The sequence below is a fragment of the Anaeromyxobacter terrae genome (assembly GCF_022690685.1).
Classification (GTDB): Bacteria; Myxococcota; Myxococcia; order Myxococcales; family Anaeromyxobacteraceae; genus Anaeromyxobacter; species Anaeromyxobacter terrae.
In genome coordinates this window covers 1-55,141 of the sequence record NZ_JALCYY010000032.1, presented here as the reverse complement: position 1 = coordinate 55,141, position 55,141 = coordinate 1, and the positions used below count along the sequence as shown (strand labels likewise).

Genomic DNA, 55,141 nt, shown 5'->3' with positions numbered 1-55,141 from the left:
TTGGGTGGGGACGCGGCCCGACCGGAGCGCGATCGGGCCGCGTGCACCACGAGTGTCAGCGAGCGCGCCGCGCCGCGGGCTTCACCGCGCGCTTCGTCGTCTTGGCGAGCCCCTTGCTCGCGTGCGCCGCGCCGACCGCGGCCGCGCTCGCGGCCGCGAGCTTCCCGTCGTGCAGCCCCTTCGCGCGCCAGCCCTTCCCGCGCGCGACCTGGGCGGCCCGCGCCGCCTTCGACGGGCTCGCCGCGCGCTTCCCGGCGCGCTTCGCCTTCGCGGGCGCCGCGGCCCGCTCCCTCAGGGCCGCCTGGGCCGCGGCGAGCCTCGCGATGGGGAGCCGGTACGGCGAGCAGGAGACGTAGTCGAGCCCGAGCTCGTGGCAGAACCCCACCGACGCCGGGTCGCCGCCGTGCTCGCCGCAGATGCCGAGCTTCAGCTCCGGCTTGGTGGCGCGCCCGCCCTGGACACCGATCCTCATGAGCGCGCCCACGCCCTCGCGATCGATGGTGACGAACGGGTCGGCCGGCCAGATCTCCTTCTCGCGGTAGGCGGTGATGACCGGGCCCGTGTCGTCGCGGGAGAGGGCGAAGGTGGTCTGGGTGAGGTCGTTCGTGCCGAAGGAGAAGAACTCGGCGGTCTTCGCGATCTCGCCCGCGGTGAGCGCGCCGCGCGGGACCTCGATCATGGTGCCGACGTGGTACCGCACCCTGCGCCCGCGCGCGGCGAACACCTCGTCCGCCACGCGGCGCACGATCGCCGCCTGGTCGTCGAGCTCCCCCTTCGCGCCGACGAGCGGGATCATCACCTCCGGCTCCACCTTCACGCCCTGCTCTGCGACGTCGCAGGCGGCCTCGAAGATCGCGCGGGACTGCATCTCGGTGATCTCCGGGAAGGAGACGCCGAGGCGGCAGCCGCGGTGGCCGAGCATCGGGTTCGCCTCGTGCAGCTCCTCGATGCGCGCGCGGACCCTCTCGACCGGCTTGCCGGTGACGCGCGCGAGCTCCTCGATCCCCGCCGCGTCCTGCGGCAGGAACTCGTGGAGCGGCGGGTCGATGGTGCGGATCGTCACCGGGCGCGGCCCCATCGCCTCGAAGATGCCGCGGAAGTCCTCGCGCTGGACCGGCAGGAGCTTCGCCAGCGCCGCGCGCCGCTCCTCGAGCGTCTCCGCGACGATCATCTCGCGCATGGGGCCGATCTTGCCCTCGCCGAAGAACATGTGCTCCGTGCGGCAGAGGCCGATGCCCTGCGCGCCGAGGGCGACCGAGGTCCGCGCCTGGTCCGGCTGGTCCGCGTTGGCGCGCACGTCGAGCCGCCGCGCCGCGTCCGCCCACGCCATGATCTCGGCGAACTCCTGGAAGACCGGGGCGTCCTCCGGCGCGAGCGTCCTCTCCACCAGCACCTGGAGCACCTGCGAGGGCCGCGTCTCGAGCCGGCCCTCGATCACCTCGCCGGTGGAGCCGTCGATGGACATCCAGTCGCCCTCGGAGAGCGTCCGCTCGCCGCCGGCGGTCGCGACCTTCATCTTGCGGGCGTGGTAGTCGAACGAGAGCGCCTCGCAGCCGACGATCGCGACCTTGCCCATCTGCCGGGCGACGAGCGCCGCGTGCGAGGTCATGCCGCCGAAGGCGGTGAGGAAGCCCTCCGCGGCGGCCATGCCGCGGATGTCCTCGGGCGAGGTCTCGTGGCGGGCGAGGATGACGCTCTCGCCCCGCGCGCGCCACGCCTCCGCGTCCTCGGCGAAGAACACCACCCGCCCGCTCGCCGCGCCTGGCCCCGCCGGCAGCCCCTTCGCGAGGACCTTCCCCTCCTTCAGCGCCGCCTTCTTCCGCTCCGCGTCGAAGATCGGCCGGAGCAGGTGATTGAGCCCCTCGGGCTCGATGCGGAGGAGCGCCTCGTCCCTGGTGATGAGCCGCTCGCTTGCCATGTCGACGGCGATGCGGACCGCGGCGAGCCCGGTGCGCTTGCCGGTGCGCGTCTGCAGGACGTAGAGCTTGCCCTGCTCGATGGTGAACTCGATGTCCTGCATCTCCCGGTAGTGCCGCTCGAGCTTCGTCCGGACGTCGGCGAGCTGCTGCGCCATCTCCGGCCAGCGCGCCTCGAGCTCGGAGATCTTCTGCGGCGTGCGGATCCCGGCGACGACGTCCTCGCCCTGCGCGTTCACGAGGAACTCGCCGTAGAACTGGTCGTCGCCCGTCCCGGGGTCGCGCGTGAAGGCGACGCCCGTGCCGGAGTCGTCGCCCATGTTGCCGAACACCATCGCCTGGACGCTGACGGCGGTGCCCCAGTCCGACGGGTAGCCGTAGAGCTTCCGGTAGGCGATGGCGCGGTCGTTGTCCCAGGAGCGGAACACCGCCGCCACCGCCTCCATGAGCTGATCGTACGGATCGTCCGGGAAGGCGATCCCCTTGTGCTCCTCGATCGCCGCCTTGAACTCGCCGACGAGCTCGCGGAGCGCGTCCTCGGGGAGCTCCGAGTCGAAGCGCACGCCGCGGGCGTGCTTCTTCCGCTCGAGGAGCTCCTCGAAGGGATCGCGGTCCTCCTTGTGCTCGGGCTTCATGCCGAGCACCACGTCGCCGAACATGGCGACGAAGCGCCGGTAGCTGTCCCAGGCGAAGCGCGGGTTCCCTGAGCGCCGCGCGAGCCCGACCACGGTGGCGTCGTTGAGCCCGAGGTTGAGGACGGTGTCCATCATGCCGGGCATGGAGACGCGCGCGCCGGAGCGGACCGAGACGAGGAGCGGGTTCTTCGCGTCGCCGAGCTTGCGCCCCACGAGCGCCTCGGTCCGCTTCATCGCCGCGCGGACCTCGGCCTCGAGCCCTCTCGGGATGCGCTTCCCGGAGCGGTAGTACTCGCTGCAGGCCTCGGTCGTGATGGTGAAGCCGGGGGGAACGGGGATGCCGATGTTCGACATCTCCGCGAGCCCGGCCCCCTTCCCTCCGAGGAGGTCCTTCATGTCCTTGTTCCCCTCGGCCTTCCCGCCGCCGAAGGCGAAGATGCGCTTCTGGGCCATCCCTCACCTCGAGTGAACCTGGGAGATCGAACGAGCTCGCGGCCGGGAAGCGCACGGCCAGCCAGGGCAAACGTACCAAAGCGATCCTGGCCCGGGAACGGAGCGCGCGCTCGGCTACCCCAACAAGGCGCCGCGCGGATCAAGTCGTCCAGGTGGAGCAGGGAGGAGAGCGGACGGGCAGGCCAGCGACCGCGGTGTCCGGCCGCAGGCGAGCTAGATCCGCAGCGCCTCGACGCGCGCCTCGTCGCGCTCGGGCTCGACCTCGTAGGTCTCGACGAGCTCGCCCTCGCGCCACTCGACCGCGACCTTCGGCGCGTCCTTGCCCTTGCCGTAGCGGGCGACGATCCGCGCGGCGAGCATCCGCTCCTCCCAGGTCGGCTCGCCCTCCACGAGCGCGATCGGGCCGAGCACGTCCTTCGCCTCGAGCCGCGCCCGGCCCGGGACGTGGTGCTCGAGGAGCGCGTTCTCCACCTCGCTCCGGCCCACGATGAGCTTCGCGCGCGGGGAGATCCGGAAGTGGCGCCCGGTCGAGAGGAGCACCACATCCTCCGGCACGATCCGCCGCTCCTCGCCCGCCGCCTCGCGGGTGTCGAGCACGTCGAAAAACTTCTTCGCGAAGCTCTCGTCGGTGAGGTAGCAGCACCCCCCGGCCGGCTGCGGCCAGTCGACGACGCCGAGCTCCTTCGCGAGCTCCATCTGCCGCTGTCGGGAGCGGCCGCTGATCGCCTCGAGGAGCTCGCGATCCACGATCCCCGTCTGCTCGGGGATCGTGGGCGGGAGGAGCTTCGCGGAGAGCGGGCGCAGGAGCCGCCCGTCGAGGCCGCTGTCGCGCTCGATGATCCGGAGCGTGTCGCGCCGCTGGCTCTTCGGGCGCTGGCCGAGGACCTCGCCCGTGAAGATGAAGTCCGCCCCCTCCGCCTCCATGATCGCCTTCGCCTTGCGCATCATGAAGACGCGGCAGTCGACGCAGGGGTTCGCGTTCGCGCCGTACCCGTACTTGGGGTGCACGAGCATGTCGAGGTACTCGGACCCGGAGATGTCGACGTACTCGATGTCCACCTCGAGGTCGGCGGCGGCGCGGAGCGCCTCGTTGCGGGGGACGCTCCCGTCGGCGCGGCCGCCCTTGCGGCGCTGCGTCTCGGTGATGCAGAAGCCGGTGTAGAAGTTGACCGCCTTCACCTCGATCCCCTGCCGGCGCACGAGCGCGAGCGCGAGCGTCGAGTCGAGCCCGCCGGAGATCATCGCGATGGCCTTGCCCTGCTTCTGCATTCCGCTCCTCACCGCGCGCGCTTGCGCACGAAGCTCTTCCAGGCGGACCCCTCCCGGAAGGTGCCGAGGTGCTCGTTCCTCGTCGCCTTGCACCACATCGGCATGTCCGTGGCGATCCCCGCGTCGGTCGAGATGACGAGCAGCACCGCGCCCTCGTCGAGCGACCGCACCGCCTTCGCGGTCTCGACGATCGGGAACGGGCAGAGCCGGCCGGAGGTGTCGAGCGTCCGCGCAGGTGCGGGCATGTCGGGGAGCGCCACGGGCACTCCCTTTAGCCGTACGGCGGACGACGGGCAACCACGCCCCGCGCGCCGATGTGGGCGTTCGCGGCGCGCCGGCGCGTCCTTGCCCGGGGTGCAGGCGAGCGGTAGGCTCCGCGGCGATGCCCCGCCTCGCTCTCGTCGCCGTCCTCGCCGCGCTCGCCGCGGCCGCGCCCTCCTCCTCCTCCGCCCAGGAGCCCTACACGCCCACCGGCCTCGCCGCGACGTTCTCCTACGGCGCCGGCGGCGAGCTCGGGCTCGCCAAGGGCGAGGACAAGGGCGGCGCCGGGGTGACCGAGATCGAGGCGACGCTCGGGTACGACCTCGAGTCGCTGAACCTCCGGCCCGAGATCGGGCTCGCGCTCGGGCTCGACCCCGACACGAACCTCGCCTTCCGGCCCGGCGTGCGCTGGATCTCGCCCCAGGTCCCGCTCCAGGTCCGGCTCGCCCTCGACATGTCCAACGCGCGCGATCGCTCGATGCAGTGGCGCTGGCTCCTCCTCGGCGTCGCGACGGAGCTCCGCTTCACGAGCGTCCTCGGCCTCTTCGCCGAGGTCGACACCGGCGCGCCGCTCTCGTCGGAGGCGGGCGTGCCGCTCCTCGTCCGCGGCGGCGCGACGTTCCGCTTCTAGCCACCCGTGGGAGACGTCCGCATGAGAAGCCTCGCCGTCGCGATCGCCGTCGCGCTCGGGCTGCCGGCCCTCGCCCTCGCACAGGACGAGGGGCTCCCGCCGCCGCCGCCCCCGCCCGCCTACGACGGCGACGTGCCGCTCCCGCCGCCGCCCTCCGGCACGCGGCCGCTCTCCCAGCTCGACCCGCAGCTCCCGCGCCCGGCCCCCGCGCCGGCGCGGCGGCCCGCCGGCGCGCTCCCGCCCTCCGGCGCGGTCCAGGGCGGCGCCATCGGCGAGTCGCCCATCGCCGCGGCGGGCGCGCAGGCCGCGCCGCTCCACCCCGACGAGACGATCGGCCACTGGCGCTACGCGATGGCGAGCGGCGTCGCCGGCCGGTTCGGCGGGATGCAGCTCGACAAGGACCGCGAGAACCCGGGCGTGCTCCTCTACTTCGGCGCGCAGGCGGACGGGCTCTGGTCGGAGGGGTTCGGCAAGTCGGCGCGGCTCCGGCTGCGGATGTTCACGGGCGGCGAGTCCGAGGTCTACCTGCCGTCCGACGGCGAGGTCGAGGGCGCCTTCATGATCGGGCGCCGCGAGTTCCGGTTCGTGCTCGGCCGCCTCGAGGTCGCGCGCTACCCCGCGCTCGGCATGCAGGTGCTCGCGCAGCTCGCGACGCTGCCCTGCTTCGAGGGCTCGCTGCCGCTCCTCGGCGACACGATGCGCCTCTACTACTACGTGTCGCCGGTGGAGGCCTCGTTCGTCCGCTACTACGGCGACGCCCACATCTCCCACTCGGCCGCGTGGGCGACCGAGTCCGACGTCCCGGTCGCGGCGAGCGCGGGACGGCTGCGCTGGACGCTGCTCCTGCCGCCGTCCGTGCTGCTCTCGCTGCAGGGCGATCTCATGAAGATGTGGAACAAGGCCGACCTCCTCCTCGCGGGCGAGGCGAGCCTCGGCTATCAGGTGCTCGAAGGATCGGCGGTGTTCAACGTCGCGGTCCGCTGGGACCAGTTCCGCCGCCGCGGCCTCGCGCCCGAGACGAGCGCGACCGACTCCGAGATGAAGCTGCTCGGCATCGCGACGCTCGTCTTCTAGGGGATGGGCGGCGGCGCGACCGCGGGAATGGTCCGCGGCGCGGACGGTTCGGGGGGAGACGCGCGGACCGGGGCGCGCTCATCCATTTGTCGGTACTCGGGATTTCGTGATTGAATGCGCGGCTCGCACCCGCACGCGTAGGAGACGGTTCGACATGAGGCACGTCAGCTGGATCATCGCCCTCGTCATCGGATTCTCGGTGGGCTTCTTCTCTCGCGGCGCCATCGACGGCCGCGGCGCGCGGCCGCCCGTCGGCACGCCGGCGCAGCGCCCAGCGCGCCCGGTCGAGGATCCGCGCGCGGTCTACCGGGTGCCGGTCGACGACACCCCGCTGCGCGGGCCGTCGGACGCGCTCGTCACCATCGTCGAGTCGTCCGACTTCGAGTGCCCGTTCTGCAAGCGGGTGGGCCCGACGCTGAAGCAGCTCGAGGAGGCCTACCCGGGCAAGCTGCGCTTCTCGTTCCGCAACAACCCGCTGCCCTTCCACGCGCGCGCGCTCCCCGCCGCGATCGCCGCGGAGGAGGCCCGCGCGCAGGGCGGTGACGCGAAGTTCTGGGCGATGCACGACAAGCTCTTCGAGCTCGCCCCCGCGCTCGACGACGCGAGCATCGAGCGCGCCGCGCAGGAGATCGGCCTCGACGCGGCGAAGGTGAAGGAGGCGATCGCCTCCGGCAAGTACAAGGAGCGGATCCAGCGCGACCAGCAGCTCGTGCAGTCGGTCGGCGCGCCCGCGACGCCCTCGTTCTTCATCAACGGCCGCAAGGTCGCCGGCGCCCAGCCGCTCGAGACGTTCCGCGGCATCGTCGACGAGGAGCTCAAGAAGGCCCAGGCGCTGGTGCAGGGCGGGACGCCCGCGGCGCAGGTCTACGCGAAGATCATGGAGGCCGCCTCGCCGCGGCCGGTGTTCCTCCCGACCGCGCCCGGCCAGCCCGCCCCCCAGGGCGCCGCGCCCGCGCCGCAGGCTCCGGCCGCGCCCGCGCCCGCCGCGCTCTACCGCAAGGTGCCGCTGCGGCCGGACGATCCGGCCCGCGGCCCCGCCGACGCGAAGCTCACGGTGGTCCTCTTCTCCGACTTCCAGTGCCCCTTCTGCGGCCGCGTGGAGCCCACGCTGAAGCAGCTCGAGGAGGCGTACCCGGGCCAGCTGCGGATCGTGTGGAAGCACCAGCCGCTCCCCATGCACCAGGACGCGATGCCCGCGGCGCTCGCCGCGGAGGCGGCCCGCGAGCAGGGGAAGTTCTGGCAGATGCACGACAAGCTCTTCGAGAACCAGCGCGCGCTCGACGCCGCCAGCGTCGCGGGCCACGCGAAGGCGATCGGGCTCGACGCGCGGAAGTTCGAGCAGGCGGTCCAGTCGAAGAAGTACGAGGCGCGGATCCAGGAGGACATGCGCCTCGGCAGCTCGGTCGGCGCGAACGGCACGCCGACCCTGTTCTTCAACTGCCGCCAGGTCGTCGGCGCGCAGCCGCTCGATCGCATGCGCGCGGTCGCCGACGAGGAGCTCAAGAAGGCGGACGCGCTCCTCAAGGGCGCGAAGCCCGACGCGCGCTTCTACGATCGGGCCTGCGACGCGAACATCGCCGCCGCGCCCGCCGCGCCGGTGCCGGCCGCGGCCCAGGCGCCGGCGCCCGGCCCCGTGCAGAAGGTCGACGTCCGTCCGGACGATCCGGTGCGCGGGAACCCGAAGGCGCCCGTCACGATCGTGCTGTTCTCCGACTTCCAGTGCCCCTTCTGCGCCCGGGTCGGCCCGACGCTCGAGGAGGTCCAGCGCACCTACGGAGACAAGGTGCGGGTCGTGTGGAAGCACCAGCCGCTGCCCTTCCACCAGCAGGCCCTGCCGGCGGCCGAGGCCGCCGAGGCCGCCCGCGAGCAGGGCAAGTTCTGGCAGATGCACGACAAGCTCTTCGCCTCGCAGCGCGAGCTCTCGCCCGACGCCTTCACCCGGATCGCGCGCGAGATCGGGCTCGACGCGAAGAAGTTCGAGGCCTCGGTCCAGAGCGGCAAGGCGCGCGCGCGCATCCAGCAGGACCAGCAGCTCGCGGCGTCGGTCGGCGCGCAGGGCACCCCGACGATGTTCGTGAACGGCGAGCGCGTCGTCGGCGCCGTGCCGTTCGAGCAGCTCAAGGCCGTCATCGACCGGCAGCTCGCGAAGCGCTGACCGCTCCACCCGGCCCGTGCCGCGCGTCACCATCGTCGCGCCGACGTACAACGCGTCGCGCTTCGTCCAGCAGTGCGTCGAGAGCGTGCTCGCCCAGACGTTCGGCGACTTCGAGCTCGTCGTCGCAGACGACGGCTCGACGGACGGGACGCCGGACGTCGTCGAGTCCTACCGGGATCCGCGCGTGCGGTGCCTGCGGCTGCCGCACCGCGGGCTCCGCGCGCTCGCGCAGACGTACAACGCGGCGCTCTCCGCCGGCACGGGCGACCTCGTCGCGGTGCTCGAGGGCGACGACTACTGGCCCCCGGACAAGCTCGAGGTCCAGGTGCGCGGGTTCGACGACCCCTCCGTCCAGCTCTCCTGGGGCGCCGGGCTCGAGGTCGACCTGCAAGGACGGACGCTGAAGGTCTCCCGGCACGCGCCCGTGGACGGCGTCGACCGGCGCTTCGCGAACGGCGAGCTCTTCCGCTCGCTGCTCCGATCGTACACGCTCAGCCCCTCGATCACGGTCATGGCGCGGCGCGCTGCGCTCGATCGGATCGGCGGGTTCCGGCAGGACGGGTCGGTCCACTACGTCGACCTGCCGACGTGGCTGCTCCTCCTCGCGCGGAATCCTGGCGTGGCGCTCTATCACGGCCACCTGGTCGGCTTCTGGCGCCGGCATCCTGCACAGACGACGTCACGGCACGGGTACAGCCTGGTGCGCGAGCGCTGGCGCGTCATCCGTGACGTGGTCGCGACGCTCGACGACGACGCGCGCGCGGCGGTGGGTTGGACGGAGGCGCTCGCGCGAGAGAACCGCACGCGCTGGTGCATCGGCGCGGGCCGCGCGGCGCTCCGGGCCGGCCGGTTCGACCGGGCGAGGCGCCTCCACCTCGAGGCGCTGCGCCGGGCGCCGAGCGTGTCGCTGCAGCTCAGGGCGCTCTCCGGCGTCGCTGCCTCCACCGCTCGGCTGGATCTCCCCGGCGCGTGGCGACGGCTCCGCCGCCGCGCGTGAGGGGGCCTCGTGTCTAGAGTCCCGCCCGCTGCTAGTATGACGGGCCTCGCATGAGCCGCTTCCGCATCGTCCTTCAGGCCTACGGTCTCGACGAGGTCCGCGTCGGAGCGCTGTACGCCGCATGGTCCGCGCTGGCGTACGCGGAGGGGGCCCCGCTCGCGATCCACGTCTACACGGACGAGCCGGGCTTCTTCGCGCCGCTCGGCGACGCCCTGGTGCTGCGCGAGCTCTCCCGCGACGACATCAGCGCCTGGCGCGGGCCGCTCGACTTCACGCACCGGCTCAAGGCCGTGATGATCCGCGAGATGACCCGCCGGCATCCCGCGGACCCGCTCCTCTACCTCGACGCCGACACGTTCTTCGCGGCGCCGGTCGGGCCGGTGTTCGAGCGGATCACGCCCTCGACCTCGGTGATGCACGAGCGCGAGTACAGCGTCGCGACGCGCGACTCGGGGCAGATCCAGCGGTTCCGCAAGCACATGGGGCGCCTCTCGTTCCGCGGGGCGCCTGTCGATCTCGGCGGCGACATGTGGAACGCGGGCGCGGTGGGGATCCACCCCTCGAACTTCCCGGTGGTCGACTCCTGGCTCGAGTTCATCGACACGCTCTACCCGAGCTACCGCCGTGGGCTCGTGGAGCAGTACGGCATCAGCCTCCTGCTCCAGCGATCGACGGCGGTGTCTCCCTGCGCCGACGAGGTCTTCCACTACTGGGCCCAGAAGGACGAATACTGCGAGGCGATCCGGCGCGAGCTGGACCTCCTCCGCGGCCTGGGGCTCGCGGAGTCGCTGCGGCACCTGCGCGAGCGCCGGATCGCGCTGCCGCCCCCGGCACGGCGCCGGCACAAGCAGTCGATGCTGGATCGCGTCCGGCGCGCCCTCGGCATGATCGCGTCCTGAACGACAGTTCGCGACTCGGTCGTCTAGCCAGCCGCGGTACGGAGCGCGCTCCTGCCCCGGCCGGTACTGGAGAGAGGCGAGCGAGCGCTCCTCGACGGGGGAGGTGCGGCTCGATGGCGCGGCGTCGCGGCGGCCCGGCGCCCGCCTTCCGCGCCGGGACCCTTGCGCGGGGCGGCCGCGTTCGGATAAGGATCCCCACTCGCCATGCGCCGGACCTTCTTCAAGTCCAAGATTCACCGCGCCACGGTCACGCACGCCGACCTGGACTACGAGGGCTCGGTCTCCATCGACGAGGACCTCCTCGAGGCGGCCGGGATCCTCGAGTACGAGGCCGTCCACGTGTGGAACATCACGCGCGGCACCCGGCTGCAGACCTACGCGATCAAGGGCGAGCGCGGCTCCGGCATCATCTGCATCAACGGCGCCGCCGCGCACCTCAACAAGCCGGGCGACCTCGTGATCCTCGCGACGTTCGCCGAGCTGGACGAGGCGGAGGCGCGCGGCTTCAAGCCGACGGTCGTGCTCGTCGACCGGAAGAACAAGATCGTGCAGAGCGACGCGGTCGAGGTGGCAGGACCGGCGCGTCGGGTGTCGGCATGACGGTGTTTCTTTGGCGCCGGTGATCTCCGGCCCACCCCCGATCTCGAGACCTTCCTCACCCTGTGCAGGCCGGGCCGTGCGGTGCCGGTGCGCGTCGAGGTCGACGCCGACACCGAGACGCCGGTCTCCGCGTTCCTGAAGCTCTCGCGCGGCCAGCGTCAGGCGTTCCTCCTCGAGTCGGTCGAGGGCGGCGAGCGGAGCGCCCGCTTCAGCTTCCTCGGCGCGGGCCCGAAGAGCGCGCTGCGCTACAAGCTCGGCGATCGCGGCGATCCCATCGCCGCGGTGCGCGCCGCCCTCGCCACCCACTCCGCCGTGCGGGTCCCCGGCACGCCGCCCTTCTCGGGCGGCCTCGTCGGCCACGTCTCGTACGACGCGGTGAAGCTGTTCGAGCCGCGGGTGCCGATCGCGAACCCGGACGAGCTCGGGTTCCCGGACCTCCTGCTCATGGACTTCGACGAGGTGGTGGCGTTCGACAACCGCCGCCACTCGCTGCACGTCATCTGCGAGGTCCGCTGCGACGCGGGCGACGACCCGCGGGCCCTCTACGCGGGCGCGCTCCGGCGGATCCGGACGCGGCTCGCGCTCCTCGCCGGGCCGCTCGTGGATCGCCGCGCGCGGCGGTCGGCGCGCCCGTCCGCGCTCGTGCCCCGCCTCGCGAAGCCGGATTACCTCGCCGCGGTCGAGCGCGCGAAGGAGTACGTGAAGGCCGGCGACTGCCAGCAGATCGTCCTCTCGCAGCGCTTCGACGCGGAGGTCTCGGTGCCGCCGTTCGAGATCTACCGCGCGCTCCGGCGCGTGAACCCCTCGCCGTACCTGTTCTTCCTGAAGGACGGCGACCGTGCGCTCGTCGGCTCCTCGCCGGAGACCCTCATCAAGCTCGAGGACGGCGAGGTGACGCTCCGCCCGATCGCGGGGACGCGCCGGCGCGGCGCCGAGCCGGCGGAGGACGCGCGGCTCGAGGCGGAGCTGCGCGCCGATCCCAAGGAGAACGCCGAGCACGTGATGCTCGTCGACCTGGGCCGGAACGACGTGGGGCGGGTCTCCGCGGTCGGCACCGTCCGCGTCACGGCGCTCAAGACGGTGGAGCGCTACTCCCACGTCATGCACCTCGTCTCGGAGGTGAAGGGGCGGCTCGCGGACGGCCTCTCGGCGGTCGACGTGCTGCAGGCCGGGTTCCCGGCCGGCACGGTGTCCGGCTCCCCGAAGGTGCGGGCGATGGAGATCATCGACGAGCTCGAGCCGGCGCGGCGCGGGCCGTACGCGGGCGCGGTCGGCTACTTCGATCGCGGCGGCGACATGGAGATGTGCATCGCCATCCGCACGCTCATGGCGCGCGGCAGGCGCGTCTCGGTCCAGGCCGGCGGCGGGCTGGTCTACGACTCGGTGCCCGAGGCGGAGTACCAGGAGACGCTCAACAAGGCGCGCGCGGTCTTCACGGCCGTCGCGCAGGCCGAGTCGCGGCTGCTCGACGCGGTGGCGGAGCCGCCGAGCGCGCGGAAGGTGGCGGCGCGCACGCCGAAGGCGAGCCGGCGCCGGCCGCGCAGGGGCAAGCGATGAGCGGCCCGAGCGGACGGGTGAGCGGCGGGGCTCGAGTGCTGCTCCTCGACAACTACGATTCCTTCACGTTCAACCTGGTCCAGTACCTCGGCGAGCTCGGCGCCGAGGTCGAGGTCTTCCGCAACGACGCCATCGACGTCGCGGGCATCCGCGCGCGCCGGCCGGACGGGCTCGTGCTCTCCCCCGGGCCGTGCACGCCCGACGACGCCGGCGTGACGCTCGAGGCGATCCGCGCCCTCGCCGGCGAGCTGCCGATCCTGGGCGTCTGCCTCGGGCACCAGGCCATCGGGCAGGCGTTCGGGGGCACGGTCGTCCGCAACGCGCGGATCGTCCACGGGAAGGCGAGCCCGGTGCGGCACGGGAACGCGGGGGTGTTCGCCGGTCTGCCCTCGCCGTTCGAGGCGGGGCGCTACCACTCGCTCGTCGTCGAGCGCGAGACCCTGCCGGCCGCCCTCGAGGTGACCGCCTGGACCGACGAGGGCGAGATCATGGGGCTCCGCCACCGCGCGCTCGACGTGGAGGGCGTCCAGTTCCACCCCGAGTCGATCCTGACGCTCGAGGGGAAGCGGCTCCTCGGCAACTGGCTCCGCCGGCTCGGCGGCGGGAGGATCCGATGATCCAGCAGGCGGTGGCGCGGCTCCTCGAGCACCACGACCTCTCGCGGGCGGAGATGTCCGCGGTGATGGCGGAGATCGCCGACGGCGGCGCGACGCCCGCGCAGGTGGGGGCGTTCCTCGCGGCGCTGCGGCTCAAGGGCGAGACGGTGGACGAGATCGCCGGCGCGGCGGAGGTGATGCGCGCGCGGGTCGATCGCGTGCGCGTCGAGCGCGACGTCTTCGTGGACACCTGCGGCACGGGCGGCGACGGGCGCCACACCTTCAACATCTCCACCACCGCCGCGTTCGTCGTGGCGGGCGCGGGCGTCACCGTCGCGAAGCACGGCAACCGCGCCGTCTCCTCGCGCTCCGGCTCCGCGGACGTGCTCGCCGCGCTGGGCGTCGACGTGGACGCGCCGAAGGAGGTGGTCGAGCGCGCCATCGAGGAGGTCGGGATCGGCTTCCTGTTCGCGCCGCGGCTCCACCCCGCGTTCAAGGCCGTCGCCGGCATCCGGCGCGAGCTCGGCGTCCGGACGATCTTCAACCTGCTCGGGCCGCTCGCGAACCCGGCCGGCGCGCGGCACCAGGTCCTGGGCGTCTACGAGCCGCGCTGGGTGCCGGTCATCGGCGGGGTGCTCGCCGCGCTCGGCGCCGCGCACGCGTTCGTCGTCCACGGCGAGGGCCTCGACGAGATCGCCGTCACCGGGATGACCCACGTGTGCGAGGTCCACGCCGGCGAGGTGGAGCGCTACTCCGTGCTGCCCGAGGACCTCGGCCTCTCCCGCCACGACGAGGCGGCGCTCGCCGGCGGCGACGCGGAGCGGAACGCGCGGATCCTCTCCGACGTCCTCGGCGGGCAGAAGGGCGCGCCGCGCGACGCGGCGCTCGCGAACGCGGCGGCGGCGCTGGTCGCGGCCGGGGCGGCCCCGGACCTCCCCACGGCCGTCCGGCTCGGCGCGGAGGCGGTCGACCGCGGCGCCGCCTCGGAGAAGCTCGCGCGGCTGGTCAAGGCGACGCGGGGCGCGGCGTGACGTTCCTCGACGGGATCCTCGCGCGGAAGCGTGACGAGGTGGCGGCGCGCCGCGCGGCGGAGCCGGAGCGCGAGCTCGCGGCGCGGGCCGGGGCCGCGGCTCCGCCGCGCGCGTTCGAGGCCGCCCTCTCGCTGCCGGGCGGCCCGGCGCGGGTCATCGCCGAGGTGAAGCGGGCGAGCCCGTCGGCGGGGCCGATCGCCGCGGGGCTCGACGCGCCGGCGCAGGCGAGGCGCTACGCGGCCGCGGGGGCGGCGGCGATCTCCGTCCTCACCGACGGCCCCGGCTTCGGCGGCTCGCTCGCGGACCTCGCCGCGGTCCGCGCCGCGGTGGACGTGCCGCTCCTCCGGAAGGACTTCGTCGTCGACCGCTACCAGCTCCTCGAGGCGCGCGCCGCCGGCGCGGACGCGGCGCTCCTCATCGTGGCCGCCCTCGCGGACGACACGCTGCGGGAGCTCCTCGACGCCTGCGGCGGCCTCGGCCTCGCCGCGCTCGTCGAGGTGCACGACGCCGGCGAGGCGGAGCGCGCGCTCGCCGCGGGCGCGCGCATCGTCGGCGTGAACAACCGCGACCTACACACCTTCGCGGTCGACCTCGCCACCTCCGAGCGGATCCTGCCCGCGCTCCCCGCGGGCGTGCGCGGCGTGGCGGAGAGCGGCGTCCGCACGGCGGCGGACGCGCGCCGGCTCCGCCAGGCGGGCGCGGCGAACCTGCTCGTGGGAGAGGCGCTCGTGCGCGCGGCGGATCCGGGCGCGCTCATCCGGGAGATGACGGAGTAGGCTCGACCTCGACCTCGACGCGACCCCGACCCCTCCGACCGATCGGCGACGACCCCTGACCTCCGCACCGACCCCCAACGCGCCCGTCCCGGCCTCCTCCGTGAAGGTCAAGATCTGCGGCATCACGCGCCTCGAGGACGCGCTCCTCGCGGTGCGCCTCGGCGCCGATGCGCTCGGGTTCAACTTCTGGCCGCGCTCGAAGCGCTTCATCCCCCCCGCCGCGGCGGGCGAGATCGTCCGGCGCCTCCCGCCGGGGGTCGAGACGTTCGGTGTGTTCGTGGACGCCTCGCGGGAGGAGCTCCTCGCGGCCATCGCGGCGTCGGGCGTGATGGTCGCGCAGCTGCACGGGGACGAGCCGCCCGCGCTCTGCGCGTCGCTCCCGGTCCCGGTGGTGAAGGCGATCCGCGTCGAGGGGCCGTCCGCGCTCGCCGCCCTCGCCGCCTACGAGGTCCCCGCGTTCCTCCTCGACGCGCCCGGGCCCGGGTTCGGCGGCAGCGGCAAGACCTTCGACTGGTCGCTCGCCTTCGAGGCGGCGCGCGCCGCGCGGGTGTTCCTCGCGGGAGGCCTCACGCCCGAGAACGTCGGCGAGGCGGTGCGGCGGGTGCGCCCCTACGGCGTCGACGTCGCGAGCGGGGTGGAGCTCGCGCCCGGAGTGAAGGACGAGGAGAAGATGCGGCGGTTCATCCAGGCGGCGAAGGAGGCAGCACGATGACGGTTCCCCTCCCCGGTCCGCGCGGCCGGTTCGGCGCGTACGGCGGGCGCTACGTCCCCGAGACGCTCGTGCCGGCGCTCGAGGAGCTCGAGGCGGCCTGGCTCGCGGCGCGCGAGGATCCGGCCTTCCGCGCCGAGCTCTCGGACCTGCTCACCCGCTTCGCCGGGCGCGAGACGCCGCTCGGCGACGCGCGGCGCATGAGCGCCGACGTGGGCGGCTGCAGGGTGCTCCTGAAGCGCGAGGACCTCTGCCACACCGGTGCGCACAAGGTGAACAACACGCTCGGTCAGGTGCTGCTCGCGCGCCGGATGGGAAAGACCCGCATCATCGCCGAGACCGGCGCCGGCCAGCACGGCGTCGCGACCGCGACGGCGGCGGCGCTCTTCGGGCTCCCCTGCGACGTGTTCATGGGCGCGCTCGACGTCGAGCGGCAGGCGCTGAACGTCTTCCGCATGCAGCTCCTCGGCGCGCGCGTCATCCCGGTGGAGTCCGGGTCGCGCACGCTCAAGGACGCGATGAACGAGGCGCTCCGCGACTGGGTGACGAACGTGCGCGACACCCACTACATCATCGGCTCGGTCGCGGGGCCGCATCCGTACCCCGCGCTCGTGCGCGACTTCCAGTCCGTCATCGGCGCGGAGGCGAGGGCCCAGTGCCTGGCGCTCGCCGGCCGGCTGCCCGACGCGGTCGTCGCCTGTGTGGGGGGCGGCTCGAACGCCATGGGGATCTTCTCGGCGTTCCTCGAGGAGCCCGCGGTGAAGCTCGTCGCCGTCGAGGCCGCCGGCCACGGGCTCGCGAGCGGCCGCCACGGGGCCTCGCTCGCGAAGGGCACGCCGGGCGTCCTGCACGGCTCGCGCAGCTACGTGCTCCAGGACGAGCACGGGCAGATCCGCGAGGCGCACTCGATCAGCGCCGGCCTCGACTACCCGGGCGTCGGCCCCGAGCTCGCCCACCTCAAGGACACGGGCCGGCTCACCCTCATGCAGGCGACGGACGCCGAGGCGCTCGAGGCGCTCCAGTACCTCGCGCGGATGGAGGGCATCATCCCCGCGCTCGAGACCGCGCACGCCGTCGCCGCGGCGCGCGAGGTCGCCCGTGCGCTCGGACCGGACGGGCTCCTCGTGGTGAACGTGTCGGGCCGCGGCGACAAGGACGTCGAGCAGGTGCGCCGCGCGCTCGCCGCGCAGGCCCCCCCGCCCCGGAAGCCGGCGCGGAGGAGCCGCGCTGGCGCCGCGCAGCGCCGGAAGGGAGGCTCGCGATGAGGGCCGTGAAGCGCCGGACGATGGCCACCCCGGACGCCGCGCCGGGCCCGCTCGCCGGGGACCGGATCGCCGCCGCGTTCGCGCGCTGCCGCGCGCGGGGCGAGGCGGCGCTCGTGACGTACGTGATGGGCGGCGATCCCGACCTCGCGACCTCGAAGGCGATGGCCCTCGCCTGCGTCGAGGGCGGCGCCGACCTGCTCGAGCTCGGGGTCCCGTTCTCGGACCCGATGGCGGACGGTCCGACCATCCAGCACGCGGCGGAGCGCGCCCTCGCGGCGGGGACGACGCCCGACGGCGTGCTCGAGGTGGCGGCGGCGGTGCGCGCGCGCTCGGACGTGCCGATCGCGCTCATGGGCTACCTGAACCCGATCCTCGCCCGCGGCGTCGAGCGGTTCGCCGACGGCTGCGCACGCGCCGGGGTCGACGCGGTGATCATCCCCGACCTCCTCCCCGAGGAGGCGGGCGACGTCGCCCCGGTCCTCGCCTCGCGCGGCGTCCGGACCGTGTTCCTGCTCGCGCCCACCTCCGACGCGGCGCGCGTCGAGGCGGCCGCGCGGGCGGCGACGGGGTTCCTCTACTTCGTGTCCGTCACCGGCGTCACGGGCGCGCGCACGGCGGTGGCCGCCGAGATCGGCCCGACCGTCGCCGCGATCCGGGAGAAGAGCCCGGTGCCGGTGGTGATCGGGTTCGGCGTGTCCTCGCCCGCGCAGGCGCGAGCGCTCGGGGCGCTCGCCGACGGCGTCGTCGTCGGGAGCGCCATCGTGCAGCGCATCGCCGAGGGCGGGACGCGCAAGGCGCGCGCCGAGCGCGTGGCGCGCTTCGTGCGGTCGCTCAAGCGGGCGCTCCGGCGCTGAGCGCTCCGCGCGCCGCCCACCCGGCGGCGCCCACGCCGCGCGCCCCGGTGGGCCGTCGCGTCCGGGGGGAGGAACCTCCAACGTTCGGGTGGCCGCCGGCGCGGCCATCCGAGCGATGCGAACGACCCCTCTCCTCCTCGTCGCGGCGATCGCGATCGCCGCGTGCGGCTCCAAGAAGGAGCCCGCGCCCACCGGCTCGGGGACGACGCCCCCGAGCGACGGTGCAGCGCCGCCGTCCGGTGGCGGCGCGCCGTCCACGCCCCCGATCGCGCCCGGCGAGCAGCCTCCCTCGCCGACCCAGCCCCCGTCACCTCCCGGCCTGACGCCGAGCGACATCGGCCCCGGCGGAGGCCCCATCGACGGCGGCCCTAGCCCGACACCGGCGCCCCCGGGCACGGGGACGCCCGCCGCGCCTCCGCCCACGCCTCCGCCGCCGATCGCGAGCCCCTGCGAGCTCTCCGTCTCGCTCGGCGGCGCGCCCGCGCTCGAGGCGACGGCGCCGCGGCACCCGCTGCCCGCGTGGGAGCACCGGCCGGCTGCCGGCACGCGGCTGCGGTGGGACGGCGTCCTCGACGCGGACGGGAACCTCTACTGGACCGAGCTCGCGGAGGACGGGACGGGCGAGGTCGTGTCCGCGACGCGCGCGGGCCAGATCCGCTGGCGCGCCCCCACCGCCCACCTCGCCGCGCACGTCGTGCTCGTCGCGGACGGCGTCGTCGTCGCCCTCTCGCAGCCCACGATCGACGCGTTCAGCGTGCCCGGCACGTGGCTCGAGGCGTTCCGCGCCGCCGATGGTGCCCCGCTCTGGACGCGCGACGTGGTCGCCGACGCGGCGCCGCTCGTGCCGGAGGCTGCCGGCCCGGCGCGCGCGTACGTCGGGGAGACGCACCCCGCGGCGGCCGACGGGACCCTGGTCCTCTCGCTGACAGCGCTCGGCGCGGAGGGCTACCAGTACCCCGGCGTCCTCCGCGTGGACCTCCGCAGCGGCGCGCTCCTCTCGCGCCGGTCCTTCGAGGGCGCGCGCACGATCTGGATGAGCTCGCCCGCGGCGATCGCGCGCGACGGCACCCTCGTCTTCTCCGCGAGCACGGACGTCGCCGGCGCGACGCTGTATGCCACCGCGCCCGGCGGCGCGGACCTCTTCGCGATCCCCCAGCCGAGCGATCACGCGAGCTGGCTCGCGAACGTGTCCGACCGCTTCGCGTTCGTGCAGTCGTTCCCGGACAGCCGCTTCCTCCCGGACGGCGGGCCGGCGTACGTCGACTGGCTTCGCCTCGAGGACGGCGCCCGCGCCGGCCGCGCCACCGGCGTCTCGGGCGAGGTGCTCTCCGAGGGGGGCTTCGCGTACTCGTTCGGCATCGGCACCGTCGCGCGGCTCGACCTCGATGGCTGCGCGGTGGGGTGGCAGCGGACGATCGCCGCGGAGCCACCGGGCGATCGCTCGACGCATCCGCACCTCACCACGGCGGTGACCTCCCTGACGGCCGACGGAGGAGTGCTGGTCCTCTCCGAGCTGGACGTGTACGGCGCGACCTCGCTCGACGTGACGCTCGGGACCGCGGCGCTCATCGCCATCGGCCCCGACGGCGTCGAGCGCTGGCGCGCGGAGCTGCCGGTGGACGCGCTCTACGGCGGACCCGGCGCGCTCCACGGCGGCCGCTGGTTCGTCGCCCCGCTCCTGCCCGACCGCTCCACCGCGGTGCTGCGCGCGTTCGACGTGGGGATCGACGCCGCGGAGCCCGGGTGGATCGCGCAAGACGGCGGCTTCTCCCGCACGCGGCGCGCGCGCTGAACGACAGTTCGTGATCCGCGATCACCTTCGGTGTCGCGGACCACGCTGTCGTTCAGCGATGTTCTGACGGGGGCTGCGCCCCCGCCCCGCCGACGGCTGGCCGCCGTCGTCGGGGCCCCACCCCTGCTCGCCGGGTCCCATGCGCCAACGCGATCGGCTTCGCCGATTCCGCGTCGGCGCCCCGGCGGGCTCGCTTCACTCGCCTTTGGCGAAACCGCTCGGGCGCCGAGCGCCGGCCGCCGCGTTCAGGCGATGCCGCCCGCCGGGTGGACGATGTGGATCCCGTCCTCGTGCCGCTGCATGTGCGGGCTGCTGATCCAGCGGCAGTGGCCGCAGAAGCTCCGCGCCGCGCCGTCGGTCACGCGCACGTCGAGATCGCCGCCGCACAGGAGGCAGCCGTTCGGCAGGCGGAGATCCTTCGTCGCGTCGGTCGTCGGGGAGTGCGGCTCGTGCCTCATGCCACGACCGTAAGACCGGTTTGCGGCTTGGCAAGTCGGGGACACCACGTGGCCGCGCCCCGTCCGGTGCGAAAGACGCCGCCCGTCCGCTCGCTCCCGACGTGCTCGCGACGGACGGGCGGCGGTCGCCTCAGGCGACGGCGCGCCCCACGGCGCCGGCGATCACGCGCACCTGGCGCATGAGCTCCTCGAACTCGGGCGGCGTGAGCGACTGCTGCCCGTCGGAGAGCGCCTTCTCCGGGTGGGGGTGGACCTCGACGATGAGGCCGTCCGCACCGGCCGCGACGCCGGCGCGCGCCATGGCCGCGACGTGGGCCCTGAGGCCGATGCCGTGCGAGGGATCCACCAGGACCGGCAGGTGCGTGAGCGCCTTCAGCACGGGCACGGCGTTCAGGTCGAGCGTGTTGCGGGTCATCGTCTCGAAGGTGCGGATCCCGCGCTCGCAGAGCGCCACCTGGTAGTTGCCGCGCGAGACCACGTACTCGGCGGCCATGAGCCACTCCTTGATGGTGGCCGAGGGGCCGCGCTTCAGGAGCACGGGTTTGCCGAGCGTGCCGAGCTGCTTCAGGAGCGAGAAGTTCTGCATGTTGCGCGCCCCGATCTGGAGCACGTCCGCGTACTCCGCGACCATCGGGAGCGTCTCGACGTCCATCACCTCGGTCACGACCTTGAGGCCCGTCTCCTCGCGGGCCAGCGCGAGCAGCTTCAGGCCCTCCTCGGCGAGCCCCTGGAACTCGTAGGGGCTCGTGCGCGGCTTGTAGGCGCCGCCGCGGAGGAAGCGCGCCCCCGCGGCGCGGACCGCGTGCGCCGCCTCGAGCAGCTGCTCCCTCGACTCGACCGAGCACGGCCCCGCCATGATGGCGAGCGCGTTCCCGCCGAGCGGGACCCCGCCGACGTCGAGGACGGTGTCCTCCTCCTTCACCTCGCGTGAGACGAGCTTGAACGGCTGGGAGACGCGCAGCGCGTCCTGCACCCCGGGCAGGGTCTCGAAGAGCTCCGGCTCGAGGCCCCCCTTGTTTCCGGTGATCCCGATGGCGACCCGCTGGGCGCCCGGGATGGGGTGGGCGGAGAGCCCGAGGGAACGGATCCGCTCGACGACGGCGGCGATCTCGCCCTCGCTGGCGTGGGGCTTCATGACCACGAGCATCGGGACCTCCGGCAGGGAATCCCGAGTCTTAGCGCGTGCGAGCGGCCCGCTCAAGGACGGGCGCGCCGCCCCGACGACCCTCGGCCGGCCCGGCGGCGACGTCGAGCGTCCCTCGCCGCATGGACACGCTCGCCAGGCGCGCCCCCCTGCCGCCGTGCGTGCGGCGCATTAGACTGACCTTCGGGAGGCGCTCCGTATGAAGCTCCTTCGGATCATCCGGCGGGCGGCGCGGCAGGTGGACGAGATCGCGGCAGCGCTCGAGCTGCCGGGCACGGCGGACCGGATCGAGAAGCGCACCGACTTCTCCAACTGCCCGCGCCCGGTGCTCCTGCTGCATGGCTTCTTCGCGTCGCGCCGCACCTTCGACATCCTCGAGCGGCGGCTGCGGCGCGACGGCTACGGCGTCTTCTCCCTCCGCCTCGGCGGCCTCGGCGGCGCCTTCAACACCCGCGGCATCGACGACGTCGCGGACCTCGTGCGCGCCAAGGTCGAGCGCATCTACGCGCGGAACCCGGGCATGGGCCCGCTCACCATCGTCGGCCACTCGAAGGGCGGCCTCGTCGCCGCCTACTACGTGAAGCGGCTCGGCGGCTGGCGCCGCGCGCGCGCCGTCGTGACGCTGGGGACGCCGCACCACGGCACGCCCCTCGCCTACCTCGGCCTGCCGCTCGGAGGGGTCTCGCGCTCGGTCTGGCAGATGATGCCGGGGAGCGCGTTCCTCGAGCGGCTCCACGACGGTCCCTGGCCGGCGCAGGTGCGGCTCGCGTCCATCTGGTCCCGGCGCGACGGGTGGGCGCCGTTCCCGAGCGGCGTGATCGAGACGCACGGGCTCCCGCACCTCGTGAACGTCGAGGTGAAGGGCGACCACCGCACGTTCGTCACGGGCAAGCGCGTCTACGAGGTGCTCCTGCGCGAGCTCCGCGCGGGCGAGGCCGAGGCCCCCGTCGTGCGCGGCCCTCTCACCGCGATGCGGGGCGGCCGCGCGGAGCGCCCCGCGAACGGCGCGCGCAAGGAGCCGGGCACGGACGCGGCCTGAAGGCCCGGGCGTGCGGCGCGCCGCGGCCGGCGCCCGCGGTACACTCGCAGCCGTGCGAGACCGCCGCTTCGACTTCCTCTACGAGCGCGAGAAGCAGCCGGTGAAGGCGTACGTCCTCGAGCGCTTCGCGGGCGAGCTCGCGCGCGAGCTCGAGGCGTGGCCGCCGCCGTTCCTGGACTGGGTCTCGGAGGAGCTGCGCGCGCGCTGGGCGGCCGGCGCCGCGGAGCGTCCCCGCGACGACGTGCTGCGCTTCGCGCTCGAGATCGCGCGCCAGGACCTGCTGCGAGACTTCGAGGGCGTCGAGCGGCGCCTCGCCGAGGGCGCGCACCGGCTGCAGTCCCCCGCCGAGGCGGCGTCCCTCCACCTGCTCGTCCGGCTCCTGACCGAGAAGTGCCTCGGCCTCAAGGAGCACGCGGAGGGCGCCCGCATCCGCCGCGAGGATCTCGTCGCGATGCTCGACGACGTCGAGCGCCGCCTGTTCCGCGTGACGCTGGGCTGATCCGCGCGAGGTGGCCGGCGGCGGGTGCTCGATCCCGCCGGATCGCCTCAAGACCGTCGCGCGGGCGGGGTCGTTCCGCGACGGCCGGAGAAGACGATCCAGAAGAGCGCGATGACGATCGCCGCGGCGGCGACGATCCAGACCCAGCCGAATCCCGCGTTCGTCGCGGCCGCCGGATCGGCGGCCTGGGCGAGCACCAGGACGGGCGCGAGGAACGCGACGACGGCCGCCAGGACGGCCGACGGACGGGCGAGCGATGGCATGTTGCCTCCCCCCGCGGCCTCGAGGTCGCGGCGACGGCCGAACGATGCGCATCGGGTGAGTGCCCGGCACGCGGGCGCCCGCCGCGGAGGCGGGGCCCGAGCCCGGGTGACCGGCAGGCGAAGGGAAGGCGACGCGCTACTTCTTCGGCACCTTCTCCCAGTCGGCGAGGAACTTCTTGAGCCCGCTGTCGGTGAGGGGGTGCTTCGCGAGCTGCTCGATGACGGCGAAGGGGATCGTCGCCACGTCCGCCCCGAGGCGCGCCGCCTCCAGCACGTGCACCGGGTGGCGCACCGAGGCGACGAGCACCTTCGTGTCGAAGTCGTAGTTCCGGTAGATCTGCAGGATGTCGGCGATGAGCGCCATGCCGTCCTGCGAGATGTCGTCCAGCCGGCCGACGAAGGGCGACACGTAGGTCGCGCCCGCCTTGGCGGCGAGGAGCGCCTGCACCGCCGAGAAGCAGAGCGTGACGTTCGTCTTCACGCCCTCGTCGGAGAGCACCTTCACCGCGCGCAGCCCCTCGACGATGAGGGGGATCTTGATGACCACCTGGTCGCCGTACTTGGCGTAGGCGCGCGCCTCGCGGACCATGCCCTCCGCGTCGATGGCGGTGACCTCGGCCGAGATCGGACCGGGGGCGAGCGCCACGATCTCCCTCAGGACCTCGTCGAACGCCCGGCCGGTCTTGGCGACGAGCGAGGGGTTGGTCGTCACGCCGTCGCACAGGCCGAGGGCGAGGGCCTTCTTGATCTCGCCGACGTCGGCAGAGTCGATGAAGAACTGCATCGTGGGCTACCTCCGGAGGGGCGTCCCATAGCGCACCGGCCCGCGCTGCCGCAAGGGGCGCGAAAGTGCTATATCGCGCGCAACCTCATGGCCAGCCGACCGAAGGCCCGCGTGGTTCGCCTCCCCCGCTCGCGCGCGAAGCGCCCCGCGCGCTCCGATCGCTCCCTGCTCGAGTACGGCCGCACCGTGCTCGACGCCGAGGCGCGCGCCATCGCCGCCGTCCGCCTCGACGACCGCTTCGCCGAGGCGGTCCGGTGGGTGCTCGGCTGCCGCGGCCGCGTGGTCGTGACCGGGATGGGCAAGCCCGGCTTCGTGGCGCAGAAGATCTCCGCCACCCTCGCCTCGACGGGCACGCCCTCCCACTTCGTCCACCCCGCCGAGGCGGCGCACGGGGACCTCGGCCGGATCACCAAGGACGACGTCGTCATCGCGCTGTCGAACTCGGGCGAGACCGAGGAGATCCTCCGCCTCCTCCCGGCGCTCAAGAAGATCGGCGCCCGCGTCGTCGCGGTGACGCGCGACCGCGTGAACCCGCTCGCGCGCGCGGCCGACCTCGTCCTCGCCATCGGCGACGTCGCGGAGGCCTGCCCGATGGGGCTCGCCCCGACCGCCTCGACCGCCGTGCTGCTCGCGGTGGGCGACGCACTCGCCATGACGGTGCTCGCGAACCGCCCCTTCGAGAAGGAGGAGTACGCGCTCTTCCACCCCGGCGGGAAGCTCGGCCGCGGGCTCATGAAGGTCCGCGAGCTCATGCGCGGCGCGGAGGCGAACCCGGTCGTGCGCGAGGACCAGCCGCTCTCCGCCGCCGTGGCGCGGATGACCGAGACGCCCGGCCGGCCCGGCGCGACGAGCGTCGTCGACGCGGCGGGCAAGCTCGTCGGCATCTTCACCGACGGGGACCTGCGCCGGCTCGTCGAGCACGGCGAGACCGACTTCACCCGGCCGGTGTCCTCCGCGATGGGCCGCAACCCGCGCACCGTCCGGCCCGACGCGCTCGTCGTCGACGCCGCCCGCGTCCTCCGCCAGGCGCGCATCGACCAGGTCCCGGTCGTGGACGAGGAAGGCCGCCCGGTGGGGCTCCTCGACGTGCAGGACCTCCTCGCCGCCAAGATCCTCTGATCATGAGCCCGCGCCGCCACGCCGCTCCCGCCCGCCGCGCGCCGCCTCGCGCGGCCGCGCACCGCGCCGCGGCCGGAGAGCGCGCGCTGCGCGCGGCCGTCGTCGAGTGCTGCCGGCGGCTCCACGGCCGCGACCTCATCGGCGCAGGCGAGGGCAACGTCTCCGTCCGGCTCGGCCCCGACCGCTTCCTCGTCACCCCCTCCGGCGCGAACAAGGGCTACCTCGCGCCCGCCGACCTCGTCGTCGTGGACGGGCGCGGCACGGTCGTCTCGGGAGCCGGGCGGGCCTCGACCGAGCTCCGCATGCACCTCGCCGCGTACGCGGCGCGCGAGGACGTCGCGGCGGTCGTGCACGCGCACCCGGTCACCGCCGTCGCGCTCACCGTCGCGGGGCTCCCGCCGCCGAACGATCTCGTGCCGGAGGCGGCGGTCACGCTCGGCGAGATCGCCCTGGCGCCGTTCGCGACGCCCGGCACCGGCGAGGTCCCCGCCTCGCTCGCACCGCTCTGGGCGCGCCACGACGTGGTCCTCCTCGAGCGCCACGGCGCGCTCGCCCTCGGGCGCACGCTCGACGAGGCGTTCGACCGGATGGAGACGCTCGAGCGCGTCGCGCGCGTCGCGCTCGTCGCCCGGCTCGCCGGACGGTGCGAGCCGTTGCCAGCCGAGGCGATCGCGAAGGTGCTCGCCGCGGCGGGGCGGCCCTCGCGGGGTTAGCGGACGGGAAGCTCCGCGAGCTGCCGGTCCTGCGTGCGCGCGAGGGCGAGCTGCGCCGCCAGCGCGCCGAGGAGCGCGAGGAACATGTCCCACTGCGTGTCCCACGGGTCGCCCTGCGTCCCGAGGAACGCGTCGGCGGACTGGCCGAGCGAGAGCGCGGCGCCCCACTCCACGAGCTCGTAGAGCGCGGAGATGGCGAGCGCGACGGCGGTGACGAGCACGAACAGCCACCGCCCGCGCCGGAGTGGCGAGGTGCGGAGCAGCAGCTCGCGGGCGACGAGCGCGGGGACGAAGCCCTGGGCGAGGTGGCCGAGCCGGTCGTAGTGGTTGCGTGCGAGCCCGAGCGCATCGCTCACCCAGAAGCCGAGCGGCACCTCGGCATAGGTGTAGTGCCCCCCGACGGCGAGGATCGCGGCGTGGACTGCGAGCAGCGCGTAGAGGAGCGGCGTGAGCGGGAACGTCCGGCGCGTCGCGACGAGCACGGGGAGCGCGACGAGGATCGGCGCGACCTCCATGAGCCAGGTGAGCCGATCCTTCGGGGCGATGCCGGAGACGGCGAGCGCGAGGAGCGCCGCAGCGAGGGCGGCCGGCGCAGCGATCGCGCGGGGCGAGGGTGACGTCTGGGCGTCGGTCGGGCGCGGCGCGGGCTCTGGGCGCATTGGGCGGCATGGTCCCGCGCGCCGATGCATGCGTCAATTCTCGAGGCGAGAGCCGCTCTCCGTGAACTCGAGCTCGACCCCGACCTCGAGAGGCCGCTCATCCCGAGCGTAGCGTCTCGGCGTCAGCCGAGACGTGGAGTCGAGGGACGGACCCGGATCTCGATCCGAGCGACCTCCGCGCGGTCAGTCCGCCGTCGCGCGCTTCCACGCCGGCCGGCCGCGGAGCCGCAGCACGTAAGCCTCGGCGGTCGGCATCCCCTGGAGGCCGGCGAGGAACTTCCCGTACGAGAGGATCGCTGCGACGACGACGTCCACGACGGAGAGCTCGTCTCCGAGGAGAAAGTCGCGGCCCGCCAGCGCAGCGTCGACGGCCTTCGCCGCGGCGTGGAACCGGGCCCTGCCACCCTCGATGCGCGCCGGGTCCCGCTCCGCCTCGGGCTTCTTCAGCTCCGCGGCGAGCGGCGAGAGCGGCGGCTCGAGCTCGGAGAGCGCGAAGCACAGCCACTGGTAGGCGAGCGCGCGGCCGGGGGTGCCCGGCGGCGGGAGGAGCCTCCCCTCGCCGTAGCGCTCCGCGAGCCAGAAGCAGATCGCGCCGGACTCGAAGATGCTGACCTCACCGTCCTCCAGCGCGGGCACGTGGCCGAGCGGGTGGCGGGCGAGGTGCTCGGAGGTGCGCGTCTCGGCCTTCGCCGGGTCGAGCCGGACGAGCTCGTACGGGATGCCGAGCTCCTCGAGGACGATGCGGGGGCGCGAGGCGCGGGTGTGGGGGACGTAGTAGAGCCGGGGCATGGCCGACCGTTGTAGCGGGGGAGCCGCCGCGGCGCGCGCGGAAACGTCAGGGCCGGGGCCGCGCCGCCGGCTCAGCGCCCCAGCCGCGCGGACTGCGCGGCGGCGATGCGCCGCTCGACCTCTGCCATCGCCATCATGAGACCGTCCGTGTACGGCCCGTTCGGCTGGACCTCTCCCACCCGCTTCCACAGCGCGCGGGCGCGCTCGAGCTGGCCGATGTTCCCCTCCGCCGTCTCCGCGAGCGCGAGGCCGAGGAAGTACATGGCGTCGGGCTGGTCCGGGATCCGCGCGAGCACCGCCTCGTGGTCCGCGATGGCCCCGGCCGCGTCGCCGGCGAGGAGCTTCGCGTTCGCGCGCTGGATGCGCGCCCCGACCGACGGCTCGAGCGCGGCGCGGTAGCAGTACGCGGCCCCCGCGACGTCCTTCCGCCGCGCCCGCCCCTGCGCCGCGCGCACGAGCGGCTCGAACCCGCGCGCCTGGGAGCGCGTGCACGCCTCCTTCACCGCGGGGCTGGGCTCCTTCGCACGCGCGGAGGGCGGCAGCGCGAGGTAGTCCTTCCAGGCCGGCTCGGCGACCGCGACCGCCTGATCGTACCAGCCGATCGCGTCCGCGTAGCGGCTCTCCTGGTAGTACAGGTTCCCGAGCGCGAGCAGGATCTCGAGCGACTTGGGCGCGGACGCGAGCTGCCCCTTCATCGCCTCGACCTGGGCGAGCAGCTCCGAGGAGGAGGGCAGCCCCTGCGGCTCGCGCCTCCCGGGCGCCGGCGCGGCAGGCGCGCCCGCCGCCGGGGCGCGCGCTCCGGGCGGGGGCGCGTCGGCGCGCTGGGCCGGAGCGCTCCCCAGCGGGCGCGGCGGATCGGCCGGCGCGGCGACGATGGTGCGCGGCTCGCGCTCGCAAGCGGCGAGGGCGACGGCGAGGGCGACGGGGAGGAGCGCGCGAGGGATCATCGGTCGGGGTCGGGGGTCGGCCGCCTGTTCACATCGGGTAGACACCCACCGGCACCACGTCGCCCGCCGGCGCGGCTGCGAGGAGCCGGGTGACGGTCTGGCCCGTGCCGGGGACGACCCGATCCGGGCAGAGCTCGGCGAGGGGTGCGAGCACGAAGCGCCGCGTGAGGAGCCCGGGGTGCGGCACGAGGAGCTCGGGCGTGCGGATCACCTGGTCGCCCAGGAGGAGCAGATCGAGATCGAGCGTGCGGGCGGTCCAGCGGGCGCCGGTGCGGCGCCGGCCGCAGGTTCGCTCGACCCGCTGGAGCGCCTCGAGGAGCGCCTGGGCGGGCAGCTCCGCCTCGAGCTCCAGCACCGCGTTGAGGTAGCGCGGCTGCGGCGGCCCGAGCGGCGCGGTATCGAACACGCGCGACCCGCGCAGCACCGCCACCCGCGGCTCGGCCCGGAGCGCCCGCGCCGCGTGCGCGAGGTGCCCCCAGCGGTCGCCGAGGTTCGTGCCGACGGCCACGTAGGCGCGCATGCGCCTGCCCTAACACGCCGCCGCGGGTCAGACCACGGGATTGCGGAGGACCCCGATCCCGGCGATGTCCACCTCGACCCAGTCCCCGCGGCGGATCGGCCCGACGCCCTCGGGGGTCCCGGTGGCGACGACGTCGCCGGGCAGGAGCGTCATCACCTGGGAGATGAACGCGAGCAGCGCGAACGGGTCGACCGTCATGTCGCGCGTCGAGCCGCGCTGGCGCTCGGCGCCGTTCACCCGGCAGACGACGGGGAGGTCGAGGGGGTCGAGCGACGTCTCGACGAACGGCCCGACCGGGCAGAAGGTGTCGAACCCCTTCGCGCGGGTGAACTGCTTCTCCTCGCGCTGGATGTCACGCGCGGTGACGTCGTTCAGGCAGCTGTATCCGAACACCGCCCCGCGCGCCTCGGCGGCAGTGGCGCGCGAGAGCGGCCGCGCGAGCACGACGGCGAGCTCCGCCTCGTGGTGCACCTCGCTCGACTGCTCCGGGCAGCGGATCGCCTCCTGCGGGCCGACGATCGACGTCGGCGGCTTGAGGAAGAGGAGCGGCTGCGCGGGGACCTCGTTGCCGAGCTCGCGCGCGTGGGCGCGGTAGTTCCGGCCGACGCAGACGATCTTGGACGGCTCGACCGGCGCGAGCAGCGTCACGTCGGCGAGCGGGATCGCCCGGCCCTCGGGGAGCCCGCCCGACCACGGCGCGGCGTTGAGCGGCCGGACCTCGCTGCCCTCGACGACGCCGTAGCGATCCTGTCCCCTGTGCCGGAAGCGGCAGGTCCTCACTTCGAGCTCCGCAGCCCGAGCACGTCCGCCATGTCGTAGAGGCCGGCCGGCCGCCCGGCGAGCCAGCGCGCCGCGCGCACCGCGCCCCGCGCGAACTGCTCGCGGCTCGTCGCCCGGTGGGTGAGCTCGAGCCGCTCGCCCTCGCCGCAGAAGAACACCGTGTGCTCGCCGACGACGTCGCCGCCGCGCAGGGTCTGGATGCCGATCTGCCAGGGCGGGCGCTCGCCGAGGATGCCGTGGCGCGTGTACGCGAGCGCGTCGGCGGGATCGCGCTCGAGCGCCTGGGCGGCGACCTCGCCGAGCGCGACCGCCGTCCCGGAGGGCGCGTCGCGCTTCCGCTTGTGGTGGATCTCCATGATCTCGACGTCGTACGCGTCGCCGAGCGCCCTCGCGGCCTGGCGCACGAGCTCGAAGAGCACGTTCACGCCCACGCTCATGTTGGGCGAGAGGACGATCGGGATCTTCCGCGCCGCCGCGGCGACGCGCGCCTTCGCCTCGGGCGTGAAGCCGGTCGAGCCGATGACGAGCGCGACGCCCTTCTCGGCGCAGACCTCGGCGTTGCGCGCCGACGCCTCGTGGCTCGTGAAGTCGATCACCACGTCCGCGCCGGCGAGCGCCTTCGCGAGGTCGTCGGCCACCGCGACGCCGAGCGGCGCGAGCCCGGCGAGGGTGCCGGCGTCCTGCCCCGCGTTCCCGGGCCGCTCCACCGCGCCGGCGAGCTTCAGCCCCTCGTCGCCGGCCACGAGGCGGACGATCTGAGTCCCCATCCGCCCGGCGACGCCGGTCACGACCACGTTCACCATTCCTGCTCCTCTCGCCCGCAAGGGCCCCGCCTCACGCGAGCTTCAGCCCGAACCGCGTCATCGCCTCGCGCACCCGGGCGAGGCTCGCCTCGGAGATGGGCGCGAGCGGGAGCCTGAGCTCGGGGCTCGACCGCCCGAGGAGCGCCACCCCCGCCTTCACCGGCCCCGGGCTCGTCTCGACGAACATCGCCCGGTTGAGCTCGGCCATCCGGACCTGCAGGTCGAGCGCGCGGGCGAGGTCGCCCGCCCGGGCCGCGACCACGAGGTCCTTCATCGCGCGCGGCGCGATGTTGGAGATGACCGAGATGACGCCGTGGCCGCCGCAGGCGATGAAGGGCAGCACGGTGAAGTCGTCCCCGGAGAGGTAGGCGATCGCGTCCTTGCCGATCCGCTCCACGAGCTGGACCTGCCGATCCATGCTCGCGGTCGCCTCCTTGATGCCGACGATGGCGCCGGCCTTCGCGAGGCGCGCCACGGTCTCGGGTCCCATGTCGACGGAGGTCCGGCTCGGCACGTTGTAGGCGATGACCGGGAACCGCGTCGCGTCCCAGATCGCCTGGTAGTGCCGGTACAGCCCCTCGGGCGTGGGCTTGTTGTAGTAGGGCGTGACGACGAGGGCGGCGTCCGCGCCGAGCGCCTTCGCGGCCTTCACCCCCTCGATCGCCTCGTGCGTAGCGTTCGAGCCGGCGCCGGCGATCACGAGGGCCCGGCCCCGGACGACCTCCACGACCGCGCGGATGACCTCGGCGCGCTCGGCGGGGGTGAGCGTCGCCCCCTCGCCGGTCGTGCCGCAGGGCACGATGCCATCCGTGCCCTCCGCGATCTGCCACTCGGTCAGCTCGCGCAGGGCGCGGAGGTCGACCGCGCCGTCCTTCATCGGGGTGACGATGGCCACCATCGAGCCTTCGAGACGCGGCATGCGGCTTTGACCTCGGCGAGGAGAGAGGAGGCGAAAAATGTATCCGATCCGGTCGGGGGCGGAAACGGGCGTGGTGGCGCCCGCGTCACGCGCCTGGGCGGCCGCTCATACCCGCTCGGGCGCGGGGGCCGGCTCCTCGCCGCGGACGAGGTCCGCGTAGGTCTCGCGGCGGCGCGCCAGGAACGCCTGATCGCCCTCGACGAGCACCTCGGCTGCCCGGGGGCGCGCGTTGTAGTTCGACGACATCGCGAACCCGTAGGCGCCGGCGGAGCGGACGGCGAGGAGGTCGCCCGGCACGGGCTCCGGCATGCGGCGCTTCCGGGCGAGGAAGTCGGACGACTCGCAGATGGGGCCCACCACGTCGGCCACGATCTCGCGCTCGCCCTCGCGCGGGCGGCCCACGGGCTCGATGTCGTGGTGCGCCTCGTAGAAGGCGGGGCGCACGAGGTCGTTCATGGCGGCGTCCACCACGACGAACGTCTTCCGGCCGCTCCGCTTCACGTGGAGCACGCGGGTGACGAGCACGCCGGCGTTGCCCACGAGCACCCGGCCGGGCTCGAGCAGCACCTCGCCCTTCCAGGGGGCGAGCGCCTTGCGGATGGCGGCGCCGTACTCGTCGGGGTGAGGCGGCTCCTCGTCCTTGTAGCGGATGCCGAGCCCGCCCCCGACGTCGAGGTGCGCCAGCGGTATCCCCTGCTTCTCGAGCTCGCGCGCGAGCGCGAGGACGCGATCGATCGCGTCGAGGAACGGCTTCACGCTCGTGATCTGCGAGCCGATATGGGAGGCCACCCCGACGACGTGGAGCGCGTCGTCCTTCGCGGCGAGCGGGTAGAGCCGCCGCGCCTCCTCGACCGAGACGCCGAACTTGTTCTCGCGGAGGCCGGTCGAGATGTACGGATGGGTCTTCGGATCGACGTCCGGGTTCACGCGCAGCGCGATGGGCGCGCGGACGCCCATGCGGCGCGCGACGATCGAGATCCGCGCGAGCTCGCCCGCGCTCTCCACGTTGAGCACGCGCACGCCCGACTCCAGCGCGAACGCGATCTCGTCGTCGCGCTTGCCCACGCCGCTGAAGACCACCTTGCGCGGGTCGCCGCCCGCCTTGAGGACCCGGTACAGCTCACCGGCAGACACGATGTCGAACCCGGAGCCGAGCTTCGCGAAGCGCGCGAGGAGCGCGAGGTTCGCGTTCGCCTTCACCGCGTAGCAGACGACGTGGCGGATCCCGGCGAGCGAGCGGTTGAGCACCTTCCAGTGCCGCGTCAGCGTCGCGGTCGAGTAGACGTACAGCGGCGTGCCGTAGCGCTCGGCGAGCCGCTCGAGCGGGATCGCCTCCGCGTGCAGGACGCCCTTCTTGCGCTGGAAGTGGTTCATGGGCAGGGCTGCTGGGCGGGGGCGCCCGAGGTCGAGGTCGAGGTCGAGGTCGAGGTCGAGGGCGAGGGCGGGGTCGGGGTCGAGGTCGGGACGGTCTCGTCCCGCTCCACCCCCGGCGGCCGCGGCGGAGCCTTCACGCCGCAGGCGGCCAGGAGGGCGGTGGCGGCGAGCGCGACGAGGCGGCTCACCGCGACTCCTTCGCGAGCGCCTTCTCCCAGCGCGCGAGCTGGCGCGCCACCTGCTTCGGCCCCGGAGCGCCGGGGAGCTCGCGGCGGGCGAGGCTCTTTCGCGCGTCGAAGCAGCGAAGCACGTCCTTCTGGAACGCGGGGTGGAAGCGGCTCCACTCCTCCGCGGTGAGCTTCGCGAGCGGACGGCCCGCGGCGGAGGAGAACGCGGCCGCCTTGCCGACCGCCTCGTGCGCTTCGCGGAACGGCACGCCGCGCTCGACGAGGTACTCGGCCGCGTCGGTCGCGAGCGCCTCGCCGGAGCCGAGCGCCTCCTCCATCCGATCGGCGTGGAAGGTGGCGGTCTCGATCGCGCCGGCGACCGCGTCGGCGGTGAGGACGAGGGCGTCGGGGCCGCCGATGAGGGGCCGCTTGTCCTCCTGCATGTCCCGGTTGTACGAGAGCGGCAGGCTCTTCACGATCGCGAGCAGCGCGACGAGGTCGCCGATCGCCCGCCCGGCGCGGCCGCGCGCGAGCTCGCCCACGTCGGGGTTCTTCTTCTGCGGCATGAGCGACGAGCCGGTCGCGAAGGCGTCGGCGAGCGACATGAAGCCGAACTCCTTCGTCGTCCAGAGCACGATCTCCTCGCCGACGCGGGAGAGGTGCACCGCCGCGAGGGCGCACGCGAAGAGGAGCTCGATCGCGCTGTCGCGGTCCGACACGGCGTCGAGCGAGTTCTGCGTCACGCCGGCGAGGCCGAGCGCCCGCGCGGTGGCCTCGCGATCGATCGGCAGCGTCGTCCCGGCGAGCGCGCCCGAGCCGAGCGGCGACACGGCCGCGCGCCGCCGGACGTCGGCGAGCCGATCGCGATCGCGCGCGAACGCCTCCACGTGGGCGAGGAGGTGGTGCGCGAGCGAGACGGGCTGGGCGCGCTGCAGGTGCGTGTAGCCGGGGAGGATGGTGCGCTCGTGCTCGCGCCCGCGAGCGACGAGCGCGCGCTGGAGGCGCCCGAGCGCGGCGTCGCAGCGGTCGCAGGCGGCCACGATGAAGAGCCGCTCGTCGAGCGCGACCTGGTCGTTCCGGCTGCGGCCGGCGTGGAGGTAGCCCGCGTCCGCGCCGACGAGCTCGCCGAGCCGCCGCTCGACGTGGGTGTGCACGTCCTCGAGGGCCGGGTCGAGGCGGATCTTGCCGGCGGCGAACTCCGCGCGGACCTGGTCGAGGGCGGCCACGATGCGGCGCGCCGCCGCCTTCGGGACGATCCCCTGCTCGGCGAGCATGGTCACGTGGGCCTGGCTCCCGCGGATGTCCTCGGCGTAGAGCGCGCCGTCGTCCTGGATCGAGACGGAGAGCGCGACGAGGCGCGGATCGGCCTCGCCCGCGAGCGCGGCGCGGGACACGGGCTTCGACTTCGTCTTGGGGCTCATCGGGGCCGGCGACGCTAGCACACCCGAACTCCCCCCGGAATCCCTGCGGTTTCCCCTGGCTCACACCGGCGAGCGCGGCGAGCATCGCGCCCGGAATCCCGAACCCGAGCCAAAGAGGAGGAGCCCCTGCGATGGCGAGCGAGATGATCGTGACCTTCCCCGGCAACAAGAAGGTCGACACCCAGATCGGCAAGCACGTGATCCGCACCGATCAGCCCGTGTCGAGCGGCGGCGAGGACAGCGCGCCCGCGCCGTTCGGGCTGTTCCTCGCGGCGATCGGCACCTGCGCGGGGATCTACGTCGCCGGCTTCTGCCAGAAGCGCGAGCTGCCGACCGACGGCATCCGGATCCGGCAGCGGAACCACTTCGACGAGGAGACCGGCGTCCTCGCGCGGGTGGAGCTCGACATCGAGGTCCCGCCGAGCTTCCCGGAGAAGTACCGCGAGGCGCTCGTCCGGGTCGCCGACCAGTGCGCCGTGAAGAAGGCGATCCAGGCCCAGCCGCGCTTCGAGGTGCGGACGGTCGTCGCGGGCTAGCGCGCACCGCGAGGCTTTGGCTACCGGCGAACGACGCGAGCCCGCCGGGGCGCCGCCGCGTTCGCGGCGAAGCCGCCACGCGGGGGCGCACGGGACCCGGCCGGCGGGGCGGGGCGTCACCCGAATGCGCGCATGGGCGCGCGGAGCTCTGCTCGGCGGGGCGGGGGCGCAGCCCCCGTCAGAACCTGTCTAGACGACAGCGCGATTCGCGACACCGTAGGTGGTCGCGAATCGCGAACTGTCGTTTAGAACTTCGCCACGAGGCCGAACGCGAGCAGGTGGGCGCGGGAGAGGCCGCCCGGGCCGAACGCGTCGAAGGGCTGCAGGAGGCCGTACTGGGCGTAGGCCTGGAAGCCGGCGCCGGAGGTGTACGTGACGATGGCGTCGCCCTCGAGCCCGAGCGGGTGAGAGCCCTTGCCGGGGCCCGTCGAGCTGGGGGTCGACTCCGCGGAGATCGCCTGGGAGTAGACGAGCTGGGTGTCGAGCGAGAGGCCGGGGAAGATGTCCCAGCGCAGCTTCGGCTTCACGTACCACGCGTCCGTCACCTGGCCGAGGAGCCGGCTGAACAGGATGAGGTCGACCTTGTACGCGGGGTTGAACCGGAAGTTGCGGATGCTCCGGTCGGTGGTGCCGTTGAACTGCGGGCCCTCCAGCGAGCCGTAGGCGGGGAGCGAGCCGTCGATGGCGAAGCGGCTGGGGATGTTGCCGAAGCCGGGCGCGTCGTCGCCGCTCGCCACGCCGAGCTCGCCGCCGACGGTGACCTTGTTCGGGATCGCCTTGTACTCGGTGACGAGGCTGCCGCCCCACTGGCGGAGGTCCACGCGCGAGATGGGCTTCACGGTGAGCGTCGGGTCGGTGTCGGAGGCCGGCCCGACCGTGAACGCCTGGCCGATGTGGCCGTAGACGCCCGCCGCCTCGGCCTCGATGCGCCAGCGCTGCGTGAGCACGCGCACCCACAGGTCGAGGACGTGGCCGTAGCTGCGCCGCCGGCCGACGGCGACCGTCGGGTCGAGCTCCGCGCCGAAGCCATCCTGGGCCCAGACCGGGATCGAGTCCCGCTGCGTCCGGTAGTTGTAGTAGGCGCCGAAGTTGAACGAGGACTCGTTCCGGTCGAGCTTGCGCCGGATCTCGTCGTCGGTGTCGACGCGCGCCGCCTTCAGGGCGAACGTGCGGGCGTCGTCGGAGGAGTCGGCGTCGAACGGCTGGCCGATGCCGGCGCCGAAGCGCGGATCCGGGCGGAGCGCGCCCTCGGCGTCGAAGTCGAGGATGGGCACGAGCGTGAGCGCGCCGATCGGCGTCTGCACGGGCGGCAGCGCGAACTGGAGCCGGTCGACGGTGTCGCCGTAGTCCTCGTCGACGCCGCCGCCGGCGTTCGTGAGGAGGCCGAGCCCCCACTCCGACGGCATGCGGCCGAAGCTGAGCAGGCCCACCGGCGTCTGCACCTCACCCCACACCCGCTTCGGCAGGATCGGGGCGCGATCGGCGGTCGGGTCGTTCGGGTAGAGCTGGCGGGTGCTGCCGTAGAACTGCGCCGGGTACGGGCTGTACGGGTCGTCGAAGAGCTTGCTCGTCGACGAGCCGAGCACGTAGTTGTCGAGGATGTCGATCTGCGCCCGGACGCGGACGAGCTCGGAGACGTTCAGCGTCGGCTCGAGCCGGAGCCGCATGTTCGCGGTCGCGAGCGTCCCGCGGGTGGGCCTCCGCCCCGTGGCCGGGTCGGGGTTGTTGAGGAGCGGGACCGGGTAGAGGTAGTGGCCCGAGGCGTCCGCGGCGCGGCCGAGGCCGAGATCGTCGGTGAGCTGCCCGCGCACGCGGTAGTAGCCATCGAGCTCGAAGAACTCGAGCTTCGGCCCCTCCGCGACCGTGCCCATGAACTCCGCCGCCGACTGGGCGCCCTGGATCTCGGCGCGGACCTCGTCGCGGAGGTCCTCCTTCATCCGCTCGACCTCGCGCTGGATGGCGGCCTTCGTCTCCGGCGGAAGGTCCGTCGCGGGCTTGGCGGCGGCCTTCGTCTCGTCCGTCGCGGGCTTGGCGGCGCCCTTCGTCTCCTCCGGCTTCTTTTCGTCCTGCGCGCGCGCCGCGCCGGCGAGGAGGAGGAGTGCCGCGAGGGCGGCGAGCAGACGGGACATGCAGGTGACCCCTTGAAAGGAGGGCAGGATGAAACGCGGTGATACAACACGCGTTCCCGCGGTCGGTCAACCCCGATGACGGAGCGCGGCGCCGGGCGCCGTGGGGATGCGCCGTGCAGCCTCCGGACCCGAGGCGCAGGAGCCCGGAGCCGAGGCGGGCACCCGCAGCGAGGCGCGCCGGGGCGTACTCGCTGCCGTACGCCGAAAGGCGCAAGGAGCGAGGACGCCCGCCGCAGGCCGGGATCGTGCGCCGATCAGCGGTGCTCGCCGCCGCCGCCCTGCTTCAACTCGACCAGCACGCCCCGGCTGCCCTTCGGGTGGACGAACGCGACCTTCGAGCCGCCGGCGCCGGGCCGCGGCTTCTCGTCCAGCAGGGGCGCGCCCTGCGCGCGGAGCGCCGCCATCGCCTGCTCGATGTCCGGCACCTCGAGGCACACGTGGTGCAAGCCCTCCCCGCGCTTCTCGATCGCCTTCGCCATGGGGCTGTTCGGGCCGGAGGGCGAGACGAGCTCGATGCGCCCCGCGCCATGGCCGAAGATCGCGACCCGCACCTGCTCGGTCGGGACCTCCTCCACCTCCGCGAGCTCGAGGCCGTAGACGTCACGGTACAGCCGGATCGCGGCGTCGAGGTCGGCGACGAGGATGGCGACGTGATCGAGCCCGTTCATGAGGCCTCCGTCCCTTCGGGCCTCGCGGCGCCAGGGGTTCGCGGCGCGGCGCCCGGGATGAGCGGCCTTCCGCGCGAGGGAGGAGGGATGATAGCGCATGGCGCTCCCCGCCCGGGCGTGGGCGGGCGAGCGGCGTCACTTCCCGGGCTTCACCTCGACTCCGAGGACCTTCAGCGCGCCGAGCAGCCCGACCGTGTCGACCTGGGTCCCTACCCCGAGCGCGACGTGCGTCGCGTCGGCGACCGGCTGGCCGAAGGTGGGATCCATCGCGATCCACTCGCCCGCGCTCCGCACCTCGACCCAGGCGTGCCAGTAGAGCGCGTCCTGCCCGTCCTCGTAGCGCGCATAGACGAGCCCGTGCACCGCGCGCGCGGGGATCCCGAGCGCGCGCGCGAGCGCGACCATGAGCACGCTGTGCTCGGTGCAGTCGCCGCGGCCGGCGGCGAGCACGTCGCTCGCGCGGTCGTGACTCGCGCCGTACGCCTTCTCGAGCCGGCGGTACACGTCGTCCGCGAGGAGCTGGGCCGCCGCGTACGCCCCGGGCGCGTTGCCCGCGAGCTTCTTCGCCAGCGCCGCGATCGCCGGCTCGTCGGAGTCGGCCTGCGGCGACGGCGCGAGGTCGTCGGCGCTCGCGCCCTGGGCAGCCCGGGCGAGCGGGGTGTCCTTCCTCGGGTCGGCGGCGAGCGGCTGGCGCACCGACACCGTGAGCAGCGTCTCGCCAGCGCGGTCGCGCCCGAAGCGCTGGCGCGCGTCGCCCTTCTGGAACGAGGGCGGCAGCCCGGCGACCCGGTAGACGATCGTCGCCGGGACGGCGCGCGACAGCGGGCGCGGGAGCGGGACGCGCGCGAGCGCGAAGAGATCCACCTGGTCGAGGCTGCGAGCGGTCTGCTCCGCCTCGGGCCGGGCCACGATCGCCTCGCCCAGCCGGATCTCCACCACGCGCCCGTCGTCCGCGACGCGGTACTCCGCCGCGAGCCGGTCGCCCGCCTCGGACTCCGCGACGACCGACACCTCTTCCTGGACGCCGCCGCCCGCGATGGTCTCCCGCCGGAGGAAGACGTCCTGCATGTCCTTCACGCGCAGCTTCTCGAGGTCGAGCTGCTTGCCGCGCACGGTCCCACGCCGCGCCGCCGCGAGCCTCACTCCGTCCGCGAGCTCGGCCGTCTCGGTGACCCCCTCGACGGTGCGCTCCTGCCGGCCGGCCGGGGTCTCCTCGACGAGCTTGCACACCGCGCGCGCGCAGGTCCCGGACACCATACGATCGCCGCCGTCGCCCGCCCACACCGCGCGGACCGCCACGAGCGGCCCCTGGTGCCGCGCCTCGTAGACGCGCTCCTCCTCCTGCCGGCGCTCGACCGTCTTGCCGCCGACGTTCGCGCGCACGAGCGTCTCGCTGCGGCCGACGAGGACGTCCTTGCCGTCGCGCAGCTCGCGCGAGAGGTGGACCTTCGTGAAGCCGGCCTTCTTGCCGACGAGGTACAGGCCGAACCACTCCGGGCCGGGCGGCCGCGGGACGCTGAGCGCGTCCGGCAGCGCCGCGGCGCCGGCCGCGAGCTCGCCCCGGGGCGGGCGCGGCGGCTTCGCCGCGGCGGCCCGCTGCTCGGGGCAGCCTGCGAGGGCGAGCACGACGGCGCCGGCGGCGAGGAGGTGCGATCTCATGGCTTCCTTCCTTCGGAGAGGCGTTCTACCAGAAAGCCGCCCCGCAACCCGGGCTGCGCGCGAGCGGCGGCTCGCGCCTCCGGCAGAGGCGAGGATCTAAACGAGAGTGCGGGATTCGGAAACAGCGCGGCGAAGCCGCGCCCGCGGGACGGCGCGTGAGCCCCGAGCCATGCGAGGGGCGAAGCGCGCCCGGGCCCCGCGTAGGGTGGGGCCCCGACGAGCTCTGCTCGGCGGGGCGGGGGCGCAGCCCCCGTTCGATCATGCACCCGGGAGCACCGTTTCCGCGCGGGGCACCCAGCGCGTGACCAGGCGCGCGAGCTCCTTCTCGTCCTCCTCGCGCACGATCGCGTGGGCGTACGCGCCTTCCTGCGCCGCGGGCGCGAGGCGCGAGAGGATCGCGCTGCCGTAGCGGGCCTCGGCGAGGAACTGCACCTCGACGGCGGCGAGGCGCCGGCCGCTGAACACCTCTCGCGGCACGACCTCCTGCGCCCAGGTCGGATAGCTCGTGTTCGTCACGTGCATGTTCACGTCGATGTCGCCGTAGCGCACGTGGAAGCGCTTCTGATGCTCCCACGCGCGGAGCTCGGGGAACTTGCCGGGCTCGAGGGCGAGCACCGGCGGCGACGGCTCGCGCGGAAAGCGCGCGTCGAGCACGTCGGCGGGCCGCACCGGCCGCCGCGTCGCGAGGTCGATCACGAACCACTGGGTGGTCGCGCGCGCCACCTCCGTCCCGTCCGCGCGGCGCACGACGAAGTCGCGCAGCGCGGCGAGCCGGTCGATGCCCGCCGGCCAGGTCTCGACCTCGAGGCGGTCGCCGAGGACGATGGGGACCGGGTTCTCGATGCGCTGGCGCGCGAGCACCCAGGTGAGCCCGCGGGGCATGAGCACGTCGAGGCCGACCCCGAGCGACGCCGCGTGCTGTCCGGCGACCTCCTGCAGGTAGCCGGAGAGCGCGGGGATCGCGATCGTCCCGAACGCGTCCACCTCGTAGGTGTGGACGCCGAACTTCTGGCGGTGGGTCTCCATGGCGCTACAGGCTAGCCCCGAACCGGACCGAGGCGAGGATCGCGTCGATGCGGCCGGCGTCCTGCGGCTCCGGATCCGCCTTCGAGACCTGCACGTTCACGCACACGCCCTCCCGCCACAGGAAGAGGTGCTCGTGCTCCTGGCGGATCGTCCGCCCGCGCAGCTCGTCGAGCACGTAGGCGGCGCGCGCGCCCCCGTTTGCGTCGGAGAGCTGGAGCTCCTTCATGTCGGGCGCGCTCTTGCGGATCCGCTCGAGGATGCGCTCGCGGCAGGCCCGGGCGTCGGCGGCCCCGTGCGCGTCGCGGAGGGTCACCGACGCGACGAGGCCGTTCCCCGGGTGCCGCCCGAGCACGAGCACGCCCTCGCCGTCCTCGGCGGGCCGCGGCTGGAACATCTCGAAGCCGGGGAGGTCCACGAGGACCGTGAACGCGCGGCCCGGGTAGGCGACCGAGAGCGGCTCGGTCTCGGCGTCCGGATCGGGCGTGAAGCGCATCGCGCCGTCCTTCGGGGCGGCGGCGGTCCCGCCGGCGGCCGGCGGGACGTGCCGGGCCCCGCGGACGACGTCGAGCACCGCCTCGCGCTGCGGGCCGGAGGCGTTGTCGAGCAGGGTGAAGGCGAGGATCATGTCGCCGACCGCGGCGGCGCCCTGCAGGAGGTGGCGCCACTCGCCCTCCGCGGGCTTCCGGGCGGCGAGCGCCTTGTCGGTCGCCGCGAACCAGTAGCCGTGCACCCCCCGCTCGCCGCGCAGCTCGTGCAGCGCGATCTCCTGCTCGACGCTCGTCGCGAGCGCCTTGCGCCGGGCGAGCTCCGCGAGCAGCTGGGCGGTGTCTCCCTGCGCGTCGCCGCCGGTCGCGTCGGAGCTCGCCGGGGCCTCCCCGGAGGGCGACGCGGGGTTCCAGAAGGGCGTGAGCAGCACCATGAACCCGCCGCCGGCCTTCGCGTCGCGCGGCTCGAGCCGGACGGTGAGCGGCATGGGCTCCTCGCCCTCCGCCGAGCTCGCCCTCCAGCCGGCGGGCACCGCGATCTCGAGCTCGCCGTGGCCCGGCACCTCGAAGCGCTGGCGGGGAGGAGCGGGCGCCGCGCCGCCGCGCCGGCCGGCGCAGGCGCCGAGCGCGAGCGCCGCCGCGAGACCGAGGAGGAGCGTGGCGCGTCCGGGCGCCCGGCGGCGAGTCGTTCTCAATTCATCCCCTCCTGCCGCCCTTCTAGCGCTTCCCGGTTCCCCGCGCGAGCGACGCCCCGGGGAGCCCCGCGCGGCCCGCGGCGAGGCTCGCGCGCGCGGCCCGCGTGGGCCATCATGCGCCGGTGAAGCGGACCGCCGCCGCCGCGCTGCGAAACCGCGAGGCGATCGCCTCGGCGCTCCGGCGTGTCCTGCCGCCGCGCGGCCTGGTGCTCGAGCTCGGCAGCGGCACGGGCGAGCACGCGGTGTACCTGGCTCGGGCGTTCCCCTCCCTCGAGTGGCAGCCATCCGATCCGGACCTCGAGGCGCGCGCCAGCATCCGCGCCTGGTCGGCGGAGGCGGGCCTCGCGAACCTCCTCGGGCCGCTCAACCTCGACGTCAGGCTCCCGCTCTGGCAAGCGCGGGCCGCCGACGCGGTGCTCTGCGTGAACGTGCTGCACGTCGCCCCGCCGGACTGCGCAGAGGCGCTCGTTCGCGGCGCGGCGCGCGTCCTGCCACCGGGCGGGCCGCTCGCGGTGTACGGCCCGTTCCGGCGGCGCGGGGAGCCGCTCGCCGGCCGGCTGGCGCGGCTCGACGTGCAGCTCCGCGCGCACGACCCGGCGCTCGGCGTGCGCGAGCTCGAGACGCTCGAGGAGCTCGCCGCGCCGCACGTCCTCGCGCTCGCCGAGGTGGTGGCCATGCCGGAGGAGGGCGATCTCCTCGTCGTGTGGCGCCGCGGGTGACGGCGGCGCCCGAGCAGGACGGAGCGCCGAGCGCGATCCCGGCCTCGCCCCGGCACCCGGCGCCCGGGCTACGGGTACCGCGCGTTGTGCCCCGCGAGCTCCCCGCACGCCGCCTCGAGCGCGCGGGCGTCCAGCCAGCCGCGCTCCAGGAAGTACTCGCCGATCCGGCGCTGCATGCGCCCCTGCCGACCCACCGCCGTGAGGAGCTGGAGGCGCGTGAGGTAGCCCGTGCGCAAGGCGTACTCGCCGAATCGCTCGCCCGTCGCGCCCTCCGCGCGGCGGCGCGCGAGCACGGCGGCGACCGTGGCGGAGTCGAGGAAGCCGAGCTCGACCGCGATCCGGCCGAGCGCGGGACGCTGCGCGCGCTGCCAGACCACGGCCTCGACGAACGCGGACCAGGGGACGCGGCCCGAGTAGTAGAGGAGCTCGCCGAGCCGCAGGCGGCGGCGCGGGAGCGGCTCGCGCGCGGCGTACGCGGAGCGCGGACCCGCAGCGGGAGCGGGAACTGCCGCCCGGGGTGCTCGGCGAGACGGCGCCGCGCGCGACGGCGGGGGGACGTCGGGCGAGGGCCGAGGCGGCGAGGAGCGGGGCGCCGCCGCGGGTCCCGGCGGGCGGGCGGCAGCGGCGCGAGGGGGAGGGACCGGGACAGCCGGCGCCCGGGCCGCCTCGGACAGCACACGGTAGGCCTCCGCCACCGCGCGGAACTCGCGCAGGAGCTCCGCCTCGGGACGGCCGAGCGCGCGCGCCCGGTCCGGATGAGTCTCGAGCGCGCGGCGCCGGTACGCCTCGCGCAGCGCGCCGCGCCAGGCGCTCGCGTGGGGCGCGAACGACGGGCCGAACAGCACGCGCCCCGCGTGCGCGAGCGCCTCGACCGTGATCTCCGCCGTCGCCGTGGTCACCGATATCGCCCGCTCGATGCGTAGCCCTCGCCCGAGCCGCCGGCCAGTTTTCGGCCGGCCGGGCGAGCGCCCGCTCGGCCTGGAACGCGCGCAGGACGTGCGCGGGCGGCGCCGCCTCGAAGCGTCCGCTGACTACCGGACGAGCGCACGACATGGGATAAGCGACCGCATGATCCGGAAGATCGTGCAGATCGACGAGGCGCGCTGCGACGGCTGCGGCCAGTGCATCCCGTCCTGCGCCGAGGGGGCCATCGCGCTCGTGAACGGGAAGGCGCGGCTCTCGGCCGACGTCCTCTGCGACGGGCTGGGCGCGTGCCTCGGCGAGTGCCCGCAGGGCGCCATCACCGTCATCGAGCGCGAGGCAGCGGCGTTCGACGAGGCGGCGGTGAAGACGCACCTCGAGAAGACCGGCGCGCCGGATCACGCGCACGCGCACGCCCCGGCTCGCCCGGCGCAGCCCGCCGCGATCGCGCCTCCCGCGCCCGCGAGGCCGCGCCTGTCGATCGTCTCGGATCCCGGACCCGCCGCAGGCGGCGGCTGCCCCGGATCGCGTCCGCGCACGCTCTCGCCCCGCCCCGTGGCCGTACCCGCGCGCGCCGGCTTCGGCGCGGGCCCGGCCCAGAGCCGGCTCGGCCAGTGGCCGGTGCAGCTCCACCTCGTGCCGGTGACCGCCCCGTACTTCCAGGGCGCGGACCTGCTCGTCGCCGCCGACTGCGTGCCGTTCGCCTACGCCGGCTTCCACGACGAGCTCCTCGCCGGCCGGGCCCTCGTCGTCGGCTGCCCGAAGCTCGACGACAACAGCTTCTACGCCGAGAAGCTCACCGACATCCTCACCCGCTCCGACGTCCGCAGCGTCACCGTCGCGCGGATGGAGGTGCCGTGCTGCGGCGGCATCGCGATGGCGGCGCGCCACGCCGTGGCGGCGTCCGGGAAGGCCCTTCCGCTGCGGGACGTGGTGGTGGGGGTCGACGGCGCGCTGAGGTGAGCGGAGCGCCCGAGCGCGCCCCCGACCCGCGACCGCGGCGCCGATCCCGCCGCGACCCCACGGCACGAATTCGCTGCGCAGGGTCCCGCCGCGCGGCATCCTCGCCGCGTGCCGACCCGCATCCTCCGCTTCGCCCTCGAGGACCTCCGCGCGCGCTACGCCGGCTCCTCCGGGGAGGGGGTCGACCCGCGCACGGATACGGCGCCGTTCCGGGCCTTCCGGGCGGCGCTCCTCGAGCTCGCCGCCCGCGCGGCCACCGGCGAGGCCGAGCTCTCGATGTGGTGGGACGGCACGTACAACGGGTACTTCCTCGCGGTCGCGGTGGACCCGCCCGACGCGCTCGCCGGCCTCGACCCCGCCCCGGCCTGCCCACCGGACGACGACCGGGTCGCCGTCCCGCGCGCCGATCGGTATCCTCTCGCGCACGTCGAGCCGGGGCGCGCCGTCGTGGCGCGCGACGCGGACGGCGCGACCTTCGAGGCACCTTTCGGCGCACCCAGCGGCCACTTCGGCGCGCCCGGCATGAGGAGGATTCCATGAAGGCGGTCCTGTTCGATGGCAAGGGCGGTCCCGAGATCGTGCGCTTCGGCGACACCACCGACCCGGCGCCGGCGCGAGGCGAGGTGCTCGTGCGCGTGCGCGCCGCCGCGCTGAACCGCGCCGATCTCCTCCAGCGCCGCGGCCTCTACCCGCCCCCGCCCGGCACGCGCGAGGACATCCCCGGCCTCGAGCTCGCCGGCGAGGTCGCCGCGGTCGGCGCGGGCGTCACTGCCTGGAAGCCCGGCGACCGCGTGATGGCGATCGCCTCGGGCGAGGGTCAGGCCGAGCTCGCCGTCGCGCACGAGCGGATGCTCGTGCGGATCCCGGACGCGCTCTCCTTCGAGGACGCGGCCGCGATCCCGGAGGCGTGCGTCACCTCGCACGACGCGCTCTTCACGCTCGGCGGGCTCCGGCCGGGGTGGCCGGTGCTCGTCCACGCCGTCGGCTCGGGCGTCGCCACCGCCGCGCTGCAGATCGCGAAGGCGGCCGGCGCGACGGTCATCGGCACCTCGCGCACCGCCGACAAGCTCGAGCGGGCGCGCGCGCTCGGGCTCGACCACGGCCTCCTCGTCGCGAAGGACGAGCCCCGCTTCGCCGACGAGGTGCGGCGCCTCACCGGGAAGCGCGGCTGCCCGCTCGTGCTCGACTTCGTCGGCGCGCCGTACGCGGCGGAGAACCTCGCCGCGCTCGCCTCCGGCGGCCGCGTGGTCGTCATCGGCACGATGGGCGGGCCGAAGGCGCAGCTCGACCTGGGGCTCCTCATGCGCACGCGCGGCGCGTTCGTCGGCACGGTGCTCCGGCCGCGCCCGCTCGAGGAGAAGATCGCCGCGACCCAGGCGTTCGCCCGCGACGTCCTACCGCTCGTCGCCTCGGGCGCGGTGAGGCCGGTCGTGGACGCGGTGCTCCCGGCGGAGCGCGCCCGCGAGGCGCACGAGCGGATGGAGCGCAACGAGAGCTTCGGCAAGCTCGTGCTGAAGTTCTGACGGCCGCGGGCGCTTGCGTCGAGGGGTCCGCGGCGGGGCCCCTCGAGCGCCTGCGCGCCGCGGCGCGTTGCGCCCGGCGTGGCGCGCGCCCACCGTAGGTCGTCATGTGGCGACCCGGACGGCGGCGGCGCGGTCTCCTCGCGGTGACCCTCGCCGCTGCGCTCGCCGTCCTCGCCGCGTGCGGCGGCGGCGGCGGCGGCGACGGCGCTGCGGGCGGAAAGGCGGGGCTCCCCCGCAACACCTGGACCTGGATCGATCTCCCGGGCACGTCCTGCAGCGACGGCTCGCAGACGGGGATCGCGGTGAACCCCGGCGACGGCGAGCAGCTGCTCGTCTTCCTGGACGGTGGCGGTGCGTGCTGGGACACGCTCACCTGCTTCACGCTCGGGCTCGCGAAGCCCGGCCCCTTCGCGGCCGCGGAGTTCGCGGCCCGCGTGGCGGACGTGCCGGGGACGATCCTCGATCGCTCGGCGCCGGAGAACCCGTTCGCCCGCTACACGCTCGTCTTCGTGCCGTACTGCACGGGCGACGTGCACGCCGGGAACGCGATCCAGCGCTACCCGGGCTCGCCGCGCCGCTGGCACCACGAGGGCCGCGTCAACGTCGCGCGCGCCATCGACTGGCTCGACGCGAACCTGGGGGCGCCGCCGAAGGTGGTGGTGAGCGGCGCATCGGCGGGCGGCTTCGGCGCGCTCCTCGCCTTCGACGCGTTCCGCAAGCGCTGGCCTGCGGCGCGCGGCGACCTCGTGGACGACTCCGGCCCGCCGCTCGTGGGAAACGACTTCTCGCCGGCGGTGCGCGCCGCGTGGTTCCTCTCCTGGCGGCTCGACGAGGTGCTCCTCCCGCTCTGCGGCACCCGCTGCGCGGAGGACCTGTCGCAGGTGTTCCCGGCGCTCGCGGGGAGGTATCCGCAGGATCGGCTCGCGCTCCTCTCCTCGACCCGCGACTCGGTCATCCGGACCTTCGCCTTCCTCGAGCCGGCGACGTTCGAGGCGGCGATCCGCCGGCTCGCGACGGAGGTCATCGCGCCGCTCCCGAACGGGCGCACGTTCCTCGTGCCCGGCGCGACCCACACGCTGGTGGGCGACCCCGCCGCGTTCACGGCCGGCGGCGTCCCGCTCCTCGAGTGGCTCCGCCAGGAGGTGGAGGACGATCCGGCCTGGGCGTCGGTCGGACCGTGAGGCGAACGCGGCCGCCGCGCTCGCCCTGCAGACGATCGAGCAGGCGTCGCGGCGGACGCCGGACGGGCGAGCGCCCGGTGGAGGACGGCGCCCGACGCCTCGACGGTTCACCGGCCCCGCGGCGAAACCCTTCCAACGGGCACGCGCCGCCGCGCGGCGCGCTGCGCACCGTAGGGCGGAATGCGCCCGCTCCAGGCAGGCGCCTCGCGCAGCCGCTCGCGGCCGGCGCGCCCGCGGGGACGCGGGCGCGCGCCGCGACGGGGTCCTCCCGCCCGGACCCGACTGCGCCTCGTCTCGCGGCGGAGAGAAGGCACCTTCTTGTCCGAGTCGATCCTCACCCGCGCCCGTCCGCTGCTCGTCGCGCGCCTCGCCGGCGCGCTCCTGACGCTCGCGGTCCCGATGGTGCTCGCGCGCGTCCTCGTGCCCGCGTCCTACGGCACGTTCAAGCAGGCGTGGCTCCTCGCCCAGACGCTCGCGCTCGTGCTGCCCATGGGCATGACGATGAGCCTCTACTACTTCGTGCCGCGAGAGCCCGGGGCGCGCGACGCGCACGTCGCGCAGGCGCTCTGGTTCCACCTCGCGCTCGGGCTCGTCGCGACCGGGCTCCTCCTCCTCGGCGCGCCGCTCGTCGATCGGCAGTTCCACAACCCGGAGCTCACCCGGAACCTGCGCTGGGTCGCCGCCTTCACCGGCCTCCAGATCGCGGGCGCGCCGCTCGACATCGCCTGGAACGCGTCCGGCCGCATCGGCGCGGCCGCGCTGGCGCGGCTGCTCACCGAGGTCGCGCGCGGAGCGGCGATCCTCGCCGCCGCCCTCCTCGGCGGCTCGGTCGCGGCGGTGTTCGCCGGGATCACGGCGGCCCACCTCCTGCGCGCCGTCTGGACCTTCGCCGCGCTCGGTCGCGCGCACGGCCTCCGCTTCTCGGCGGCCGCGCTCCGCCGCCAGGCCGCCTACGCGCTGCCGTTCGGCGCCGCCTTCCTGCTCATCGTCCCGCAGCAGCAGCTCCACCATTACGTGGTCGCGGGGGCGGTCTCGGCGGCGGCGTTCGCGGTCTACAGCGTGGGCACGTTCCAGCTCCCCGTCGTCGACATCCTGTACACGCCCGTCTCGGAGCTGCTCCAGATCGGCCTCGCCGAGGTCGAGGGCGCGGGGCGGCCGCCGCGCGCCGGGCTGCCGCTCTTCCACGAGGCGGTGCAGCAGCTCGCGTTCGCGTTCCTGCCGCTCATGGGCCTCCTCGCGGTCATCGCGCCCGCGCTCATCGAGCTGCTCTTCTCGGCCCGCTACCTCGAGGCGGTGCCGCTCTTCCGGCTCGGCGTCCTCTCGGTGGCGCTCGCCGCGCTGCCGCTCGACGGCGTGATGCGGGCGCGCGCCCAGACCGGCTACATGGTCGTGCTCTCCGCCGCGAAGCTCGCCGCCACCGTCCCGCTCGTCGTCGGCGGGCTGCGCGCGGCCGGGCCGATCGGCGCGCTCGGCGGCTGGATCGTCGCCGAGGCGCTCGCCCGCGCGCTCATGCTGCGGCGCGCCGCCCGGCTGTTCGAGGTGCCGCTCGCCCGCATCCTGCCCGTGCGGGCGCTCGCCCGGCAGCTCGCGGCGACGGGGTTCGGGATGGCGCCCGCCTGGCTCGTGGTGCGCACGCTCGACGCGCCGCTCGTGCTGCGCGTCGCCGCCGCGTGCGGCGCGTTCGCCGCCGCGTACCTCGGCCTGTCGTGGGCGCGCGGCTGGCTGCCCGCCGGCTGGATCTCGCTCTTCGCAGCGCGCCGCGCCCGCACGGTCGCGGCTCCGTCGGAGCCATGACCCCGTGCCGGGCTCGTCGCTGGACCACCGAGCGCGCACCGTCGTGGTGATGCGCCGCGGGAACCTCTGGACGCTCCTCCTCGCCGCGGCGGCGCTGGGCCTCGCCACCGCCGCGCGCCTCCCCGCCGCGTGGGAGAGCGGCAACGCGCTCAACCACGTCTCGGGCGCATGGATGGCGCTCGCCGACGATCTCGCGCACGGCCGGTTCTACCGGCCCATGCTCGACCCGGACGTCGGCTACGGCGGGACGCGCTGGTTCCCGCTCGCCTTCGCGGCGCACGCGGCGCTGCGGCGGGCCGGGCTCGACCTCATCGGCGCGGGCTACGCCCTGTCGCTCGCGACGGGGATCCTCTCCGTCACGGCCGCGTACCTCCTGCTCCGCCGCGCGGGCCTACCGCGCGCGCCCGGGGCGGCGCTCGCCGCGCTCACCCTCGGCACGTTCGCGACCCAGTACTCGCTGTCGTCCATCCGCTACGACCTCCTGCCCGTCGGGCTCGGCACGCTCGGCCTCGCGGCGCTGGCGCGCGGACCGTCGCGCCGGGCGCTCGCCGCGGCCGCGTTCCTGTTCGCGCTCGGCTTCGCGGCGAAGCCCACCGCGCTCACCGCGCCGGCCGCCGCCGTCGCCTGGCTGCTCATCCGGCGCGAGCGGAGGGCAGCGCTCACGCTCGGGGCGGCCGTCGCCGCCGCCATGGTGGCGGTGCTCGGTCTCACGAACGCGATCTCGGACGGCCGCTTCTTCGAGATCGTGGAGGCGACCGCCGCGGGCGGCGGCTCGGTGCGCGATCTCGTCGTGGCGCCCGCCCGCCTCGCCCACGAGATCGCGGTCGAGGATCCTGCGGCCATCGGGCTCCTCGGCGCTGCTGTCGCCGCCGCCCTCGCCGGGTCACGCGGCCACGTGCGCGCCTCCCGCCGCGGCGCCGCGCGCCCGGCGCTCCTGCCGGCGCTCTGGCTCGGTGCGGCGCTCGCAGCGCTCGTGGTGGTGTACGCGTCGCCCGGCACCGGCGTGAATCACCTCGTCGAGGTGGAGGTCGCCGCGGCGCTCTCGCTCGGCGTCGCCTGGCGCGCGCGCGGCACCGCGGGGAGCATCGCGCGCGGGCTCGCGCCGGTGACGTGCGCGCTCGGCGTCGTGGTGGTCGCCGGGATGGCGCGGGAGGATCTCGGCCGCTCGCGCCTCGGCGAGCTGCGCGCCGTCGCCGCCGCGCTCCCGCCGGGGGCCCTCCTCTCCGAGGACCCGCTCCTGCCGCTCCTCGCAGGCCAGCGGCCGTTCGTGCTCGACACCTGGATGTTCCGCCTCGCCTCCGAGCGCGACCCCGCCCTCGCGCGACCGCTCCTCGACGGGCTCCGGCGCGACGAGTTCGCCGCGGTGGTCCTCTTCCAGGACCTCGACGCGCCCGGGGCGCGCCGCTGGTACGACCGCGGGAACCTCGGACTCGAGGTCGTCGGGGAGGTCGCGCGCCACTACCGGCTCGCCGAGCGGTACGGGCGCTACCACCTCTACCTGCCGATCCACCCCGCCCCGACGGAGGAGCCGGTCGCGGCCGCGCCCCCGGGGCGGTCCCCCGCGATCCCGGCGTCCGTGCTGCCTCGCTCGCCCGCCATCCCGGCCTCCTCCGCCGCGCTCGGCGTACGCGCCGCGCCGTGACGCAGCGGGCCGTAGCTCCCGTTGGCCCGCCTCCAAGGGGGAGGATAGAGTCTCGCCCCACATGCGCGAGCCCTCTGCCTCGACCCTGCCGACCCCCGTCCTGCCGTCCGCCGGCGCGAAGCGCGAGCTGACCGCCCGCGCGATCGCGATCGCCGTCCTCGTCGCCGCGCTCATGGGTGCGGCCGAGCCGACGGTGGTGCTGCGCATCGGCTACGGACCGAACATCTCCGTGGTGAGCGCGTTCCTCGGCTTCATCCTCATCACGATCATCGGGCGGATCACGGGCAGGCGCGGGACGCGCTGGGAGAACAACCTCGTCCAGACCGCCGGGACCGCCGCCGGCTCGGGCGTCGGCTTCATGGCCGTGGTGCTCGCCGCCATCGACATGCTGAACCAGCGGGGGCTGTTGAACCTGCACCTCTCGAGCCTGCAGATCTTCGCCTGGCTCGCGCCCTCGGGCCTCCTCGGCGTCCTGCTCGCGGTCCCGCTGCGCAAGCACTACATCGACGAGGAGAACCTCCCCTTCGCGGACGGCACCGCCGCCGGGGAGACGCTGCTCGTCCTCGACGAGGGGCCGAAGCAGGCCGGCCCGCGCGTCGCCGCGCTCGGCATCGGCGGCGCGCTCTCCGCCGGCCTCACGGTGCTCCGCCAGTCGCTCGGGTGGATCCCGGACACCTTCGCGTTCCGCTTCCTCACGCCGCACGCGGAGGCGCTCCGGATCGGGACGGAGGTCGGCGTGCTGTCGCTCGGGGCCGGCATCCTCGTCGGGCTGCGCGTGACGCTCTCGATGGCGACCGGCATGGTGCTCGCGTGGCTCGTCGCTCCGGAGCAGCTCCTCGCGCGCGGCCTCGTCCCGGAGCTCACGTTCAACGCGGTGCTGCAGCGGTGGATCATGTGGCCGGCGACCGGCCTCATGGTGTCCGGCGGCCTCACCGCGCTCGCCCTCAAGTGGAAGGTCATCGCGAAGACCTTCCACGGCCTGTCCGGCAAGGAGGCGGACGCGGGCGGCGACTTCCCCATGCGCTGGGTCGTCTGGGGCGCGCTCGCCTGTGGGGTCGTGCTCGCCGCCGTGCAGAAGATCTCGCTCGGCTTCCCGCTCTGGCTCTCCGCCGTCTCGGTGCTCCTCTCCATCGTCCTCATGCTCGTCGGCATCCGCGTGCTCGGCGAGACGAACTGGGCGCCCATCTCCGCCATGGCGAACGTGATGCAGGCGGTGTTCGCCGTGCTCGCGCCCGGCCACGTGCCGATCAACATGATCGGCTCGGGGATGAGCGGCGCGGTGGCCGCGAACGGCGAGCACCTCATGCAGGACTACCGGGCCGGCCGGATCGTCGGCTCGACGAACCGCAACCTCACCTACCTGCAGCTCATCGGGGTGCCCATCGGCGCAGCGGCGGTGGCGATCGCCTACCCGGCGGTGCGGGCCCGCTACGGCATCGGCGGCGAGGGCGGGCTCACCTCCCCCATCTCCGTGAAGTGGGCGGGCTTCGCCGAGCTCCTCTCGAAGGGCTTCGGCGCGCTGCCCGCGAGCGCGCTCGTGGCGCTCGTCATCGCGCTCGTCGCGGGGGTGATCCTGACGGTCCTCGAGTCGAACCCGCGCTTCGGCCGCTACGTGCCCTCGCCCACCGCCATCGGCCTCGGCGCGCTCATCCCGGGCTTCGCGGTGGTGCCGATGGTGATCGGCGGGATCGGCCAGGATCTGTGGCGGCGCCTCAGCCCGCGCACCGAGGAGGTCTTCGCGACGCCGCTCGCGTCGGGCTTCATCACCGGCGAGGCGCTCGTGCTGCTCTTCCTCGCGCTTCTCGCGGCCTTTTGAACGATCAGACGGGGGCTGCGCCCCCGCCCCGCCGACGGCTGGCCGCCGTCGTCGGGGCCCCACCCCTGCTCGGCGGGGCCCGTGAGCCTTCGCGCCGGCGTTCGCCGGAACGCGAAGGCTCCCCGCCGGGAGGGACTGCGTCCCTCCCCGTCGCTTCGCGACGGGGCCCCTCCCTGCTGATCGCTTCGCTGCGCCCCCGTTACGCTTCGCTCGCGAACGCCGCGCCCGAAAAGGCGCCGGGCCCGGCGCGTGGCGCCAGGCCCGGTCGGTGTGAAGTCTCGTCGGCCGCCGTCCGCGGCGCGGGCTCCGGTCGCAGGCGGAGCCTGGGCGCCGCGCAGGGGGTGGACCGCTAGCGGACGAACTCCACGTGAGGGCTCATGTGGCGGGCGAGGGGCGAGTGCGTCAGGAGCTCGAGCGCGCGCTCGAGACGCTGATCGCCGATCCCCGGAACGGATTCGTAGGCGGCGGAGATCAGCTCTCCGAGGGTGGTGACGAGCCGGCGGGGAGCGTTGCTCTTCTCGGAACGACGGGGGCGGTTGGCCTTCATGGTCCCTCCGGTGGGGGCGATTCGGCGTGGCGTGCTCGTCCTCTCCCTACTAGCAAACCGCTTGCCTCGCGCGGACGGTCGGCGTTACAGGGGCTTGGCTCGATCAAGGGGGCCGGCACCTGTAGACTTTCCAGTGCCGGCCTCGAAATCCCGACAGTCCACACGTAGGACCTAATCCCGGGCTCCCTCGCCCGAAAGAACCACGCCGCCATGCCGACGAAGCCCTCCCGAGAGCTGGACACCTTCCCGAACCCGAAGCCCGAGCGCCCCTACGAGATCGCGATGGAGTGCCCGGAATTCACCTGCGTGTGCCCGGTGACCGGGCAGCCGGATTTCGCCACCATCCGGCTCCGCTACGTTCCGGCGGAGCGGTGCGTGGAGCTCAAGAGCCTGAAGCTCTACCTGTGGAGCTTCCGCGACGAGGGCACGTTCCACGAGGCGGTGACGAACCGGATCTGCGACGACATCGTCCGCGCGATCCAGCCCCGCTGGATCGAGGTGGTGGGCGACTTCGCGGTCCGCGGCGGCATCCACACGGTGGTCACCGCGCGCCACGGCGAGCGTCCGGCCGGCGCGTAAGAGACGCCGCCCGGTCGCACGGGGTTCCCCTCCCCTCCCTCTCAGCCCAGCTTTCCCCTGGGGGGGACGCGTTGCGCACCGGCCGGCTGTCCATCGCATACGTCCACTACGGCGCGCAGAGCGGCGTCACCCGCCAGGTCGCGCGGGCGCTCGAGGCGCGGGGACATGAGGTCCGGCTCGTCGAGGCCACGGGTGATCTCGAGCCGCGCGACCCGGTGACCCGCCGGCTGCGCCCCCTTCCCGGGGTCGCCCTGAGCCTCGCCGTCGCCGCCGCGCGCTTCGGCCTCGAGCGCCGCGCGCTCGAGCACCGCTGGAACACGCCGTTCGCGTTCGATCACCACGCGCTCCGCGCCGGCGAGGCCCTGCGCGCCCTCGATCCGCCGCCGCAGCTCGTGCTGCAGAACGGCGCGCTCTTCGCGCCGGGGCTGCCGGCGCCGTACCCGTACGCGCTTCTCCTCGATCACACACGGGCGCTCGCGATGAGGAGCCCGCCCTGGCCGGCGGCCGGGCTCGCCGCGCCACTCGACTACGGCGACGCCTGGCGCGCGCGGGAGACGGCGCTCTACCGCCGCGCCCGCCTCCTCGCGACCTTCAGCGAGAACGTCGCGCGCTCCCTCGTCGCCGACTACGGCGCCGATCCGGCGCACGTCCGCGTGGTGGGCGCGGGCGCGAACCTGTTCCCGGGCGACGCACCGCGCCGGGACGACGGGCGGACGATCCTGTTCGTCGGCCGCGACTTCGACCGCAAGGGCGGCCTGGTGCTGGCGGAGGCGTTCGCGCGGCTGCGCCGGCTCGAGCCGCGCGCGCGGCTGCTCGTCGCCGGCCCGGCCTCCCCACCGCCGCTCCCGGAGCGGGGACACTGGCTCGGCCCCGTCGAGCTCGACGAGCTGCCCGCCCTCTTCGCGCAGGCGACGGTCTTCGCCATGCCCTCCCTGCGCGAGCCGTTCGGCCTCGCGTTCCTCGACGCGATGGCGTGCGCTCTGCCCTGCGTCGGCCCCGACCACGAGGCGGTGCCCGAGATCGTGAGGGACGGCGAGACGGGGCTCCTCGTGCCACCCGGCGACGCGGGGGCCCTCGCGCACGCGCTGGAGCGCCTCCTCGCCGATCCAGCGCGCGCACGCGCCATGGGCGCTCGCGGCCGCGACCGCGTCGCGGCCCGCTTCCTCTGGAGCCACGTCGCCGCGCGGCTCGAGCGCGCCCTCCTCGCGGCGGTCTCGCCGCGCGGCAAGGCGGCCTGACGCCACTCGCGAGCCGGGCGCCTCCTCGACCGGGGCGACCGACGCCGGAGGCCGGTGTAGGTGATGCGCGCCGCCCGCACCGCCCTCGCCCCTCGGATACCCGACACCGGGCGCGGCGCCGGGCACACGAGGGGTGGAGTAGAATCCCGCCTCAGGTGTCCGACCCCGCACAGCCGCAGGTGTCCCGGTTCGAGCCCGCGTCGCTCCTCGGCTCCGTCCTCGACGGACGGTACGAGCTCGTCGCGCACCTCGCCACCGGCGGCATGGGCGCGGTGTTCCGCGCCCGGCACGTCCACCTGCGCAAGGACGTGGCGGTGAAGGTCCTCCGCCCCGATCTCTCCGCGTCGCCCGATCTCGTCGAGCGGTTCCGGCGCGAGGCCGAGATCGCGAGCGCGCTCGAGCACGACAACATCGTCCGCGTCACGGACTTCGGGCGCAGCCCGGACGGCTGGCTCTTCCTGGTCATGGAGCTCCTCTCCGGCGAGAGCCTCTTCGACCGGCTCCGGCGGGAGGGCTTCCTGTCCCCGGAGGAGGCCGTCCCGGTGCTCTGGCAGGTGTGCGCGGGGCTCGAGGCGGCGCACGCGCTCGGCGTCGTGCATCGCGATCTCAAGCCGGAGAACGTGTTCCTCGCGAGGACCGCGAACGGGCGCGAGGTGACGAAGCTCCTCGACTTCGGCATCGCGAAGATCGCCGACCCCGCGAGCGGGAGCGCCACGCAGGCCGGCGTCGTGGTCGGCACGCCCGAGTACCTCGCGCCGGAGCAGGCGCTCGGGGGCGAGGTGGACGCGCGCGCCGACCTCTACGCGGTCGGCCTCATCGCCTGGCGGATGCTCGCCGGCCGCCACCCGTTCAAGGCCGACGAGCCGCGCGCGCTCCTCATGATGCAGGCCACGCGGCCGGTGCCGCCGCTCACCGATCCGCGTCCCGACCTCGGCGCGTACCCCGCGCTCGTCGCGGCGATCGCGCGGGCCTGCGCGAAGGAGGCCGACGAGCGCCACCCCTGCGCGAGCGCGCTCCGCGCGGATCTCGCGGGGGCGCTCGGACCGGCGTTCGTGCTCCCGCCGAACGCGACCCCCTCGCCCGCGCTGTCGCTCTCCGGCGCGTCGCGCGTCGCGCCCCCGGCGGACGGCGCGAGCGGCGCCGAGACGCGGG

The 55,141-nt window shown here is 74.8% G+C and carries 54 protein-coding genes; 30 read left to right on the top strand and 24 right to left on the bottom strand.

Annotated elements, in window-relative coordinates; all coding sequences use genetic code 11:
* Positions 1–55: 55 nt before the first annotated feature.
* The 3 genes from ppdK to MNY62_RS15265 all read right to left on the bottom strand — a co-directional run bounded on the left by ppdK (position 56) and on the right by MNY62_RS15265 (position 4,533).
* Positions 56–3,004, bottom strand: coding sequence for a pyruvate, phosphate dikinase (ppdK, locus tag MNY62_RS15275; protein WP_242345044.1), 2,949 nt, complete (start codon positions 3,002–3,004; stop codon positions 56–58).
* Positions 3,005–3,217: 213 nt separating this feature from the next.
* The gene (locus tag MNY62_RS15270) at positions 3,218–4,273 is read right to left on the bottom strand and encodes an asparagine synthase-related protein (RefSeq protein WP_242345043.1); all 1,056 of its coding nucleotides are present in this window, start codon (positions 4,271–4,273) and stop codon (positions 3,218–3,220) included.
* An 8-nt stretch (positions 4,274–4,281) separates the two neighbouring features.
* Positions 4,282–4,533 carry a sulfurtransferase TusA family protein gene (locus tag MNY62_RS15265; protein WP_242345042.1) on the bottom strand — a complete coding sequence of 84 codons (252 nt, stop codon included), beginning with the start codon at positions 4,531–4,533 and terminating at the stop codon, positions 4,282–4,284.
* A 122-nt stretch (positions 4,534–4,655) separates the two neighbouring features.
* Here MNY62_RS15265 and MNY62_RS15260 point away from each other — a divergent pair, with 122 nt between their 5' ends.
* From MNY62_RS15260 to MNY62_RS15195, 14 genes are all read left to right on the top strand, one after another.
* Positions 4,656–5,165, top strand: coding sequence for a hypothetical protein (locus tag MNY62_RS15260; protein ID WP_242345041.1), 510 nt, complete (start codon positions 4,656–4,658; stop codon positions 5,163–5,165).
* 21 nt (positions 5,166–5,186) lie between these two features.
* Entirely contained in the window at positions 5,187–6,239 is a 1,053-nt protein-coding gene (locus tag MNY62_RS15255; protein ID WP_242345040.1) for a hypothetical protein, read from the top strand.
* 154 nt (positions 6,240–6,393) lie between these two features.
* The gene (locus MNY62_RS15250; protein WP_242345039.1) at positions 6,394–8,394 is read left to right on the top strand and encodes a DsbA family protein; all 2,001 of its coding nucleotides are present in this window, start codon (positions 6,394–6,396) and stop codon (positions 8,392–8,394) included.
* A gap of 16 nt (positions 8,395–8,410) precedes the next feature.
* Complete coding sequence (locus tag MNY62_RS15245) at positions 8,411–9,391, top strand: glycosyltransferase family 2 protein (RefSeq protein WP_242345038.1); 981 nt, start codon at positions 8,411–8,413, stop codon at positions 9,389–9,391.
* Positions 9,392–9,441: 50 nt separating this feature from the next.
* Positions 9,442–10,290 (top strand): hypothetical protein, encoded by an 849-nt coding sequence (locus tag MNY62_RS15240; protein WP_242345037.1) that lies wholly within the window; start codon positions 9,442–9,444, stop codon positions 10,288–10,290.
* 204 nt (positions 10,291–10,494) lie between these two features.
* Complete coding sequence (panD, locus tag MNY62_RS15235) at positions 10,495–10,890, top strand: aspartate 1-decarboxylase (protein ID WP_242345036.1); 396 nt, start codon at positions 10,495–10,497, stop codon at positions 10,888–10,890.
* Between the two features lie 87 nt (positions 10,891–10,977).
* A complete protein-coding gene (gene trpE / locus MNY62_RS15230) occupies positions 10,978–12,447 on the top strand; it encodes an anthranilate synthase component I (protein ID WP_332842229.1) in 1,470 nt (489 codons plus the stop codon).
* Positions 12,444–13,064, top strand: coding sequence for an anthranilate synthase component II (locus MNY62_RS15225; protein ID WP_242345034.1), 621 nt, complete (start codon positions 12,444–12,446; stop codon positions 13,062–13,064). Before trpE ends, MNY62_RS15225 begins: the two co-directional genes overlap by 4 nt.
* Entirely contained in the window at positions 13,061–14,074 is a 1,014-nt protein-coding gene (gene trpD, locus MNY62_RS15220) for an anthranilate phosphoribosyltransferase (protein ID WP_242345033.1), read from the top strand. Before MNY62_RS15225 ends, trpD begins: the two co-directional genes overlap by 4 nt.
* A complete protein-coding gene (gene trpC / locus MNY62_RS15215) occupies positions 14,071–14,850 on the top strand; it encodes an indole-3-glycerol phosphate synthase TrpC (protein WP_242345032.1) in 780 nt (259 codons plus the stop codon). The genes trpD and trpC overlap by 4 nt, the downstream gene beginning before the upstream one ends.
* Positions 14,851–14,950: 100 nt before the next feature.
* Positions 14,951–15,562, top strand: a complete 612-nt coding sequence (locus MNY62_RS15210; protein ID WP_242345031.1) for a phosphoribosylanthranilate isomerase — start codon at positions 14,951–14,953, stop codon at positions 15,560–15,562.
* Positions 15,559–16,824 (top strand): tryptophan synthase subunit beta, encoded by a 1,266-nt coding sequence (gene trpB, locus MNY62_RS15205; protein ID WP_242345030.1) that lies wholly within the window; start codon positions 15,559–15,561, stop codon positions 16,822–16,824. Before MNY62_RS15210 ends, trpB begins: the two co-directional genes overlap by 4 nt.
* Positions 16,821–17,678, top strand: a complete 858-nt coding sequence (gene trpA / locus MNY62_RS15200; protein ID WP_242345029.1) for a tryptophan synthase subunit alpha — start codon at positions 16,821–16,823, stop codon at positions 17,676–17,678. The genes trpB and trpA overlap by 4 nt, the downstream gene beginning before the upstream one ends.
* 115 nt (positions 17,679–17,793) lie before the next feature.
* Positions 17,794–19,470, top strand: a complete 1,677-nt coding sequence (locus MNY62_RS15195; protein ID WP_242345028.1) for a hypothetical protein — start codon at positions 17,794–17,796, stop codon at positions 19,468–19,470.
* Positions 19,471–19,715: 245 nt separating this feature from the next.
* Here MNY62_RS15195 and MNY62_RS15190 read toward each other — a convergent pair whose 3' ends face one another.
* The gene (locus MNY62_RS15190) at positions 19,716–19,928 is read right to left on the bottom strand and encodes a hypothetical protein (RefSeq protein ID WP_242345027.1); all 213 of its coding nucleotides are present in this window, start codon (positions 19,926–19,928) and stop codon (positions 19,716–19,718) included.
* A gap of 130 nt (positions 19,929–20,058) precedes the next feature.
* Positions 20,059–21,075: a 3-deoxy-7-phosphoheptulonate synthase gene (gene aroF / locus MNY62_RS15185; RefSeq protein ID WP_242345026.1), complete on the bottom strand. Its 1,017-nt coding sequence runs from the start codon at positions 21,073–21,075 to the stop codon at positions 20,059–20,061.
* A gap of 196 nt (positions 21,076–21,271) precedes the next feature.
* Between aroF and MNY62_RS15180 the strand changes: the two genes are divergently transcribed.
* Positions 21,272–22,111 (top strand): esterase/lipase family protein, encoded by an 840-nt coding sequence (locus tag MNY62_RS15180; RefSeq protein ID WP_242345025.1) that lies wholly within the window; start codon positions 21,272–21,274, stop codon positions 22,109–22,111.
* A gap of 52 nt (positions 22,112–22,163) precedes the next feature.
* Complete coding sequence (locus MNY62_RS15175; RefSeq protein WP_242345024.1) at positions 22,164–22,610, top strand: hypothetical protein; 447 nt, start codon at positions 22,164–22,166, stop codon at positions 22,608–22,610.
* Positions 22,611–22,657: 47 nt separating this feature from the next.
* Here MNY62_RS15175 and MNY62_RS15170 read toward each other — a convergent pair whose 3' ends face one another.
* Both MNY62_RS15170 and fsa read right to left on the bottom strand, forming a co-directional pair.
* Entirely contained in the window at positions 22,658–22,873 is a 216-nt protein-coding gene (locus MNY62_RS15170; RefSeq protein WP_242345023.1) for a hypothetical protein, read from the bottom strand.
* A 136-nt stretch (positions 22,874–23,009) separates the two neighbouring features.
* Entirely contained in the window at positions 23,010–23,657 is a 648-nt protein-coding gene (gene fsa, locus MNY62_RS15165) for a fructose-6-phosphate aldolase (RefSeq protein WP_242345022.1), read from the bottom strand.
* An 87-nt stretch (positions 23,658–23,744) separates the two neighbouring features.
* On the opposite strand from fsa, the gene MNY62_RS15160 reads away from it, so the two are divergent.
* Positions 23,745–24,776 (top strand): KpsF/GutQ family sugar-phosphate isomerase, encoded by a 1,032-nt coding sequence (locus tag MNY62_RS15160; protein WP_242345021.1) that lies wholly within the window; start codon positions 23,745–23,747, stop codon positions 24,774–24,776.
* A 2-nt stretch (positions 24,777–24,778) separates the two neighbouring features.
* Positions 24,779–25,489 carry a class II aldolase/adducin family protein gene (locus MNY62_RS15155; RefSeq protein WP_242345020.1) on the top strand — a complete coding sequence of 237 codons (711 nt, stop codon included), beginning with the start codon at positions 24,779–24,781 and terminating at the stop codon, positions 25,487–25,489.
* Here the strand turns inward: MNY62_RS15155 and MNY62_RS15150 are convergent.
* From MNY62_RS15150 to argH, 10 genes are all read right to left on the bottom strand, one after another.
* Positions 25,486–26,148, bottom strand: coding sequence for a DUF2238 domain-containing protein (locus MNY62_RS15150; RefSeq protein ID WP_242345019.1), 663 nt, complete (start codon positions 26,146–26,148; stop codon positions 25,486–25,488). The two genes, MNY62_RS15155 and MNY62_RS15150, sit on opposite strands and share 4 nt — an antisense overlap.
* A 183-nt stretch (positions 26,149–26,331) precedes the next feature.
* Positions 26,332–26,937, bottom strand: coding sequence for a glutathione S-transferase family protein (locus MNY62_RS15145; RefSeq protein WP_242345018.1), 606 nt, complete (start codon positions 26,935–26,937; stop codon positions 26,332–26,334).
* A 71-nt stretch (positions 26,938–27,008) separates the two neighbouring features.
* Positions 27,009–27,884, bottom strand: a complete 876-nt coding sequence (locus MNY62_RS15140; protein WP_242345017.1) for a tetratricopeptide repeat protein — start codon at positions 27,882–27,884, stop codon at positions 27,009–27,011.
* 28 nt (positions 27,885–27,912) lie between these two features.
* Positions 27,913–28,404, bottom strand: a complete 492-nt coding sequence (gene folK, locus MNY62_RS15135) for a 2-amino-4-hydroxy-6-hydroxymethyldihydropteridine diphosphokinase (protein WP_242345016.1) — start codon at positions 28,402–28,404, stop codon at positions 27,913–27,915.
* 27 nt (positions 28,405–28,431) lie between these two features.
* Complete coding sequence (locus MNY62_RS15130) at positions 28,432–29,184, bottom strand: fumarylacetoacetate hydrolase family protein (protein ID WP_242345015.1); 753 nt, start codon at positions 29,182–29,184, stop codon at positions 28,432–28,434.
* Entirely contained in the window at positions 29,181–29,987 is an 807-nt protein-coding gene (dapB, locus tag MNY62_RS15125) for a 4-hydroxy-tetrahydrodipicolinate reductase (RefSeq protein ID WP_242345014.1), read from the bottom strand. Before dapB ends, MNY62_RS15130 begins: the two co-directional genes overlap by 4 nt.
* Before the next feature lie 31 nt (positions 29,988–30,018).
* Positions 30,019–30,906 carry a 4-hydroxy-tetrahydrodipicolinate synthase gene (dapA, locus tag MNY62_RS15120; RefSeq protein WP_242345013.1) on the bottom strand — a complete coding sequence of 296 codons (888 nt, stop codon included), beginning with the start codon at positions 30,904–30,906 and terminating at the stop codon, positions 30,019–30,021.
* A 105-nt stretch (positions 30,907–31,011) separates the two neighbouring features.
* The gene (gene lysA, locus MNY62_RS15115; RefSeq protein WP_242345012.1) at positions 31,012–32,280 is read right to left on the bottom strand and encodes a diaminopimelate decarboxylase; all 1,269 of its coding nucleotides are present in this window, start codon (positions 32,278–32,280) and stop codon (positions 31,012–31,014) included.
* Positions 32,277–32,468, bottom strand: a complete 192-nt coding sequence (locus MNY62_RS15110) for a lipoprotein (RefSeq protein ID WP_242345011.1) — start codon at positions 32,466–32,468, stop codon at positions 32,277–32,279. The genes lysA and MNY62_RS15110 overlap by 4 nt, the downstream gene beginning before the upstream one ends.
* Complete coding sequence (argH, locus tag MNY62_RS15105; RefSeq protein ID WP_242345010.1) at positions 32,465–33,868, bottom strand: argininosuccinate lyase; 1,404 nt, start codon at positions 33,866–33,868, stop codon at positions 32,465–32,467. The genes MNY62_RS15110 and argH overlap by 4 nt, the downstream gene beginning before the upstream one ends.
* Positions 33,869–33,999: 131 nt before the next feature.
* Here argH and MNY62_RS15100 point away from each other — a divergent pair, with 131 nt between their 5' ends.
* Positions 34,000–34,404 carry an OsmC family protein gene (locus MNY62_RS15100; RefSeq protein WP_242345009.1) on the top strand — a complete coding sequence of 135 codons (405 nt, stop codon included), beginning with the start codon at positions 34,000–34,002 and terminating at the stop codon, positions 34,402–34,404.
* Between the two features lie 245 nt (positions 34,405–34,649).
* Here the strand turns inward: MNY62_RS15100 and MNY62_RS15095 are convergent, their stop codons facing one another.
* From MNY62_RS15095 to MNY62_RS15075, 5 genes are all read right to left on the bottom strand, one after another.
* On the bottom strand, positions 34,650–36,533 hold the full coding sequence (locus MNY62_RS15095) for a TIGR04551 family protein (RefSeq protein WP_242345008.1): 1,884 nt from the start codon (positions 36,531–36,533) through the stop codon (positions 34,650–34,652).
* Positions 36,534–36,787: 254 nt separating this feature from the next.
* Positions 36,788–37,201, bottom strand: coding sequence for a methylmalonyl-CoA epimerase (mce, locus tag MNY62_RS15090; protein WP_242345007.1), 414 nt, complete (start codon positions 37,199–37,201; stop codon positions 36,788–36,790).
* A gap of 135 nt (positions 37,202–37,336) precedes the next feature.
* Positions 37,337–38,860, bottom strand: coding sequence for a transglutaminase-like domain-containing protein (locus tag MNY62_RS15085; RefSeq protein ID WP_242345006.1), 1,524 nt, complete (start codon positions 38,858–38,860; stop codon positions 37,337–37,339).
* A gap of 258 nt (positions 38,861–39,118) precedes the next feature.
* The gene (locus MNY62_RS15080; RefSeq protein ID WP_242345005.1) at positions 39,119–39,886 is read right to left on the bottom strand and encodes an acyl-[acyl-carrier-protein] thioesterase; all 768 of its coding nucleotides are present in this window, start codon (positions 39,884–39,886) and stop codon (positions 39,119–39,121) included.
* Positions 39,887–39,890: 4 nt separating this feature from the next.
* Positions 39,891–41,066 carry a hypothetical protein gene (locus tag MNY62_RS15075; protein ID WP_242345004.1) on the bottom strand — a complete coding sequence of 392 codons (1,176 nt, stop codon included), beginning with the start codon at positions 41,064–41,066 and terminating at the stop codon, positions 39,891–39,893.
* Between the two features lie 122 nt (positions 41,067–41,188).
* On the opposite strand from MNY62_RS15075, the gene MNY62_RS15070 reads away from it, so the two are divergent.
* A complete protein-coding gene (locus tag MNY62_RS15070) occupies positions 41,189–41,785 on the top strand; it encodes a DUF938 domain-containing protein (RefSeq protein WP_242345003.1) in 597 nt (198 codons plus the stop codon).
* Between the two features lie 68 nt (positions 41,786–41,853).
* Here the strand turns inward: MNY62_RS15070 and MNY62_RS15065 are convergent, their stop codons facing one another.
* A complete protein-coding gene (locus MNY62_RS15065; RefSeq protein ID WP_242345002.1) occupies positions 41,854–42,684 on the bottom strand; it encodes a J domain-containing protein in 831 nt (276 codons plus the stop codon).
* 169 nt (positions 42,685–42,853) lie between these two features.
* Here MNY62_RS15065 and MNY62_RS15060 point away from each other — a divergent pair, with 169 nt between their 5' ends.
* The 7 genes from MNY62_RS15060 (at position 42,854) to MNY62_RS15030 (ending at position 51,625) form a co-directional block, all read left to right on the top strand.
* Positions 42,854–43,669: an ATP-binding protein gene (locus tag MNY62_RS15060; protein ID WP_242345001.1), complete on the top strand. Its 816-nt coding sequence runs from the start codon at positions 42,854–42,856 to the stop codon at positions 43,667–43,669.
* 108 nt (positions 43,670–43,777) lie between these two features.
* Positions 43,778–44,209 (top strand): hypothetical protein, encoded by a 432-nt coding sequence (locus MNY62_RS15055; protein ID WP_242345000.1) that lies wholly within the window; start codon positions 43,778–43,780, stop codon positions 44,207–44,209.
* On the top strand, positions 44,206–45,192 hold the full coding sequence (locus MNY62_RS15050; RefSeq protein WP_242344999.1) for an NAD(P)H-quinone oxidoreductase: 987 nt from the start codon (positions 44,206–44,208) through the stop codon (positions 45,190–45,192). Before MNY62_RS15055 ends, MNY62_RS15050 begins: the two co-directional genes overlap by 4 nt.
* A gap of 104 nt (positions 45,193–45,296) precedes the next feature.
* Entirely contained in the window at positions 45,297–46,373 is a 1,077-nt protein-coding gene (locus tag MNY62_RS15045; protein ID WP_242344998.1) for a pectinacetylesterase family protein, read from the top strand.
* A gap of 318 nt (positions 46,374–46,691) precedes the next feature.
* A complete protein-coding gene (locus MNY62_RS15040; protein WP_242344997.1) occupies positions 46,692–48,167 on the top strand; it encodes an oligosaccharide flippase family protein in 1,476 nt (491 codons plus the stop codon).
* A gap of 4 nt (positions 48,168–48,171) precedes the next feature.
* Complete coding sequence (locus tag MNY62_RS15035; protein WP_242344996.1) at positions 48,172–49,809, top strand: hypothetical protein; 1,638 nt, start codon at positions 48,172–48,174, stop codon at positions 49,807–49,809.
* A gap of 61 nt (positions 49,810–49,870) precedes the next feature.
* Positions 49,871–51,625 (top strand): OPT/YSL family transporter, encoded by a 1,755-nt coding sequence (locus tag MNY62_RS15030; RefSeq protein ID WP_242344995.1) that lies wholly within the window; start codon positions 49,871–49,873, stop codon positions 51,623–51,625.
* A gap of 349 nt (positions 51,626–51,974) precedes the next feature.
* Here MNY62_RS15030 and MNY62_RS15025 read toward each other — a convergent pair whose 3' ends face one another.
* On the bottom strand, positions 51,975–52,172 hold the full coding sequence (locus MNY62_RS15025; protein ID WP_242344994.1) for a hypothetical protein: 198 nt from the start codon (positions 52,170–52,172) through the stop codon (positions 51,975–51,977).
* Between the two features lie 210 nt (positions 52,173–52,382).
* On the opposite strand from MNY62_RS15025, the gene queF reads away from it, so the two are divergent.
* From queF to MNY62_RS15010, 3 genes are all read left to right on the top strand, one after another.
* On the top strand, positions 52,383–52,751 hold the full coding sequence (gene queF / locus MNY62_RS15020; RefSeq protein WP_242344993.1) for a preQ(1) synthase: 369 nt from the start codon (positions 52,383–52,385) through the stop codon (positions 52,749–52,751).
* Between the two features lie 71 nt (positions 52,752–52,822).
* Positions 52,823–53,989: a glycosyltransferase family 4 protein gene (locus MNY62_RS15015; protein WP_242344992.1), complete on the top strand. Its 1,167-nt coding sequence runs from the start codon at positions 52,823–52,825 to the stop codon at positions 53,987–53,989.
* Between the two features lie 155 nt (positions 53,990–54,144).
* Positions 54,145–55,141: serine/threonine-protein kinase (locus MNY62_RS15010; protein WP_242344991.1), on the top strand; the 997-nt coding region annotated here is incomplete at its 3' end.

Bases quoted from the DNA above. Each gene is read 5' to 3' on its own strand.
- MNY62_RS15045 (WP_242344998.1), top strand. From the start codon at position 45,297: ATGTGGCGACCCGGACGGCGGCGGCGCGGTCTCCTCGCGGTGACCCTC.
- MNY62_RS15060 (WP_242345001.1), top strand. From the start codon at position 42,854: ATGATCCGGAAGATCGTGCAGATCGACGAGGCGCGCTGCGACGGCTGC.
- argH (WP_242345010.1), bottom strand. From the start codon at position 33,868: ATGAGCCCCAAGACGAAGTCGAAGCCCGTGTCCCGCGCCGCGCTCGCG.
- MNY62_RS15180 (WP_242345025.1), top strand. From the start codon at position 21,272: ATGAAGCTCCTTCGGATCATCCGGCGGGCGGCGCGGCAGGTGGACGAG.
- dapA (WP_242345013.1), bottom strand. From the start codon at position 30,906: ATGCCGCGTCTCGAAGGCTCGATGGTGGCCATCGTCACCCCGATGAAG.
- MNY62_RS15250 (WP_242345039.1), top strand. From the start codon at position 6,394: ATGAGGCACGTCAGCTGGATCATCGCCCTCGTCATCGGATTCTCGGTG.
- MNY62_RS15030 (WP_242344995.1), top strand. From the start codon at position 49,871: ATGCGCGAGCCCTCTGCCTCGACCCTGCCGACCCCCGTCCTGCCGTCC.
- MNY62_RS15240 (WP_242345037.1), top strand. From the start codon at position 9,442: ATGAGCCGCTTCCGCATCGTCCTTCAGGCCTACGGTCTCGACGAGGTC.
- MNY62_RS15080 (WP_242345005.1), bottom strand. From the start codon at position 39,886: ATGGAGACCCACCGCCAGAAGTTCGGCGTCCACACCTACGAGGTGGAC.
- MNY62_RS15150 (WP_242345019.1), bottom strand. From the start codon at position 26,148: ATGCGCCCAGAGCCCGCGCCGCGCCCGACCGACGCCCAGACGTCACCC.
- MNY62_RS15145 (WP_242345018.1), bottom strand. From the start codon at position 26,937: ATGCCCCGGCTCTACTACGTCCCCCACACCCGCGCCTCGCGCCCCCGC.
- MNY62_RS15270 (WP_242345043.1), bottom strand. From the start codon at position 4,273: ATGCAGAAGCAGGGCAAGGCCATCGCGATGATCTCCGGCGGGCTCGAC.
- MNY62_RS15100 (WP_242345009.1), top strand. From the start codon at position 34,000: ATGGCGAGCGAGATGATCGTGACCTTCCCCGGCAACAAGAAGGTCGAC.
- aroF (WP_242345026.1), bottom strand. From the start codon at position 21,075: ATGCTCGTGGTCATGAAGCCCCACGCCAGCGAGGGCGAGATCGCCGCC.
- ppdK (WP_242345044.1), bottom strand. From the start codon at position 3,004: ATGGCCCAGAAGCGCATCTTCGCCTTCGGCGGCGGGAAGGCCGAGGGG.
- MNY62_RS15085 (WP_242345006.1), bottom strand. From the start codon at position 38,860: ATGAGATCGCACCTCCTCGCCGCCGGCGCCGTCGTGCTCGCCCTCGCA.
- MNY62_RS15155 (WP_242345020.1), top strand. From the start codon at position 24,779: ATGAGCCCGCGCCGCCACGCCGCTCCCGCCCGCCGCGCGCCGCCTCGC.
- trpD (WP_242345033.1), top strand. From the start codon at position 13,061: ATGATCCAGCAGGCGGTGGCGCGGCTCCTCGAGCACCACGACCTCTCG.
- MNY62_RS15260 (WP_242345041.1), top strand. From the start codon at position 4,656: ATGCCCCGCCTCGCTCTCGTCGCCGTCCTCGCCGCGCTCGCCGCGGCC.
- MNY62_RS15095 (WP_242345008.1), bottom strand. From the start codon at position 36,533: ATGTCCCGTCTGCTCGCCGCCCTCGCGGCACTCCTCCTCCTCGCCGGC.
- mce (WP_242345007.1), bottom strand. From the start codon at position 37,201: ATGAACGGGCTCGATCACGTCGCCATCCTCGTCGCCGACCTCGACGCC.
- MNY62_RS15195 (WP_242345028.1), top strand. From the start codon at position 17,794: ATGCGAACGACCCCTCTCCTCCTCGTCGCGGCGATCGCGATCGCCGCG.
- MNY62_RS15050 (WP_242344999.1), top strand. From the start codon at position 44,206: ATGAAGGCGGTCCTGTTCGATGGCAAGGGCGGTCCCGAGATCGTGCGC.
- MNY62_RS15025 (WP_242344994.1), bottom strand. From the start codon at position 52,172: ATGAAGGCCAACCGCCCCCGTCGTTCCGAGAAGAGCAACGCTCCCCGC.
- fsa (WP_242345022.1), bottom strand. From the start codon at position 23,657: ATGCAGTTCTTCATCGACTCTGCCGACGTCGGCGAGATCAAGAAGGCC.
- MNY62_RS15190 (WP_242345027.1), bottom strand. From the start codon at position 19,928: ATGAGGCACGAGCCGCACTCCCCGACGACCGACGCGACGAAGGATCTC.
- MNY62_RS15170 (WP_242345023.1), bottom strand. From the start codon at position 22,873: ATGCCATCGCTCGCCCGTCCGTCGGCCGTCCTGGCGGCCGTCGTCGCG.
- MNY62_RS15225 (WP_242345034.1), top strand. From the start codon at position 12,444: ATGAGCGGCCCGAGCGGACGGGTGAGCGGCGGGGCTCGAGTGCTGCTC.
- trpA (WP_242345029.1), top strand. From the start codon at position 16,821: ATGAGGGCCGTGAAGCGCCGGACGATGGCCACCCCGGACGCCGCGCCG.
- panD (WP_242345036.1), top strand. From the start codon at position 10,495: ATGCGCCGGACCTTCTTCAAGTCCAAGATTCACCGCGCCACGGTCACG.
- MNY62_RS15255 (WP_242345040.1), top strand. From the start codon at position 5,187: ATGAGAAGCCTCGCCGTCGCGATCGCCGTCGCGCTCGGGCTGCCGGCC.
- dapB (WP_242345014.1), bottom strand. From the start codon at position 29,987: ATGGTGAACGTGGTCGTGACCGGCGTCGCCGGGCGGATGGGGACTCAG.
- trpB (WP_242345030.1), top strand. From the start codon at position 15,559: ATGACGGTTCCCCTCCCCGGTCCGCGCGGCCGGTTCGGCGCGTACGGC.
- queF (WP_242344993.1), top strand. From the start codon at position 52,383: ATGCCGACGAAGCCCTCCCGAGAGCTGGACACCTTCCCGAACCCGAAG.
- MNY62_RS15160 (WP_242345021.1), top strand. From the start codon at position 23,745: ATGGCCAGCCGACCGAAGGCCCGCGTGGTTCGCCTCCCCCGCTCGCGC.
- folK (WP_242345016.1), bottom strand. From the start codon at position 28,404: ATGCGCGCCTACGTGGCCGTCGGCACGAACCTCGGCGACCGCTGGGGG.
- MNY62_RS15140 (WP_242345017.1), bottom strand. From the start codon at position 27,884: ATGATCCCTCGCGCGCTCCTCCCCGTCGCCCTCGCCGTCGCCCTCGCC.
- lysA (WP_242345012.1), bottom strand. From the start codon at position 32,280: ATGAACCACTTCCAGCGCAAGAAGGGCGTCCTGCACGCGGAGGCGATC.